Below are 57671 nucleotides of genomic sequence, written 5' to 3'. Positions count from 1 at the left end.
CGCCTGGGTGCGATGGAGCGTGATGGCCAGCTGATGCGCAACCGCAAGGGCGCGTTTTGCCTGCCGGATAAAATACATTTAATCGCCGGGACCGTATTTGGCCATACCGATGGCTTTGGTTTCCTGGTGCCGGACGATAAAACCAAACACCCTGAAGATATTTTCCTGGGCCCCAAAGAAATGACCATGGTGATGCATGGTGACCGTGCCATGGTACGGCTGGCGGGGATGGATAGAAGAGGCCGCCCGGAAGGCAAGCTGGTAGAAGTGCTGGAACGTGCCAACAAAACGCTGGTAGGCCGCGTGATTCGCGCGCAGGGTGTGACCATTGTCGCAGCGGAAGACAAGCGTATCAGCCAGGATATCCTGATCCCTTACCATCTGGATATGGATGCGCAGGTCGGACAGGTGGTGACCATTGAGTTAACCGAATATCCTTCCTCACACTCACGGCCTATGGGTAAAGTGGTGGAGATTCTGGGTAATTACGCCGATAGCGGTATGGAGATCGAGATTGCCTTGCGCAAGCACCATTTGCCGCATCAATTCAATCCGGCAGCCATCAAACAGGCGGAAGACTTTCCCAGAACAGTCCAGCCCAAAGACTACAAAGGCCGCAAGGATCTGCGAGATTTAGCGCTGATCACCATCGATGGTGAAACGGCGCGTGACTTTGACGATGCCGTATTTGCCGAGCCGCAAGGCAAAGGTTGGCGGTTAGTAGTTGCGATTGCCGATGTCAGTTTCTATGTACAGCCTGGCGATGCGCTGGATAAAGAGGCGTTTGACCGTGGCAACTCAGTGTACTTTCCGCGTCGCGTGATCCCAATGTTGCCGGAGGCCTTATCGAATGGCTTGTGCTCGCTGAACCCTGAAGTTGAGCGTTTGTGCATGGTCTGTGACATGCAGATCGATGGGCAGGGCGTGGTCAAGCAATACCAGTTCTATCCTTCAGTGATGCTGTCCAAAGCACGCATGACCTATACCAAGGTATCTGCGTTGCTGCACGAGGAAGATCCGGCACTAACCGCAGAATACCAATGGCTGCTGCCGCATTTGAATAACCTGAATGGCGTGTTCAAGTTAATGCTGACGCAGCGCGAAAAACGCGGCGCGGTCGAGTTTGAATCTACCGAGACCATGATGGTGTTCAACGACAACGGCAAGATAGACAAGATCGTGCCGGTGGTACGTAATGACGCGCACAAGCTGATTGAAGAGTGCATGCTGGCTGCAAACGTCTGTGCCGCAGATTTTCTGCTGAAAAACGAACAGACTTGCCTGTACCGTATCCACGAAGGCCCTACGCCGGAAAAACTGGAAGCCCTGCGACTGTTCATGGGCGAGTTCGGTTTTGGTGTAGGCGGTGGTGAGAAGCCGCAGGCCAAGGATTACGCCAAACTGATGCAGCGCATCAAGTCACGCCCGGATGCACAATTGTTGCAAACCGTGATGCTGCGTTCTATGCAGCAAGCCGTTTACAGCCCGGACAATGTCGGCCATTTTGGCCTGGCTTATGATGCGTATACGCACTTTACCTCACCTATCCGCCGTTACCCGGATTTGCTGGTACACCGTGCCATCAAAGCGGTTGTAGAAGGTAAACGTTACCAGGCCAAAGACTGGCATCAACTTGGCACCCATTGTTCCATGACTGAACGCAGGGCCGATGATGCCACGCGTGATGTCACCAACTGGCTGAAATGCTTTTACATGCAGGACAAGGTTGGCGAAGTGTTTGCCGGTACGGTGGCTGGTGTCACCAGTTTTGGGCTGTTTGTGGCGCTGGATGAAGTGTATGTGGAAGGCTTGTTGCACGTCACCGATTTAGGTAATGATTACTTTATCCACGATAAAGCCAGGCATGAAATGGTAGGCGAGCGCACGGGTGTACGTTACCGGCTTGGCGACCGGCTGACAGTGAAAGTCGTGCGTGTGGACCTGGAAACCGCCCGCATCGATTTTACCCTGGCAGGCAAAACTGACGCATCCGTTGAGGACACAGAGACTGATACTGTTTCAGAAGCCGGAACATCCAATCTGAGAAGATCGCAGGTATCAGAGGCGAGAGCACGACCAGCAAGCCCGTACAGTGCTGGTAGTAAAAGCGGTAAAGCGGGAAGCAGTAAAGGGGCATCCCAAACCAGGTCAGCGACAGCATCTGCAGCCTCTGGCAAAGAGGGAGCTGGCAAACCGCGCACCGCAAAAGAAAAAAATCGCCGCTCGGTGCAAAAAAATAAAGGCAAACCCAAGGCGAAAGCCCGATAATATCGCCTGTGCATATTTCGCAAGGTTGTTGCTTATGCCTGCAACCTTGTGAAATATTCAAACCAGCCCGCGCTTGAAACACCTCTGCGCGGTGCTTTGCGTTTGAAATCAGAATTAAATTAATTAGGAGTAACTATGTCGGAAAGCCGCATTATTTTTGGTTTTCATGCGGTGTTAAGTCGCATGCGTCAGCATGGCGGAAGCATTCAGGAAATTATCATTGACCAGGACCGGGTAGACGCGCGCATGCGTGATCTCCTGGATATGGCGAAACTGCAAAATATCCGCGTTATCCAATCTGAACGTAATCGTCTGGATGGATTTATCGGCGCCAATGGCCGCCACCAGGGTGTGATTGCCAGGGTGGTCGAAACGCCCATGCCTTATAAGGATATCCACGATGTACTTGAGTCAGACCTGGATGAACCACCGTTCTTCCTGATCCTTGATGGCGTTCAAGACCCGCATAATCTTGGCGCTTGCCTGCGGGTTGCAGATGCGATGGGTGTACATGCCATCATTGCGCCAAAAGACCGGTCAGTGGGCCTGAATGGCACAGTACGTAAAGTTGCCAGTGGCGCAGCTGAAACCGTCCCGTTTATTTCCGTGACCAATCTTGCGCGTACCATGCGTGAACTCAAGGATGCGGGCGTACATGTGGTGGGCACCACGATGGATGCCCCCAGTGATTTGCACAACACCAAATTTGAAGGCGCGATTGCGCTGGTCATGGGTGCCGAGGGGGATGGCTTACGTCGCCTGACGCAGGAAACCTGTGACTCGCTGATTACTATCCCTATGTTTGGCTCGGTGCAGAGTATGAATGTCAGTGTCGCCAGCGGCATTGCTTTGTATGAAATCCGTCGTCAACGCGTCCTGGCCAATCCCAAGGAATAAGCTTCAGATTCATGATTACTTTAACTGGCCTTTGGCAGCAGTTACGCCAGCAGTCCAAGCGCTTGTGGTTAGGCCAGTGGCTGGCATTTTGCGGTGCCGCAGTCGCGGTGCCCATCCCGTTGATGATGCCATTGCTGGTCGATGAAGTCCTGTTAAATCAGCCCGGAAAACTCACCCAGACACTTGCTGCATTGCTCCCGCCAGCATGGGTGGGGCCCATCGGCATTATTGCCTGTGTGACGCTGTTCACTATTTGTTTGCGTCTGGGTAGTGTATTGCTCGGCGTCGCTACCACCCGTATTTTCGTCAGTTTATCCAAGCAGGTGACATTGGGTGTGCGGCAAACCCTGCTCGACAAACTTTCGCGTATACGCATGCAGGTATATGAAAGCCTGGGAGCAGGGCAAATCACTGCTCGCCTGCTGACCGATATTGAAACACTGGATAAATTTCTTGGCGAAACAATAGCCAAGGTGCTGGTTGCAGTTTTAAGCGTGATTGGCGTGGCCGTAGTACTGCTATGGATGCACTGGCAACTGGCACTTATCATCCTGTTGCTGAATCCGTTTGTAATCGCGCTGACCATGGTGCTGGGTAAAAAGGTCAAACTGTGGAAACAGCGCGAAAACAACGCGTTTGAAGTGTTATCACAATCAGTGAGTGAAACGCTGGAAGTCATGCAGCAGCTTCGCGCCAGCAATAGTGACAAGCGCTTCCTTGAAAAAGCCAAACAGGCCGCTGAGACCGTCAGGGAAGCTGCTACCGCTTCCGGCTGGAAATCAGATGCTTTATCCCGTTTGTCATTTGGTGTCTTCCTGTTCGGCTTCGAGATTTTCCGTGCGGTCGCCATGCTGATGGTAGTGTTCTCCGATCTTTCCGTAGGCCAGATGATCGCCGTGTTTGGCTATTTGTGGTTCATGATGGGGCCGGTGCAGGAATTGCTCACCGTACAGTTTTCCTATTACGCGGCAAAGGCAGCACTGACGCGGATCAACCAGGTGCTGGAAGCGGAAGAAGAGCCGCATTATCCGGCGCGGGTCAAAGGTTTTAATGACCAGCAGCCAGCTGCAATCTCGTTAAAACACGTCACTTTCGCTTATGGTGAAGGCGACCCTATCCTTGACCAGGTCAGCCTGAATATTGCGCCCGGCGAGCAAGTGGCGCTGGTGGGTGTTTCCGGGGCGGGTAAATCTACCCTGGTTCAGTTGTTACTCGGTTTGTATGCGCCCAATCAAGGTCAAATCCTGTTTAATGACCAAGCCATAGAACAATTGGGTTATGCCCAGATCCGCGAGCATGTAGGTGTGGTGCTGCAACACCCCATGCTGTTTAACGATAGCGTGCGGCAGAACCTGGCCATGCAGCAACCTTATGCTGATGACGCATTGTGGAAAGTGCTGGAAGTCGCCCAGCTGGCGCAGTTTATCCGTGATTTACCCGACGGGCTGGATTCGCAGTTAGGTCGCAGCGGCGTACGTTTGTCTGGTGGTCAACGTCAGCGGCTGGCGATTGCGCGCATGATGCTCAAACAACCGCAAGTGGTGATCCTGGATGAAGCGACTTCCATGCTGGATACGCATACCGAAGCCTTGTTGCATGCTGCCATGCATACATTTTTGCGTGGCCGCACCACCATTATCATTGCCCATCGCTTGTCTGCAGTGAAAGAAGCAGATCGCGTGCTGGTATTTGACGGCGGCCGCATTATCGAGGAAGGCCAGCACGCAACGCTGGTCAATCAGGCCGGTAGCGTGTACCAGCGGTTGTATGGGCAGCAAACCGCCTGATTCATTTGGACAGGATTGTCTCGATTCAAACAAGATTACGCCATATTCCAGTGTATATTATTTCGTCAGGCGAAACAGTATATTGATTTCCCGATAGTTTTTCTTAAATTCTTATCCGGTTACATTGAGTCATCCCGAATTTCTTCGGTTATCGACCTCAATGACAAAGGATAAATGATGAACTACACCAAATTTAAAGTTGCTGTGAAAATGTCTGTATTACTGGCTTCGCTAGTGACTTCATCAGTTTTGCCGGTGTATCAGGCAACGGCGGCAGAAACATCAACTCAAGCTATCAAGAATGAAACCGCTGTTTCATATCACACGGTAGTGATTGATGGCGTGAAAGTATTCTATCGCGAAGCAGGCCCTAGAAATGCGCCTGCAGTGCTGCTTCTGCATGGCTTTCCTACCTCGTCACATATGTTCCGCAATCTTATACCGCAATTAGCTGACCGTTATCACGTCATCGCGCCTGATTATCCCGGCTACGGTCAAAGCGATCAGCCAGCGATGGATAAGTTTGGTTATAGCTTTGACAACCTGGCAGCAGTGGTAGACAAATTGACCACCAAGATCGGTTTGAGCAAATATGCCCTCTATGTGCAGGATTATGGCGCACCTATCGGTTACCGCCTGGCTGCTGCACACCCGGAAAAAATCACTGCAATCGTTGTGCAAAACGGCAATGCTTATAACGAGGGCATAGATAATCCATTCTGGGAACCGATCAAAGCCTACTGGAAAGATAAAACAGAAGCGAATGCGGCCAAGCTGCGCCCGGTGCTGGAAATCGACGCTACCAAATGGCAATACACGGAGGGCTTTCGTGACGCGGCTAAGCATGTGAGTCCTGATACATGGGTGATAGACCAGGCCTACCTGGACCGCCCTGGAAACAAGGATATTCAAGTGGAGATGTTCTACAGTTACGGGACCAATCCTCCGCTTTACCCGGCATGGCAAGCGTATTTTCGTAAACATCAACCACCCATGCTGATTGTCTGGGGCAAGAACGACAAAATCTTTCCGGCTGCGGGGGCAACGCCTTACCTGCGTGATCTACCTAATGCAGAATTGCACCTGCTCGATAGCGGTCACTTTGCTCTGGAAGAGGATGGCGAGGAAATCGGCAGGTTAATGCACAATTTCCTTGATCGTAAAGTCATACGCTAAAAATGCAGTGAGCCGGAAATAGTGATTATTTCCGGCTTACTGGTCAGGTTCGAGATGCAGGGGGAAGTGAATAGTCTGCGATTATTGATTGACTATTCTGGACACATAGTTTTTATCATAAGCTTTTTCACCCTGGTCATTCAGCACATGGGTGATTTCCCCCGTTCCGCCCAGTGACACACTGGTCACATGATCAAAATGTATATCGGGGCCAGTTGGCGCTTCAATCGCGCTATTGAGTTTGACGCTGGTATTCACATCGAAAAAGCAGTAAACGCCCATGCCTATGGCTTTGTGATGCTTCACATGGTCAGCCACTTTATATGACGCATAACCGTTGACGCTACCGTTCATCCAGCTTTCCTGGTTAGGCACATCATAAGGCGCTTCACTCTGGTAAAAGTAGACCTGGCCATATTCACCATTCCATAAGGTCTGGTAATTGTGGAAATGCTCAACGAACAAACCATACATGGTGACGTTATCACCGTTGACGATAATGCCATGCTTGGTTTTATTGGTCGCCCAGCCGATGCCGTTGCCATGATCACCGCGCCAGACCCACAGGTTGTCGCCTATCACATGATTGCTGTTGATGATGACGCTGTGCGTCGCATTGCCGACGGTGGCACCGCCCACCCTGAAAAATACGTCGTGCAGGGTGATCGGGTTCTGCGCGTGACTCACGGTGGTTTTTTTGTCGCCCACCTGCAGCAATACCTCAGAATTTTTTTCTCCGGCATCAAACAGTACACCGCTCACTTTCACGCCATCGACATCCGCCACTGTCATTGCGACATTGCCTGCCGTTGGCAGCAGGGTCGCAATCCCCAGGCCCAGCACTACGGTATTGGGATTGTTGATTTGTAGCGGGGCATCCAGCTTGTAAATGCCAGGGGTTAGCAGTAAATGTTTGCCTGAGTTGAGAGCAGCATTGATTGTGCTGGCGGTATCCTTTTCAGCTTTGGCAATATAAAACTTGTTCAAAGGCAGGCTTTCTCCGGGCACATGATTATCTTGCCAGCTCACGCCCTGGCTATTTTTTCGCAAAGCAGGCACAAACACACTGTAATGACCTGCGCTATCGATGGTCAAAAAAGGTTTTTCGCTGACGACAGGTGTTTGCTCGACCACGGTATAAGGCGGGTTAGGCCAGTGTTGGCCTTCAGGCGCATTTTTAACGCCGACGAACACCATGTTCCAGTTCTGGTTCGTCCAGCTGCCCAAAGTAGAGTTACGGGTTAGCCATTGTTGCTGGGTGCCGGAATTAATTTCGTGGTCTACCAGGCTGTCGGCAATGTAACCGCCACTGGACCAGCCGCCATTGTCATCCAGCAACATGTTGCCGCGTACATGGATACGGCGCAAAGGCGAAGCCTGTGACACTGCCCATTGCATGGTGCCATTGTCGGGCGTGACAGACAGGTTTTCGACACTGCGCCAGAAGTTTTGTGTGGCATCACCGCCATGCCAGGAGGCTTCGACCTGGATGCCGCCTTGCAACATGACGTCGTCCGGAAATTGCCCTAAACCTAATAGCTGGGTATAAAAACCGAGCCTGACCTTGTTGTGGTAAACGCCAGGTTTAAACAGCACGGCATAACGCTCGGGACCAAATTGATTACTTTCCTGCAATTTGAATATGGCATCCAGCTTGTTTTGCACCTCACCGGAAGGCATGGAGGGATCCATGATCAGGACATGCTCGCCGAAGTCCGGCGTTTCGACAGTCGTGTTCTGCGCTTCTGTTGCCTGACAGCCCGCTAGTAACAGCGAAGCGAGCAGGGCAGAAGCTGTATTCAAGCCTAGTGATGGAATATTAAAAACGGGCAATTGACGTTGATGCATTGAACTTTGAGACATACAAGATGGCTTTCAATTTTTTAAATATTTGTAGGCTGGACCATGCTTTTGCCCATGAAATTCATTTTTTTTAATTAGATTAACGTTTTTTCCAAATAAAGCCATGCCATTTTTACACATTAAATCAGTTGTTTATGATGACAGATTTAATGTGGTTAATGTGTCGCGCCTGACCCGTGCCAGCAGGGCCGCATCGTCTATCAGTGACTCGCCATAAGAGGGAATCAGCGATTTTAAAGTGTCCTGCCATGCCTGGCTCTGCATGCGGCTGCCAAAGCAGCGTTCCAGGACATCGAGCATGGCTTTCACGCTGACCGATGCGCCAGGCGACGCACCTAGCAGTGCCGCCAGGCTGCCATCCGCAGACGCCACAATCTCAGTGCCGAACTCCAGCTTGCCCCAGTGCTGATGGCAATGTTTGATAATCTGCACGCGTTGCCCGGCATGCGCCAGCGTCCAGTCACGGCTATTGGCTTCAGGCATAAATACGCGTAAAGCATCCATCCGCTTTTCATGGCCCTGGAACACTTCCTTGACCAGGTATTTCGTCAGGTCCACATTGTGCCTGCATACACCGAGCAGGCTTTTGATGTTCCTGAATTTGACAGATTTTGCCAGGTCGAAACGCGAGCCTTGCTTGAGGAAACGGGTAGTGAAACCTGCATAGGGGCCAAACAGCAGGGCGGGTTTACCCTGGATCATGCGTGTGTCCAGATGCGGCACAGACATGGGTGGCGCACCAACCGCTGCCTGGCTGTAGACTTTTGCGTGATGTTTGTTGATCAGTGCGGGATTATTGCAAATCAGCCATTGCCCGCTAACCGGGAAGCCACCGTAACCCTGCGCTTCAGCGATGCCGGATTGCTGCAATAAGGGCAAGGCACCGCCGCCCGCTCCCAGGAATACAAAATTGGCGTGATATGACTGGGATTGTCCTGACACCAGGTTCTGGATATGCACTTGCCAGGCATTGTGTTTAGGCTGCTGTTTCAGTTTACTGACGCGTGATTGTGTTAGCAGGGTGAAATTAGCACGTGTTTTTAAATAGGCCACCAGTTGCCTGGTCAGCGCACCAAAGTTCACGTCAGAGCCATGCGCCACATGGGTGGCGGACATATGATCAGTCTGCTGACGGCCAGCCATCATCAATGGCATCCAGTCGGTGAGGGTAGCTGGTTTGTTGCTCCATTGCATTTCAGCAAATAGCGGATGGGCTTTCAGCAGCGCATGACGTTGGCGTAAAAAAGCACTGTTTTGCTCGCCCCATACTGCACTCAAGTGTGGCACGCGCTGGATAAAATCAGCAGCATTCAATACGCCTTCTTTCACCAGTGTTGACCAGCATTGCAGCGAGACTTCAAAGGCTGCATTTATTTCCAGGGCTCGGCGAATCTCGATGCCGCCATTTTTGTTTTTTGGAGTGTAGTTCAGTTCACAGTAACCGGCATGGCCGGTGCCTGCATTGTTCAAGGCATCCGAGCTTTCGAGGGCGACATCATCCAGTTTCTCTACCATGCAGATATGTAAATCAGGATCCAGCCGATGCAACAGAATGGCCAGTGTGGCGCTCATAATGCCGCCGCCAACCAGTAGTACATCGATATGGTTTGTTGTCATGGTGTGTGAATTCCTCGTAGTGAGGCGCTTGAATGTCAAACGCACAATCATAATGCCGCCGCGCATTATAAAACGAAAAAGACCGGCCATCATCTTTGAACGTAGGTACGAGGTGACAGCAGCCTTGCCAGCCCCGTAAACTTGTCAAATAAAGACTTTTGCGGTAATCTCCAGAATTCGCCAATATTGTGATTTCACAACAAAAAAACCCGTTAAAGGGCGAGTGGAATCACGCAAGCTTGCAACGAATGGCTGATCGGAAACGCTTGCATTATTTGGCTACATGAACGGGGGAACGCATGAAAAATCCATTAGAATCTATCGCAGGCACCATCATTTCAGGGGTACTGTTAACCCTGGCACTGGTATTTTTCCTGAAGAATTTCATTGCGGTCGGAGGCTAAGTCATGGAACTGCTCCCGGCACTGGCGCGTTGGATACATCTTCTGGCAGGCATTACCTGGGTAGGCCTGCTTTATTATTTTAACCTGGTGCAAATGTCGGCATTGAAGGCCGCTGCTGCCGATGGTACAGCTGCCGGCATCAGCAAGCACGTGGCGCCAAGGGCATTGCTGTGGTTCCGCTGGTCTGCTGTAGTCACCTGGTTGGCAGGTGCCGCTTTGCTAGGCGCACATTTCAATGATGCATTCATGCTGCGCAACGGTTTTGAAGTGATCGGCGTAGGGGCCTGGCTGGGCACCATCATGCTGATTAATGTCTGGGTATTGATCTGGCCCAACCAGAAAAAGATTTTGGGCGTGGTGGTGGCAGATGACGCTGCCAAAAATAAAGCGCGACGCGTAGCCATGCTGGCATCGCGTACCAACATGATGCTCTCGCTGCCCATGCTGTTTTTCATGGCCAATGGCTTGAGTCATAGGGCAGTATTAGGGTTTTAAACGGTTTAAGACGGTTACGGCGGCTTGAGCCGCCGTTTTGTTTTTTGATATAAGGGTTTTGAAATGCATTCCGAACATTTAATGAACACCTATGGTAGGCAGCCGGTGACTTTTGTCAAAGGCGAGGGCGTCTGGTTGACAGACACTGCCGGTGATCGCTATCTGGACGCGCTCTCTGGCGTGGCAGTGAATGGCCTTGGTCATGCCCACCCGAAATTTGTCTCTGCACTCAATGCGCAAATCACCAGGCTGATTCATGTTTCCAATATTTACCAGATTGCTGAACAATCAGCACTGGCAGACAAGCTGGCCGAAATATCCGGCATGGACAGGATATTCTTCTGTAATTCCGGCTGTGAAGCGAACGAAGCCGCCATCAAGCTGGCCCGGTTGCATGGGCACAACAAGGGTATAGACCATCCGGAAATTATCGTGATGGACCAGAGTTTCCATGGCCGGACCATGGCAACTTTGTCTGCGACCGGCAACCGCAAGGTGCAGGCTGGCTTTGAGCCGCTGGTCAGTGGCTTTTTGCGCGTGCCATTTGATGACCTGGAAGCCATTAAAACCATTGCTTCCCATAAGAACAATGTCGTTGCTATCCTGGTTGAACCTATCCAGGGTGAAGGCGGCGTGCACATTCCCGCCAGCCTGAAAACCTATTTCCAGGGCTTGCGCGAGATATGTGATGCCAATGGCTGGTTATTGATGCTGGATGAAGTACAGTCCGGCATCGCCAGAACCGGTACCTGGTTTGCTTTCCAGCATACCGGCATTTTGCCGGATGTTATGACGCTGGCCAAAGGCCTTGGCTCAGGCGTGCCCATCGGTGCCTGTGTGGCACGTGGTGTCGCTGCTGAAACCTTTACCCCCGGTAAACATGGTTCTACATTCGGCGGTAATCCGCTGGCGACTGCTGCAGGCTTGGCAACACTGAATATTATTGCCGAGGAAAACCTGCGTGAAAATGCGGAGATAGTCGGTGACTATATCAATCAGTTGCTGACGGATACTTTAAAAGGCCAGGCTGGTATCGTGCAGATACGAAATGCGGGCATGATGATAGGCATAGAACTGGACAGGCCTTGTGCTGATCTGGTGAAACAGGGGTTAGCGGCCAAGTTGCTGATTAATGTGACTTCAGAAAAAGTCATTCGTTTGTTGCCATCGCTGGTGATGAACAAGCAAGAAGCTGAAGAGCTGGTGAACAGGCTGGTTCCACTGATTATAAATTTTTTAAAGGCAAGCGCGTGAGTTAACAGCGCCGGATTATCATGAGTATCAAACATTTTTTGCAGTTTAACGATCTGGAGCGGGATGAGATAGAACATATCTTTGCCCGTGCCAAATGGATTAAATCGCAGTTTAAAAATTACCAGCAATACTGGCCTTTGACTGATCGCACCCTGGTCATGATTTTTGAAAAAGCCAGTACACGTACCCGCCTGTCATTTGAAGCCGGCATGCAGCAACTGGGTGGCTCGGCGATTTACCTGAACACGCGCGACTCGCAACTGGGTCGTGGCGAACCGGTGGAAGATGCGGCACAGGTGATTTCACGCATGAGCGACATTGTCATGATCCGCACCTTTGAGCAAAGTATTATCGAGCGCTTTGCCCAGAATTCACGTGTGCCGGTGATCAATGGCCTGACCAACGAATATCACCCTTGCCAGATACTGGCGGATATTTTTACCTTTATCGAGCATCGTGGTTCTATCCAGGGCAAGACCGTGACCTGGATAGGTGACAGTAACAATGTCTGCAACACCTGGTTGCAAGCGGCTGAAGTACTGGATTTCAACGTGCATGTGTCTACGCCGCCAGGCTACGAAGTTGAGTTTGAGCGCGCCAATCTTTACGGAACTGATCATTTTGAGTCGTTTGCTGACCCGATGGAAGCTGCGCGTGACGCTGATCTGGTAACGACTGATGTCTGGACCAGTATGGGTTTTGAGGCAGAAAATGAAGAGCGCCGTAAAGACTTTGCCGACTGGCAAGTCGATGCCGACATGATGCGGGTAGCGAAAGCCGATGCGTTGTTTATGCATTGCCTGCCAGCCCACCGCGGTGAAGAGGTTTCTGCAGAGGTGATTGATGGTTCACAAAGCGTGGTGTGGGATGAGGCGGAAAACAGATTGCACACGCAGAAGGCACTCATGGAGTACCTTCTGCTTGGGAAGGTAATATAAGCGTCAGCTTATATGTGCAAACTGGTTCGGCGCAGGCTAACCTTCAGGTTAAGTGAAACGGCCGTAGCCAAAACCGCTTGCATACACAAAAGGCACTGATGGAATATTTGTTATTGGGCAAAATTGATTGACCTTGTCGGCACGATACCAGAGATTTTTCTCTGTGACTGCGTGCCACTTTAGGTAAACGTTTTTAAGGAAACATGCATTAATGAGCGATATTAAAAAAGCCGTATTGGCCTACTCCGGTGGGTTGGATACTTCAGTGATCTTGAAGTGGTTACAAGACACCTATCAATGTGAAGTGGTGACTTTTACCGCTGACCTGGGCCAGGGCGAAGAGCTGGAACCGGCGCGCGAAAAAGCACAAAAATTTGGTGTTAAGGAAATCTATATTGATGACCTGCGAGAAGAGTTTGTGCGTGACTTCGTGTTCCCTATGTTCCGTGCCAACACAGTTTATGAAGGTGAATACCTGCTGGGTACGTCTATCGCACGTCCCCTGATCGCCAAGCGCCTGATTGAAATCGCCAACGAAACCAAAGCGGATGCCATTTCACATGGCGCGACCGGTAAAGGTAACGACCAGGTGCGTTTTGAACTGGGTGCTTATGCGTTAAATCCGAATATCCAGATCATCGCCCCGTGGCGTGAGTGGGATTTGTTATCCCGCGAAAAACTGCTGGCGTACGCTGAAAAGCACAGCATCCCAGTTGAAATGAAACACAAGCAAGGCGGCAGTCCATATTCCATGGATGCCAATCTGTTGCATATTTCTTATGAAGGCCGTCACCTGGAAGACCCTTCTGCCGAAGCCGAAGAAGATATGTGGCGCTGGACAGTGTCGCCTGAAAAAGCGCCTGATGCAGCAGAGTACCTGGATATTGAATTCAAGAACGGTGATATCGTTGCCTTGAATGGCAAATCCATGAAAGCACACGAAATTCTGGCTGAGTTAAACCGTATCGGCGGCAAGCATGGTATTGGTCGGTTGGATCTTGTAGAAAACCGCTATGTCGGCATGAAATCGCGTGGTTGTTACGAAACTCCTGGCGGTACCATCATCCTCAAGGCACACCGTGCAATTGAAAGTATTACGCTGGACCGTGAAGTGGCGCACCTGAAAGATGATCTGATGCCACGCTACGCCAGCCTGATCTACAACGGTTACTGGTGGAGCCCGGAACGTGTTGCGCTGCAAACATTGATAGACCACACGCAGGCAACCGTCAATGGCTGGGTGCGCGTGAAGCTGTATAAAGGCAATGTGATTGTGGTTGGCCGTGACAGTAAAACAGATTCGCTGTTTGACTCAACCATTGCTACCTTTGAAGATGACAAAGGCGCGTACGACCAGAAAGATGCCGGCGGCTTTATCAAGCTGAATGCTTTGCGTATGCGTATTGCAGCGAATTTGCACTTACGCAAAAAATAACCCAGCGCAAAAAATGACCGCTAACAAATAACCCTTATGTCCAGGCAACGTGTGATTGCTTATGATTCAACCCTGCGCGATGGAGCACAAGCGCAGGGTGTTTCGTTTTCAGTAGAGGATAAACTCAAAATCGTGCAACGCCTGGACAAACTAGGCATAGGCTACATCGAAGCCGGCAACCCAGGTTCCAACCCAAAAGATTTAGAGTTTTTCGCACGTGTCGGCGAGCTGAATTTGCAACATGCCAAAATTATTGCGTTTGGCAGTACGCGCCGCATAGGCATTACAGCTGCCGAAGATAAAAATCTGCAGTCCTTGTTATCTGCCAATACCCAGGCGGTCGCCATTTTCGGCAAAAGCTGGGATTACCAGGTGACCGATATTCTGCGTACTACACTTGAAGAAAACCTGGCGATGATAGGCGATACGATTGCCTTTCTCAAATCGCAGGATAAAGAAGTTGTGTTCGATGCCGAACACTTCTACGATGGCTACAAAGCAAATGCCGTGTACGCGCTGAATACTTTGCAGGCAGCGGCTGATGCCGGTGCAAATGTGTTGGCATTGTGCGATACCAATGGCGGGACATTTCCCAACGAGATTTTTGAAATCACCCAGGCAGTCGTTGCGCGTTTTCCCACCTTAGAAATTGGTATTCATTGCCATAATGATTGCGAAATGGCAGTGGCAAATTCTGTCGCTGCGGTGCAGGCAGGTGCGGTGCAGGTACAAGGCACCATCAATGGCATCGGGGAGCGTTGCGGCAATGCCAATCTGGTGTCCATCATTCCAAATGTGCAACTGAAACTAGGGCTGGAATGCATTTCTTCAGCCCAGTTGGCTGAACTGACTACTGCCGCACGCTTTGTCAGTGAAGTGGCGAATGTCACTTTTAACGATAAAGCGCCTTATGTAGGCCACGATGCGTTTTCGCACAAAGGCGGCATGCACATAGACGCGGTCAATAAAAATCCCAAGTCTTATGAGCATGTCAGCCCGAATATGGTCGGTAATGAACGGCATATCCTGGTGTCTGAGGTGGCAGGGCGCGGGGCTATCCTGAATAAACTGCAACAGATAGATCCGACCCTGACCAAAGAGTCTGATGAAGCTATCCAGATACTTGAACACTTGAAAGCACTGGAGCATGAGGGCTACCAGTTTGAGAGTGCAGAAAGCTCATTTGATTTGCTGATGCAGAAATTGCTGGGCAAGTTTCAGCCGTTTTTCAGGTTGAAACAATATAGCGTTTATATTCATGAACCTTCGGTGAATGGCATCAACTCTTCTGCCACCGTGCATATTTATGTCGATAACCAGGAATCGGAAGTGACAGCCTACGGTGACGGACCAGTGTATGCGCTGGATAAGGCCATGCGCAAAGCGCTGGAGCCTTTTTACCCTATCATCAAAGATATCAAACTGATTGATTACAAGGTACGCGTGCTGGATTCTAATCTGGCCACAGCGGCTAAAGTGCGGGTCATGATCGAATCTACTGACCAGCAGAGCAACTGGACCACGATAGGCGTATCATCAGACATTCTCGAGGCTTCGTGGCTGGCGCTCAAAGATGCGATTGAATACAAACTTTTCAAGACTAAAAAAGTGTAACTCTATTCACTGTTACACCGGTTGCAGTAACACCAGTTTAAGCTGTTCCTGTTCAACCAGTCTAAGTGTCACTTGCTGAAACTGGATCAATCCTAAGCTCGGATGCTGAAACTCACGTTGCCCACCTTGTCTTTCCAGCACATCATGCTGTTTCCAGAAGCGGTCAAATTCAGGGCTGCTGGTACTGAGTTCATCCACCAGTTGTTTCACTTCCGGTTCTTCCAGCCGCGAACGGCAATCAGCCCTGAATTCGGCGACAAGCCGGCGACCACGCATTTCCCAGTTAACGACAAATTGCCTGGCGGCAGGATTGGCGAACACAAACCGGAGCAGGTTAGGGTGCTGACCTTCGCGCCATTGGATATCCAACAAGCCGCTGAACAGGTTGGTCGCGGCCTGATTCCAGGCCAGGATATCCCACGTGCGGCCCATGATGTATGCCGGGACTTGTATCTGGCTTAATATGCTCACTAATGTTTCCGGCGCGGTATCTACTTCGCTTTGATGTGCCTGCGGATCACGCCGGTCGGCCATATCAAATAAATAACTGCGCTCGGTTTTGCTGAGTTTTAAAGCAGTCGCTAGTCTATCCAAGGCTTCTGACGATACATTGATTTCGCGTGCCTGTTCAATCCAGGTATACCAGGTGGCACTGATGCCTGCCAATTGCGCAACTTCTTCACGGCGCAAACCCTGGGTGCGGCGGCGAGAACCTGAGGGAAAACCGAATTCTTCAGGGCTACCACGCTGGCGCATCGCTTGCAGAAATTCAGCCAGTTCCTGGCGTCTTGTATCCATTTGATTTTATTATCCTATTAGTGTCAATACTAGTATAAATCATCTTCTTGTAAGGGTATTGAAATTTAGGTATTCTGCGCGTGTTTTATCAATTTATTAAGATTTGATCGCTTGGATTTGAAAGGAACAGTCATGGCAGGCAAGACGCTATACGACAAATTATGGGATTCACATGTGGTGCGTGAGGAACCAGACGGCACCTGTCTGATTTATATCGATCGGCATCTGGTACATGAAGTCACCAGCCCGCAAGCCTTTGAAGGGCTACGCATCGCTGGCCGTAAGCCATGGCGCAATTCATCCATCGTGGCTAACCCTGATCACAACACACCGACCAAAGATTGGGATAAAGGGATCGAAGACCCGATCTCGCGCCTGCAGGTGGAAACATTGGATAGCAATATCAAGGAATTTGGTGCCTTGGTGTATTTTCCTTTCAAAAACAAAGATCAGGGCATTATCCATGTGATCGGGCCTGAAAACGGTACGACCCTTCCTGGCATGACAGTGGTTTGTGGCGATAGCCATACTTCAACCCATGGTGCATTTGGTGCGCTGGCACATGGTATCGGCACTTCTGAAGTTGAGCATGTGATGGCAACGCAAACACTGGTGGCTAAAAAGTCCAAACGCATGCTGGTGAAAGTGGATGGTCAGCTTGGTAAAGGCGTGACTGCTAAAGATGTCGCGCTGGCGATTATCGGCAAGATAGGTACCGCTGGCGGCACTGGTTATGCGATTGAGTTTGGGGGCGAAGTCATCCGTGGTTTATCCATGGAAGGCCGTATGACGCTGTGTAATATGGCGATCGAAGCAGGTGCACGTGCCGGTATTGTGGCGCCTGATGAGAAAACCGCTGCTTATCTTGAAGGCCGTCTGCATGCGCCAAAAGGTGAAAACTGGACCACGGCGGTTGCCTACTGGAAAACCCTGCAATCCGATGCCGATGCACAATATGATGCGGTGGTTGAACTGAAAGGCGCCGAAATTGCGCCACAAGTGACCTGGGGTACTTCGCCTGAGCAAGTGTTGCCGATAGGATCAAATGTGCCGGATCCGCAACAGGAAGGCGATGCGACCAAGCGTACCAGTATTGAAAATGCGCTGAAATACATGGGGCTTGATGCCAATACGCCACTTGATCAAATCAAGCTGGATAAGATATTTATTGGTTCCTGTACCAATTCACGTATTGAAGACCTGCGTGCAGCAGCAGGCGTTGCCAAAGGCAAAAAAGTCGCCGGCAATATCAAACTGGCAATGGTCGTGCCAGGTTCCGGCCAGGTGAAGCGCCAGGCCGAGGCTGAAGGCCTGGATAAAGTATTTATTGATGCAGGTTTTGAATGGCGTGAGCCAGGCTGTTCCATGTGCCTGGCGATGAATGCCGATCGCCTGGAGCCGGGTGAGCGTTGTGCTTCAACTTCTAACCGTAACTTTGAAGGCCGTCAAGGCCCTGGTGGGCGAACACATCTGGTCAGCCCGGAAATGGCAGCGGCAGCTGCGATTGCCGGTCATTTCGTTGACGTGCGCAGCGTATAAAAGGAGAACACCGTATGAAAGCATTTACCACTATTAACGGTCTGGTTTGTCCTCTGGATCGCGCAAACGTCGATACCGATGCGATTATTCCCAAGCAATTCCTGAAATCCATCAAACGTTCAGGCTTTGGCCCGTACCTGTTCGATGAGTGGCGCTATACCAACTATGGCGAACCTGGCATGGATTGCAGCACACGTCCTTTGAATAAGGATTTCGTGCTGAACCAGCCACGCTATCAAGGCGCGCAGGTGTTGCTGGCACGTGATAACTTTGGCTGTGGCTCTTCACGTGAGCATGCGCCATGGGCGATTGAAGACCAGGGTTTTCGCGTGATTATTGCGCCTAGTTTTGCTGATATCTTCTTTAATAACTGTTTCAAAAACGGTATCTTGCCGATTGTCGCTTCTGCCGAACAAGTGGATATCCTGTTCAAGGAGTGCCAGGCAAATGAAGGTTACTCGCTGAATGTCGATCTGGTTTCACAAACGGTGACTACGCCTTCAGGTCAGTCATTCAGCTTTGAGATCACCCCGACCCGCAAGCACAACCTGCTGAATGGCCTGGATGAAATCGGCCTGACCTTGCAGCATGCGGATGAGATCAAGGCGTTTGAGATAAAACATAAAGCCGCTCAACCCTGGCTATTCGCATAGAAACCATATAAACCTGCTGCGCAATTGAGTGACTTCGTTACGCGGTGCTCGAAATCCTCATGTACTTTTGTACATTCCGGTTTCTGTGCTCCGGATGCCTTGCCACTCAATCGCTCGCGACGGTTTCTGATGGCTTCTCACATCATAGAATAATTATTTAGGATAAACCTATGGCATTAAATATTGCAGTTTTACCCGGTGACGGCATCGGCCCGGAAATCGTTGCGCAAGCCTTGCGCGTGCTTGAAGTATTGAAAAAAGATGGTCTGGATATGACCTTCACCGAAGCGCCCTTAGGCGGCCAGGCTTATGACCAGTACGGTCACCCATACCCTGAGTTTACGCAGAAAATCTGTAGGGCCGCGGATGCCGTGTTGCTGGGCGCTGTAGGTGGTCCACAATACGATACGCTGGACCGTCCATTGCGTCCTGAGCGCGGATTACTGGCTATTCGTAAAGACTTGGGTTTGTTTGCCAACCTGCGTCCGGCAGTGCTATTCCCGGAACTGGCGAATGCGTCAACCTTGAAACCGGAAGTCGTTGCCGGCCTGGATATCATGATCGTGCGTGAATTGACCGGCGATGTCTATTTCGGCCAGCCGCGCGGCATTCGCACTAATGAAGAGGGTGTGCGCGAAGGTTTCAACACCATGATCTACAGCGAGCCGGAAGTACGCCGCATTGCGCATGTGGCATTTGAAATCGCCATGAAGCGTGGCAAAAAACTGTGTTCAGTCGATAAAGCCAACGTATTGGAAACCACTGAATTCTGGAAAGAGATCGTGATTGATGTCGCTAAAGAATATCCGGAAGTGGAATTAAGCCATATGTATGTGGATAACGCGGCAATGCAGCTGATCCGTAACCCGAAACAGTTTGATGTGATGGTGACGGGTAATATCTTTGGCGATATCCTGTCTGATGAAGCATCTATGCTGACAGGCTCCATCGGCATGCTGGCGTCAGCTTCGCTGAATGAGAGCAAGCAGGGCTTGTACGAGCCATCACACGGTTCTGCGCCAGATATTGCGGGTAAAAACCTGGCTAACCCGATTGCGACTATTTTGTCTGCGGCGATGATGTTGCGCTACAGCTTTGATAATGAAGCTGCGGCGACCCGCATTGAAAATGCAGTGAAGAAAGTGTTGGCAGCAGGCTACCGTACCGGTGACATCTATGAAGAGGGCACCAAGCGTGTATCCTGTTCTGAAATGGGTGACCAGATCGTGGCTGCGATGTAAAAAGGCTGCGCGCGCCTTGCATTGCATCGCGCGCTCTCTGTTTTCAGGTGTGATATAGTCGCGCTTTTATTGGCGACACATTGAAATTAATCAGGAATTTAAAATGGCACAATTTGATAATGTCAGCGTTAAAAAGAAAGCAAATGTTTATTTTGATGGCAAGTGTGTGAGTCACACTGTGCTGTTCCCGAACGGTACACGCTGTACCGTGGGTGTAATTTTCCCGAGCACTTTGACCTTCAATACCGGCTCGCCAGAGTTGATGGAAATTAATGATGGTGTCTGTAAAGTGCGCCTGAAAGATGAAGAAAACTGGACCACTTATAAAGCAGGTGAGAAGTTCACAGTGGTGGGTAATTCTTCTTTTGATATTGAAGTATTAGAGACCGTAGACTACGTCTGCCATTTCGAATAATTGTGTGATTGCTCGGCAGAGCGGTTTTGTTAGCGCCTGTCGTACTAAAGCCAACCGAACTTGCTTGCTTGAGCGGCGTTATGCAAGCTTGTCGTACTCATATGTACTGCCTGCGCTTACGTGCCTTGCTCAAGCTGCGCAATTTCTAGTTGGAGTAGGAGAAAAATAAATGCCAAGTTTTGATATTACTTCTGAAGTTGATATGGTCAACTTAAAAAACTCGATTGATGCTTCAATTAAGCAGATCACCAATCGTTACGATTTCAAAGGTACATCAGCCAAGGTTGAGTTCAACGAAAAAGACAAAGTGATCACCTTGTTTGGTGACAATGACTTTCAACTGGACCAGATAAAAGATATTTTGCTTCCATCAATGGAAAAGAAAGAACCTGAATCATCTAAGCGACTGGAACACAAGGACGTACAAAAAGTCTCAGGTAACAAGGTGAAACAGGATCTGCGCGTGCAAGATGGTATTGATAGCGATTTAGCCAAGAAAATCACCAAGCTGATCAAAGACAGCGGAATGAAAGTGCAAGCCACTATTCAAGGCGATACAGTGCGTGTCAATGGTGCTAAACGCGATTTATTGCAGGAAGCCATTGCGTATGTTAAAAAGAGTGTGACGGATTTTCCGTTGAAGTTTGGTAATTTCAGAGATTAATTTTTAAGGAGAAAATAAATGAAAAAGTTAATGATGCTGCTGGTAGCGACGATGGTGTTGGCAGGTTGCAATACAATGAACGGTGTGGGCAAGGATATGGAAAAAGCTGGTGAAGCTGTACAGAAAAAGGCCTCCGAATAATGTTTTGATGCCGGGTTGACCGGCGAGAATAACGAGATCACATGCTAAAAGTAGGGTTTGTAGGTTGGCGCGGTATGGTGGGCTCTGTGCTCATGCAACGCATGGTGCAAGAGAACGATTTTGCAGATATGGAGCCGCAGTTTTTCACCACATCACAAACGGGTGGCGCTGCGCCCAAAGTGGGCAAGGATTCGCCTGCGCTAAAAGATGCCAGGAATATTGCTGAACTGAGCAAAATGGATGCGATTGTGTCTTGCCAGGGCGGTGATTACACTAGTGAGATTTTTCCCCAGTTGCGCAGCAGTGGCTGGAATGGTCACTGGATTGATGCCGCTTCTACTTTGCGTATGGAAAAAGATGCAGTGGTGATTCTTGACCCGGTCAATATGCATGTGATCAAGGATGCATTGAGCCAGGGTGGCAAAAACTGGATCGGTGGTAACTGTACGGTTTCCCTGATGCTGATGGCTTTGAACGGTCTGTTCAAGGCGGATCTGGTGGAGTGGGCCACTTCGATGACTTACCAGGCAGCCTCAGGTGCCGGTGCACAAAACATGCGTGAGTTGATTTCACAAATGGGCGTGATTCATGCGTCCGCGGCAAACCTGCTGGCTGATCCTGCTACAGCGATTCTTGAGATTGATAAAACCGTTGCCGACACCATTCGTAGCAGTGAGTTACCAACCTCCAACTTTGGTGTGCCTTTGGCTGGTAGCCTGATCCCGTGGATTGATAAGGATCTGGGTAACGGCCAAAGCAAGGAAGAATGGAAGGGCGGTGTAGAGACCAATAAAATTCTGGGTCGTGAAGCCAACCCGATTGTGATTGATGGTCTCTGCGTGCGCATTGGTGCAATGCGTTGCCATTCGCAAGCCTTAACCCTGAAGTTGCGCCAGGATGTACCGCTGGATGAAATCAACCAGATGCTGGCAGAAGCCAACCAGTGGGCCAAAGTCATCCCTAATGAGCGCGAAGTCAGCATGCGTGAATTAACCCCTGCGGCCGTGACAGGTACGTTAACAACCCCGGTAGGCCGCTTGCGCAAGCTGGCGATGGGTGGCGAATACCTGTCAGCTTTTACCGTTGGCGACCAGTTACTCTGGGGCGCAGCTGAACCTCTGCGCCGCATGTTACGTATTCTGGTTGAAGCTTAAGTAATTAATTAAATTGCAGCCCGTAAAGCCATGATTTGTTAATGAAATCATGGTCTTTTCGGGCTTTTGTTTTGTATGCATTCAGGTTTAATGGATGATAGAGTCCGAGCAAGGTAAGTTTGCGGCGTGCAGGCTGGCAATTGGCGTGCTTGCGTGGCTTACTGATTGATGCTATGTTGACAATCGCCATGAATGACAAGGGTTAAACGGTGCCTAAATTTAAATTAAAAAAATTAGCCTTTACATTAAGTCTGGGGTTGAGCTTGAGCGCAGCAATTGTTGCGCATGCTGCAGGTCTGGGAACAATGACCTCCACTTCAAAGCTGGGGGAGCCACTGAATGCAGAAATTGAATTACTGGCGGTTGCGCCAGGCGAATTAAACAGTATCCAGGCCGCGCTAGCTGATGATCAGGTGTACCAGGATCAGATGCTGGAAAAACCTGCTTCTTACCCATATATTCAGATTGAGGTTGGCAACAATAGCAAGGGTCAGCCCATCCTTAAACTCACCAGTTCACAACCGATTACCGAAGCCTTTCTGGATATGCTGATCCAGGTAGATTGGCCGACCGGGCGACTGGTCAAAGAATACACCTTGTTGCTGGACCCGCCAGGATTCAACTCGAACTATGTGTCGGAGTCGACAGGCTTACCGGTTACCGCCCAACCGCCAGTAGCTGCAGAAGCCCCTAAAGCGACTGCCGCACCTGCCGTTGAATCTGCAAAACCCGAGGCTAGCAAGCCTGCTACCAAAAAACCGGCAACGGCTCGCGCAGAGTCGCCAAAGCCAAGTACACCGGCTGAGCCACCAGCAGATAACCTTGCCACACCAGACCCTCTGACCACAGAGCGGGGCGATACTTTGTATGCAATTGCCCGGCAAATGAAACCGGACAACGTCAGTGTAGAGCAAATGCTGGCAGCGCTGTACCGCTCTAACCAGGATGCGTTTGATGGCAAAAACATGAACCGCCTCAAGGTTGGCAAGATCATCCGCATGCCAGATCAGGCCGCCTTGAATGCCATCAGTAACCAGCAGGCCAAAAACCTGGTGGCTGAGCACAACACGAACTGGCTTGCTTATAAAAATGCCTTGTCCAATGTAGTGAAGAATTCCGCTGCCAGTGAAACTGGTGGCAACACACAGCAATCCGCTGGCAAGATAGGCAGTGCGCAGGAAAAACCTGTGCCACAGGCCCCTGCTGGCAAAGATGTACTGAAATTATCGACAGGTGATGAAAAGTCTGGTACGCAGACAGATAAAGCGGCTGCCAAGGCTGCAGCTAATGCTGCCCAGGAAGAAGCCACCGCCAAAGAAAATGCCATCAAGGAAGAACAGTCTCGTGCCGCAGCCCTGGAAAAACAGGTAGCGGACATGAAGAAGTTGATGGAGTTGAAGAATAATGCACTGTCGCAGGCTGAGAAAAACGCTGCGCAAGCCACGAGTCCAGAAGCCAAAACACCAGAGCCTAAAGCTGAAACACCTGCTGCCACTGAAAACAAGCCTGTGCCTGCTGAAGTGCTGCCAGCCCCAGCAACAGAACTGGCAACGCCAGTCCCTGAAAAAGCACCCGTAGATCCGGCAGCTATAGATCCAGCAGTCGAGCCTGAGCAACCTTCATTCATGCAGGTACTGCTGCAGCGCTTAAAGAATATCAGCCCTGTCTTGCCATGGGCATTGATTGCACTGCCGATTCTGATTTGCGTGTGGGCACTGATCAGGATACGCCGCAAAAAAGAGATCGATACTTTTGAAGATGCGATACTGACTGCGCCTGCCACTGAAATGCAGAACAATACAGTGTTCGGTGATACACAGGCAGCTTCAGGCGATACCTCGTTCCTGACTGACTTCTCGCAAAGTGGTGTTGGTGGCATGATAGATTCACACGATGTGGATCCGATTGCAGAAGCTGAAGTCTACATGGCCTATGGACGTGATGCGCAGGCGGAAGAGATACTCAAAGATGCGATCCAGAAAGACCCGGAACGCCAGGAACTCAAGCTGAAGCTGCTTGAGATTTACCAAAGCACTAACAACAAGGGTGCATTTGAGTCGCTGGCAGGTGAAGTGTATGCCAATGTCGGCCCTAGCGACCAGACCTGGTCTAAAGTGGTTGCCATGGGGCAAAAGCTTGACTCGGAGAATTCACTTTACCAAATGCCGGCACTGGATAATTCAAGTGCTGAAGCGCCTGTGGTTGAAGCGGAGAATGCAGAGCAGGGGTATCACTTTAATTTTGAAGCGCCAGCGCTTGAATTCGAGTCATCCGACAAGCCTGCAAGAAGCGTGACCGAGCCCTCGATTGTTGATGACTTATCCATAGAATCACCCAGTGAGACAGCACCGGAAAAATTTGCAGAGTTGCAGACAGATTTCAGTGTGCCTGATGACACACCAGTGAATAAGTCTTTGGTTGACGCACCTCTGAATGATGAGTCTTTTGATAGGGGTGAACGGGCAGACGCTTTGCCAGCATTCACAGAGCCAGCACTGGAAGACTCTTTGCCAGAAGTCGCTGAAGAAAAAAATACGCCTGCAGACCGTCTGGAAAGCGATTCAGTCTTAGACGTGCCTGACGAAAGTGATTTCAAGTTTGAGCCGGATGTCCCGGCAGAAACCGCTGAACCAGCCGCTGAATTGTATCCAGCGAATGATGCTGAGTTGACACCTAAGGCATTGGATTTACCTTCACTGAATCTTGATGAAGAGTCCACAGGTTTTGAAAACCGTCGTCCGGATAGAACGCAATCCACGACCGGCGAACAAACACTTTCATCCGATGATGCTGTGTTTGAATCTTTACCGGAATTGTCACTTGAACTGGGTGGCCCAAATGATTCAGCTTTCAATAGAACTCAGGAAGAGGATGATGCTGTTGAGATTGAAGAGATCAGCCTGGATACAACCGATGACGACAGGCTTAGCCGTGTACCGGAAGACAGTTTCAGTACAGAAAACACTTTCCCCGAGATTTCGCTCGATGTAGGTGCCAAGCCAGAGGATAGCCTTGCAGAGTTTGATGGCGAGCCGGAAGAAGTGAATACCAAACTGGATTTGATCCAGGCCTATATCGATATGGAAGATATGATAGGTGCGAAAGAGCTGATCGAAGAGGTGCTTAGCGAAGGTGGCGAGCGCCAGCGACAGCGTGCCAGTGAGTTACTTGAGAAAGTCGCATAAACACAAGGCCGGGTAACCGGCCTTTTTCTTTGTAAAAAATAATTGCTGCTAAGTAAATCACCCAAAGAATTAATTTAACTTATGGCGCTCATATGGCTAAATCAAACAGTCAACGTTTTCCAGCATTTTGAAAGGAAACTTGCCAAGTTAATACTGGCCAGAATTAGGCGTTATGCCATACAGCCCTTATACTATGCGCCATGAAAATTGCGATTGGCATTGAATATCATGGTGCTTATTTTCAGGGATGGCAAAGCCAGCCGAATGGCCGTGGCGTACAGGATGCCGTTGAACATGCCATCGCGATGGTGGCCGGTGAAAAAGTAAGGATGCATGCCGCAGGCCGTACCGATTCCGGTGTACATGCACTGATGCAGGTTGGGCATTTTGAGACGACAGTACAGCGCCCGAACACTGCCTGGGTGCGCGGCACCAATGCACACCTGCCGCCCTGGGTCCGTGTACGCTGGGCTTGTGAAGTGGCTGAAGAATTTCATGCCAGGTTTAGCGCCAGGGCACGCAGTTACCAGTATGTGCTTTATAACCATGCCGTGGCGCCAGCCAGTCAGCATGGGCGTGTGGGCTGGTATCATAGACCTCTGGATATAGCGCCTATGCAACAAGCAGCAAAGTTGTTACTGGGTGAGCATGATTTCAGCGCGTTTCGCGCCAGTGAGTGCCAGGCCAGTTCCCCTATACGCACCATGCACCGTGCCGAGGTCAAGCAGCAAGGCCAGTATATTGTTTTCAGTTTCCAGGCGAATGCCTTTCTGCAACACCAGATCCGCAATGTGGTGGGTGCATTGGTCTATGTAGGGCAAGGCAAGCTGGACATATCCGCCTTTGGCGCCTTGCTGGAAAATAAGAACAGGGCGCTTTCGCCACCGACCTTTATGCCTGACGGCTTGTATTTTACCGGCGTCACTTATGATGCAGTCTGGCAGCTGCCGCCATGCGAAACTGTTTGGGATTAATAAACTGAATGAAACAGATGAAAAGAACCAGGGTTAAAATTTGTGGCATTACACGGCAGGAAGATGCATGGGCGGCCATCGATGCCGGGGCAGATGCGCTGGGCTTTGTGTTTTATGCGACAAGTCCGCGCGCCGTCACTGCGTCGCAGGCGCAAGCCATCATGAAAACCTTGCCACCTTACATCAGTAAGGTCGGCTTGTTTGTAAATGCTGCTGCTGCAGAAGTGCAGCAGGTTGTGGCGGAGACTTCACTGGATTGCCTGCAGTTTCACGGCGATGAAGCAGCGGACTATTGCGAGAAATTTAATCTGCCTTATTACAAGGCAATCCGCGTTAAACCGGAACTAAATTTGATACAATGCGAGCTTGATTTTGCGTCAGCTTCCGCCTTGCTGCTGGATACTTTTTCAGAAAAAGCGGTGGGCGGTACCGGGCAGACATTCGACTGGACCTTGATTCCAGCAGGCATGCAAAAGCCGGTGATTCTGGCCGGTGGATTAAATCCTGATAATGTCACGCAAGCTTTACAACAGGTTCAGCCCTATGCCGTGGATGTAAGTGGCGGGGTTGAAGCGCAAAAAGGGATTAAATCCCAGGAAAAAATAACAGCATTCATGCAATTGGTGATGCAGCAGGATGCGATTCGCAATAGGGCGGTTTGAATAATAGAATGATATATGGAGTAGCGCATGCAAGTGTATGACATGCCAGACAAGCGGGGCCATTTTGGCCCATTTGGCGGAGTGTTTGTTGCAGAAACCCTGGTAGAAGCCCTGGAAGAGTTACGGGTGATGTACGAAAAATACCGTCACGATCCCGAGTTTCTGGCTGAATTCGCTTACGATCTCAAGCATTTTGTTGGTCGTCCCAGCCCGATCTACCACGCCAAGCGCTTATCCGACAAGATTGGCGGCGCACAGATTTACCTCAAGCGCGAAGATCTAAACCATACCGGCGCACACAAAATCAATAACACCATAGGCCAGGCATTGCTGGCCAAACGCATGGGTAAGCCGCGTGTGATCGCTGAAACCGGCGCGGGCCAGCATGGCGTTGCGACTGCTACCATTGCAGCCCGGTTGGGCCTGGAGTGTGTTGTGTATATGGGTGCTGAGGATGTCAAGCGCCAGGCACCCAATGTGTTCCGCATGAAATTGCTGGGCGCGACCGTGATTCCGGTGGAAAGTGGCTCTAAAACCCTGAAAGATGCATTGAATGAAGCAATGCGTGACTGGGTCACCAATATTTCGAATACGTTTTACATCATCGGCACAGTTGCCGGACCACATCCTTACCCGATGATGGTGCGTGACTTCCAGGCCGTGATCGGCATTGAAGCCAAGCAGCAGATGCAGGAAATGATAGGCCGCCAGCCGGATGCAGTAGTTGCCTGTGTCGGTGGTGGTTCCAATGCGATGGGTATTTTTTACCCGTACATTGATGTTGAAGGTGTGCGCCTGATTGGCGTGGAAGCCGCAGGTCACGGTCTTGAAACCGGCAGCCATGCTGCGCCCCTGACCGCGAACAGCCCGATAGGCGTATTGCACGGTAACCGCACTTACCTGATGCAGGATGCAGATGGCAATATCGTGGAAACCCACTCTATTTCTGCTGGCCTGGACTACCCTGGTGTAGGGCCTGAACATGCCTGGCTGAAGGATATCAAGCGTGCGGAATATGTGGCGATCACCGATGATGAGGCGATGAACGCTTTTCACCAACTGTGTCGTACCGAAGGCATTATTCCGGCGATGGAATCCAGCCATGCACTTGCCTATGGCGAGAAGCTGGCGAGAACCATGTCACCTGACCAGGCTGTGTTGGTGAATCTGTCCGGGCGTGGTGACAAGGACATTAATACCGTTGCGAAACTATCTAATATCACTCTGTAGCCCTATCCATAAAAAAAGAATTCTTTGCTATGTCTCGCATCCAATCTGTTTTTGCTGAACTCAAGGCGCAAGGGAAAAAAGCGCTGATTCCTTATTTTACCGCTGGTGATCCTCATCCTGATGACACCGTACCTTTGCTGCATGCGCTGGTTGCGTCTGGTGCAGATGTGATTGAACTGGGCGTGCCATTTTCTGACCCGATGGCCGATGGCCCGGTGATTCAGCGTGCCAGTGAACGTGCTCTGGTGCATAAAATGGGATTGCGCAAAGTACTGGCAATGGTCAAAGACTTTCGTGAAACCAACCAGAAAACACCCATTGTGTTAATGGGCTACGCAAACCCGATCGAAGCGATGGGTGCGGCACAATTCGTTGAACTGGCTAAAGACGCCGGTGTGGATGGCGTGTTAACAGTAGATTATCCGCCGGAAGAGTGTGAAGAATTCAATCAGCAACTGGCACAAGCGGATATCGACAGTATTTTCCTGTTATCCCCAACGACGGAGCCTGCGCGTACAGAGTTGATTGTGAAGCAGGCCACTGGCTTTCTTTACTATGTCTCGCTCAAAGGCGTGACCGGTGCGGGTAACCTGGATATTGTCGAAGTAAAAAAGCGCGTTGCTGAAATCCGGCAGAGCACCACATTGCCTATTGGCGTGGGTTTTGGCGTAAAAGATGCAGCGACTGCGCGTGAAGTATCCGCCATTGCTGATGCGGTTGTCGTCGGTAGCCGCATGGTGCTGGAGATTGAGCAGTCAGATGCCTGTAACCTGATTCCTAATGTGCAGGCTTTGATGAAAGAATTGCGTACTGCGATTGATGCTGCCTAGCGTCATCACACTATTCGAGCAGGAGAAACTATGAGCTGGTTAGATAAAATCCCCCAAAAAATCAAACGTGCGGTCAGTGGCGAGCGTAGAAACATGCCGGAAGGACTCTGGCATAAGTGTGATGCCTGCCAGACCGTACTCTATCGTACCGATCTGGACGCAAACCTTGAGGTGTGCCCGCAGTGCGGACATCATCACAGACTTGGCGCTCGCGCGCGCCTGAATGTATTCCTGGACGCGGAAAACCGTGTTGAAATCGGCGCCGACGTGACGCCGGTGGATGCCCTGAAATTCAAGGATAGCAAGACTTACGCGGAACGTATGCGTAGCGCGCAACGTGACGTAAAAGAGAAAGATGCATTGATCGTCATGCGCGGTACTGTTGAACGCGTGCCGGTAGTCGTGGCTGCATTCGAATTCAAATTTATGGGTGGCTCCATGGGCTCCGTGGTGGGTGAGCGCTTTGTACGAGGTGTACAGGCCGCGATTGAACACAAGTGTGCTTTTATCTGCGTGTCTGCCAGCGGCGGCGCACGTATGCAGGAAGGCTTGCTGTCATTGATGCAGATGGCTAAAACCAGTGCTGCCCTGACCAAATTATCAGAAGCCGGCTTGCCGTATATCTCTGTATTGACTGACCCGACCATGGGTGGCGTTTCGGCAAGTTTTGCCATGCTGGGCGATGTGATTGTGGCTGAACCGAATGCGCTGATTGGCTTTGCCGGCCCGCGCGTGATTGAGCAGACAGTACGTGAAACCTTGCCGGAAGGCTTCCAGCGTGCCGAGTTCCTGTTGACGCACGGCGCGATTGACATGATTGTTGACCGCCGTGAAATGCGCGCGAAGTTAAGCCAGTTGTTAGCCAGTTTCCTGAATATTTCTAAAGTTGCCTGATGTCGTTTCCCTTGCCCGAGCTGCCTGTCACAGTCGAGGCTTGGCTTAGCTATATAGAATCATTGCATCCCAAATCGATAGAGATGGGATTGTCCCGGGTACAGGCTGTCGCAGCGCGCTTGCAGCTTGAATTCCCTTCTACTGTCATCACCGTCGGCGGCACCAATGGCAAAGGCTCGACCTGCGCCATGCTGGAGCGTATTTATGCCACCGCAGGCTACCGCGTTGGCTGCTACACCTCTCCGCATCTGGTGCAATACCAGGAACGTGTACGCCTGAATGGCGCCTTGATCAGCGATGAGGTGTTATGTGCCGCATTCGCCGCCGTCGAGTTGGCGCGTGAGGAAATTGCCTTGACTTATTTTGAGATGGGAACGCTGGCAGCGTTATGGGCGTTTGAGCAACAACCGCTGGATGTCGTTATTCTCGAAGTAGGGCTTGGTGGCCGTCTGGATGCGGTCAATATCGTAGATGCCGATTGTGCGATTGTGACTAATGTCGATCTCGATCATATGGAGTTCCTGGGCGATACCCGCGAATTGATCGGGCATGAAAAAGCCGGGATTTATCGCAAAGAGCAGATCGCCATTTGCGGCGATTCCCAACCGCCAGTCTCACTGCTTAACTATGTGTCAGCATTGGGTGTGCCATTAAAGCGCTTGGGAGTGGATTACCGGATTGATGCCGGTAGCAATCAACAAGCTCAATACCAGGATGCGCAGGGCGCATTGGCGGTTGACTCTCTAAGATTATTTGGTGACTACCAGTGGCAAAACGCAGCCAGTGCCATCTATGCGGTGCGCGCCTTGCATAGCCAATTGCCTGTCACTGATGAAGATTTGCTGCAAGGATTGACTGCCACTGAAGTGGTTGGCCGTTTTCAATACTGGCACCGTTCACCGGATGTCATTCTCGATGTGGCACACAACCCGCATGCGGCGCGGGCCTTGCGACGTAATTTGCAGCAATTGAGCGCAGAGGGCGGTCAGGTATTTGCAGTGTTTTCCATGCTGTCTGATAAAGATATCGCTGGTGTGGTGGATATCCTGCATGATGTCATTGATGAGTGGGATATCGCGCCGATTCAACATCCGCGTGCTGCCAGCGTTGAATACCTGCAGGAATGCCTGGCTCACAAGGTTTCCGGGCAGCAAATAAAAGCACACCAGGATCTGCCAGCAGCATTAAGAAGCTGTTATAAAAAAGCGGCAAAAAATGATAAAATTATCGTGTTCGGCTCATTCTTCACCGTGGCTGCCATTCTGGAAATAACACCTGACCAATGGATTTCATAACCCGGCCTATCTGGCTGGCGATCAGTGAAATGATCCGAGTGAGAATTTAAGACAATATGGCAAGAGATACTTTGACAGACAAGGAACTGGTCCTCAAGAAAACGGCGCGCAGGCGGCTGGTGGGTGCCATCACCCTGGTGATTTTAATGTTGATTGTGTTACCTTTCGTATTGAAAGACAGGGTGGTAGAGCCGGCGCATGACGATGTCGAAATCACTGTCGTCAACCAACAAGCCAACCGTGAACCGATACTGGAACTGCCAGATGACGATGTCGAACTGGATGTAGAAGCGACACCGGCCTCGAGTGCCTCACCTAAAACAAGCTCTCCCGCAGAAACACCCGTTGCGCATATCGAAGACGTGCCCGCAGCAGCGCCTGCTGCTCCTTCTGCACCAGTCAAAACCGCACAGGCAGAACCTGCCCGCGTCGCTGAACCACCAGTAGCGAAACCAGTTCAAACAGTAGAACCCAAAGTAGAACCCAAAGTAGAACCCAAAGTAGAACCCAAAGTAGAACCCAAAGCCGCGGCGAGCAAGCCGGTAGCTAAAGAAGAGCCAGTTTCCTCCGATAAAGTATCAGGTAAGTTTTATGTGCAGTTCGGCGTGTTTTCTGACCCTGCCAATCTGGAAAACCTGCAAACCAAATTGAAGCAGGCCGGTTTTGAAGCATCCACCGATAAAGTTGATGCTGCCGGTAACAAGTTGCGCTTACGGTCGCGCACCTATGCGACGCGTAACGAAGCGGGGGCAGCATTGAAAAAACTGGAAGCTGCCGGTTTTAGTGGCATTGTGGCGAAATCCTGAATCTGGCAATGACCATTTTTGATTATGTAGTACTCGGTATTATTGGTTTTTCCATCCTGGTCGGGTTGATGCGCGGTGCTATCCGCGAACTCTTCTCTGTGATCGGGTGGGTGCTGGCGTTTTATCTGGCTAACAAATTTAACAGTGAAGTCATCAGCTACATCCCGGAGCAAGTGCCTGGTGAAGCGGTGAAAGCAATCGCGGCGTTCCTGCTGGTATTTTTAGCGGTATTATTTTTGTGCACGCTGTTTGCCGTGCTACTGACGACATTGATCAAGGCGGTTGGCCTCGGTGGCCTCAATCGTGTGCTGGGCGGCCTGGCTGGTGCAGCCAAAGGTTTACTGATCGTCTGCATACTGGCGATGCTGGCTGCGATGACCGATATTCCCAAGGATGCACGCTGGACCAACGCCATGTTAAGTGCCCCTGTTGAGGTGCTGGTCTTGAATTTGCTGCCGTGGATACCATCTAGTATTGCTGAACATGTGCATTTGGAACATCAGCAGGCGGATGAGTCTCTCATTTAATTTGTAATCTAGTCTTGGATAGGATGTCGCTATGTGTGGAATTATCGGTATTGTAGGTAAAAACCCGGTGAACCAGTTGTTGTATGACGGGTTGCTGGTGCTACAGCATCGCGGGCAAGACGCTGCAGGCATTGTGACTTGCGATGGTAATACTTTCCATATGCATAAAAATAATGGCCTGGTGAAAGATGTTTTTCACACGCGCCACATGCGTAACCTGGCGGGCAATGTGGGTATTGCCCATGTGCGTTATCCTACAGCCGGTTCTTCCAGTGCGGCTGAAGCACAACCGTTTTATGTGAACTCCCCGTTTGGTATTGTGCTTGGCCACAATGGTAACCTGACAAATTCTGAACAGCTGAAATCTGAAATGTTCAGGCAGGATCTGCGTCACATCAACACCAGTTCCGACTCTGAAGTATTGCTGAATGTGCTGGCACATGAGATTGAAGCGACTTCCAAGAGTGCTTTGCTGAACAGCGATATGGTCTTTGATGCGGTTGCCGGTGTGCACAGACGTTGCAAAGGCGCTTATGCCGTAGTCGCCATGATTGCCAACTTTGGCTTGCTGGCCTTCCGTGACCCGCATGGTATCCGTCCATTGGTGATCGGCAAGCAGGAAACCAGCAAAGGTACTGAATATATTGTCGCATCTGAAAGCGTGGCGCTGGATGTACTGGGTTTCAAACTCGTACGCGATGTAGAACCAGGCGAAGCGGTATTTATCGATATGGACGGCAACCTTTTCAGCCGCCAGTGTGCAACTAATCCTAAACTGACTTCCTGTATTTTCGAATATGTTTACCTGGCGCGTCCGGACTCGGTGATTGATGGCGTATCTGTCTACCAGACACGTCTGGATATGGGCACCTTGCTGGCTGAGAAGATCAAGCGCGAATGGGCAGATAAAAAGATTGATGTGGTGATCCCCATCCCGGATACCAGCCGCCCGAGTGCTTTGCAATTAGGCATTGCACTGGGCCTGGACTATCGTGAGGGATTTATCAAAAACCGCTATATCGGCCGTACCTTTATTATGCCGGGCCAGGCATTGCGTAAAAAGTCGGTGCGCCAGAAACTGAACCCGATTGGCATTGAGTTTAAAGGCAAAAACGTCCTCCTGGTCGATGATTCGATTGTGCGTGGCACGACTTCGCAACAGATCGTGCAAATGGCGCGTGATGCTGGTGCGAATAAAGTCTATTTCGCCTCTGCGGCGCCACCAGTGCGTTACCCGAATGTGTATGGCATTGATATGCCTAGCCGCGATGAGTTGCTGGCTACCAACCGTACTGACGAAGAGATCTGTGCCGAAATCGGTGCCGATGCCTTGATCTACCAGGATCTGGATGCGCTGAGAGAAAGCATCACTAAATCCAATCCGCATATGACTGAATTTGATTGCAGTTGCTTTGATGGCAAATATGTCACCGGCGATGTGGATGCCGCCTACCTGAACCGTATTGAGGCAGCGCGTAGCGACTTCAATAAAAAACAACCACCGCCAAATTCAACTACCCAGCTGGATTTGAATCTGTTATCGACAGATTTGGTAGGCGTGGACTGACCCTTGACAGGCGCCGGCAAAAGGCGTTTAATGAAATTGCGCTGATTTGAGTGGCGAACTTTAACCGAAGCCGAACTCAGCTTGCGAGCGCATTATAAATCCTGCTAAAGCGAGAGCCCAAAGACCCGTTTTAGCGCAATGCTAAAGCGGGTTTTTTATTGTCTTTAGTTTTTATTAAAAGATTCAAGATAGTTGGAAGATTAAGAAATATGAACGATCAATACCATTTGGAAACGCTGGCGGTACGCGCTGGCTCACTGACCACTGAGTTTGGTGAAAATTCTGAAGCGCTGTTCCTGAATTCCAGTTTCCGTTTTAAAAATGCGGCCCAGGCTGCTGCCAGGTTTGGCGGAACTGAACCGGGCAATATCTACTCACGCTTTACCAACCCGACCGTGACCATGTTTCAGGACAAACTGGCCGCCCTGGAAGGCGCAGAGCAGTGTGTGGCAACCGCCAGCGGCATGGCCGCTATCCTGGCCTGCATCATGGGCATTTGTAGCGCCGGTGACCATGTGGTGGCATCGCGGAGTGTGTTCGGTACCACAGTGCAGCTATTTTCCAACATCCTCAAACGTTGGGGATTAGAGGTGACACTGGTGTCACTCACCGATGTTGATGCCTGGAAAGCCGCCGCCAAACCGAACACGAAGTTGTTTTTTGCCGAAACGCCTTCCAACCCGTTGACCGAAGTCGGGGATATTGCCAGGCTGGCAGAGATTGCACACGCAGCAGGCGCTTACCTGGCGATTGATAATTGTTTCTGCACCCCGGCATTGCAACAGCCTCTAAAGCTGGGTGCCGATATTGTGATCCACTCTGCAACCAAGTATATCGATGGTCAGGGCAGGGTGCTGGGCGGCGCTGTGCTGGGTAACAAAACGCTGATGGAGCCGGTCTATGGTTTCCTGCGTACTGCAGGCGTGACCATGAGCGCATTCAATGCCTGGGTGTTTGTCAAAGGCATGGAAACCTTGCAGATACGCATGGAAGCGCACGCGGCGCGCGCACTGGCGATTGCACAATGGCTGGAGCAGCAGCCTCGCGTAGCCCGGGTTTATTACCCGGGTTTGCCGTCACATCCGCAATATGCACTGGCTCAACAACAGCAAAGACTGGGTGGTGGCATTGTCACTTTTGAAGTAAAGCCGCGTGCCGGGCAAGCTGAGCAGGAAGCCGCCTGGGAATTAATTGATGCTACTAAACTGATTTCAATCACGGCCAATCTTGGGGATGCAAAATCTACCATCACGCACCCAGCCACCACAACGCATAGCCGGGTGACAGCTGAGGCACGTGCCGAAACCGGTATTAAAGACAATCTTGTGCGTATTGCCGTAGGGTTGGAGCATGTGGAAGATTTAAAAGCCGATTTAAAGTTGCTGACACAGGCTTAATCTCGTTTTCAAAATTCCGGTTTATCACTTTGCCAGTCATTGGCATTGTGATAAACCGTTTTCATTTGTGCACGGTATTTCACCGCACAATCTATACCTTGCAAAAGCCAGAGATTCTAATTCTTCCTTATCCCCGATTATTTCTTGCCCGCAGGCACAATCTACGCCATTTTTGGCGCGTTTTAAGCAGCCAGAAGCAGCTAAATATGCTAAAATCGCGAGATAATTTTTAACTATAAAATGGGTCAAGAATGAGTCAGTCTCCCGATCAGTTTGCTAAAGAAACCCTGCCTATTAGTCTCGAAGACGAGATGCGCCGCAGTTATCTTGATTACGCGATGAGCGTGATTGTTGGTCGTGCTTTACCAGATGTGCGTGATGGCCTGAAACCAGTCCACAGACGTGTGCTGTTCGCCATGCACGAACTGTCGAATGACTACAACAAGCCATACAAAAAATCTGCCCGTATTGTTGGTGACGTGATCGGTAAGTACCACCCGCACGGCGATACGGCGGTGTATGACACCATTGTTCGTATGGCGCAGCATTTCTCTTTACGCTATATGCTGGTCGATGGCCAGGGTAACTTTGGTTCTGTGGATGGTGATAACGCGGCGGCGATGCGGTATACGGAAATCCGTATGTCCAAGATCGCGCACGAACTGCTGGCGGATATCGAGAAAGAAACCGTCGATTTTGGCCCTAACTATGACGGCAGCGAGCAAGAACCGCTGATCATGCCAACGCGTATTCCTAACCTGCTGATCAACGGCAGCTCGGGGATTGCTGTGGGGATGGCGACCAACATCCCTCCGCACAACCTGAATGAAGTGCTGAATGGCTGTTTTGCGCTGCTGAAAAATCCGGAAATCACCATTGATGAGCTGATTGAATATATTCCTGCGCCAGATTTCCCAACCGCAGGCATTATCTACGGTACCGTAGGCGTCAAAGAAGGTTACCGCACTGGCCGTGGCCGTGTCGTGATGCGTGGCCGCACCCACTTTGAAGACCTGGATAAAGGCGGACGCCAGTCCATCATCATTGATGAACTGCCATATCAGGTCAACAAAAAGACCCTGATCGAGAAAATCGCCGAGCTGGTTAACGAGAAGAAAATCGAAGGTATTTCTGACCTGCGCGATGAGTCGGACAAGTCCGGCATGCGTGTGGTGATTGAGCTTAAACGTGGCGAAGTCCCTGAAGTTATCCTGAATAACCTCTACAAGCAAACCCAGCTGCAAGATACCTTCGGCATGAACATGGTGGCCCTGATGGATGGCCAGCCACGCTTGCTCAACCTGAAGCAAATGCTGGAAGCTTTCCTGCGTCATCGCCGCGAAGTGGTGACACGCCGTACTGTATACGAACTGCGTAAGGCGCGTGACCGCGGCCATGTGCTGGAAGGCCTGGCCGTTGCATTGGCAAATGTGGACGAGATGATTGCCATCATCAAGGCTGCACCAACGCCTCCGGAAGCGAAAAAAGAATTGATGGCACGTGACTGGCACTCCACCGTGGTGGAAGAAATGCTACAGCGCGCAGCCATGGAAGCATCGCGGCCGGAAGGCTTATCTGTAGATTTTGGCCTGACGCCAAACGGCTACCGCTTGTCAGATGTTCAGGCGCAGGAAATCCTGCAGATGCGTCTGCAACGTCTGACCGGCCTGGAACAGGACAAGATTGTCACCGAATACAAAGAAGTGATGGATATCATTGCCGATTTGCTGGATATCCTGGCCAAGCCTGAGCGTGTCACAGCGATTATTGTGGAAGAACTGAACGAGATCCAGAAACAGTTTGGCGACAAACGCCGTTCCGAGATCGAACACAATACGCAGGATCTGTCTCTGGAAGACCTGATCACACCGCAAGATGTAGTGGTGACCTTGTCACATACCGGCTACGTTAAATCACAGCCGTTGGACGAGTACCGTGCCCAGCGCCGTGGCGGCCGTGGCAAACAGGCGGCAGCAACTAAAGAAGATGACTTTATCGACAAGATGTTTGTCGCGAATACGCATGACTATATTCTATGCTTCAGCAGCCGTGGCCGTGTCTACTGGCTCAAGGTTTATGAAGTGCCGCAAGGCAGCCGTGTCAGCCGTGGCAAACCGATTGTGAACCTGTTCCCGTTGGAAGAAGGGGAGAAAATCAACGCCATCCTGCCGGTAAAAGAGTTTGACGAGAACCATTTTGTATTCATGGCAACCTCTATGGGTACGGTGAAGAAAACGGCGCTGACCGAATTCTCCAACCCACGTAAATCCGGCATTATCGCGATTAACCTCGATGATAATGATTACCTGATCGGTGCTGAAGTGACCAACGGCAAGAATGACATCGTGCTGGTTTCCAACGGTGGTAAAGCCGTATGGTTCACCGAGGATGATGTGCGTCCTATGGGCCGTGCAACCCGTGGCGTACGCGGTATGAAACTGGCTGCCAAGCAACGCGTACTTTCCTTGCTGATTGCCGAGAATGACCAGCAGTCTGTCCTGGTGGCCACTGAAAACGGTTACGGCAAGCGTACAGTGTTGTCAGAGTTCCGCCATTCAGGTCGCGGCACGCAGGGTGTGAAAGCGATTGCCATCAGCGAGCGTAACGGCCTGGCTGTGGCGGCGAGATTGGTGACCGCAGATGATGAAATCATGCTGATCACTACCGGTGGCGTATTGATCCGTACCCGCGTCAAGGAAATCCGCGATATGGGCCGTGCAGCACAAGGCGTGACGCTGATCAACCTGGGTGAAGGCGAAAAACTGTCCGGTTTGGAAAAAATTGTAGAAACCGACGAAGTTGAAGGCGAAGAAGACGAGAACCAAGAGTAACCAGAACCAAGAGTAACTAGAACTATGACAAAGATTTTTAATTTTTCTGCAGGCCCGGCAGTCTTGCCAAAACCCGTACTGGAACGCGCACAAGCTGAGATGCTTGATTGGCATGGCAGCGGTATGAGTGTGATGGAAATGTCACACCGTGGTAAAGAGTTCACCAGCATCCTGGAAAAAACGGAAGCGGATTTACGCCAGTTGCTGGCGATTCCAGCCAATTATAAAGTGCTGTTTTTGCAGGGTGGTGCCATTGCTGAAAATGCCATCATTCCTATGAACCTGCTCAATGGCAAATCGGCAGACTACGTAGTCACCGGTTCCTGGAGCAAGCGCAGTGTGAAGGACGCCAAAGCCTACGGGCAGATTAATATCGCTGCCTCGGCTGAAGCGGATAATTTCACCCATGTGCCTGCATTTGCTGACTGGCAGTTAAATCGTGATGCGGCCTATGTGCACTATTGCACCAATGAAACTATTAACGGTGTCGAGTTTCTTGATGTGCCCGAGACGCACGGTGTACCTATCGTCGCCGATATGTCTTCACATATCCTGTCACGCCCGATTGATGTATCAAAATATGGTGTGATTTATGGCGGTGCACAGAAAAATATCGGTCCTGCCGGCTTGTGCCTGGTGATTGTGCGTGAAGACTTGCTGGAGCAGGCTTCGCCACTCACACCAGCGGTATTCCACTGGAAAACGCAGGCGGAAAACCAGAGCATGATCAATACGCCGCCCACTTACAGTATTTATATTGCCGGGCTGGTATTCGAATGGTTGCTGGCACAGGGCGGGGTAGAGGCCATTGAGAAAGTCAATATTGCCAAAGCCCAGCTGTTATACGACTACGTAGATCAAACCGGGTTTTACTATAACCCTATCCAGCCAGCGTACCGTTCCCGGATGAATATTCCATTCCGTTTACGTGATGAGAGCCTGAATGATGCTTTCCTGAAAGAGGCTGGCGCACGTGGGTTATTGCAGTTGAAAGGCCATCGCTCAGTCGGCGGTATGCGCGCGAGTATTTATAATGCCATGCCTATTGAAGGCGTCCAGGCATTGGTCAATTTCATGCAGGAATTCGAAAATAATAATTCTTAATTAACATTAAGTATAAGTTTTAAATGTCTGATTTATTAAAAAAATTTAGAGATAAAATTGATGCCATCGATGCGCAGGTACTGGCATTGGTGAACGAGCGTGCGGCACTCGCGCGTGAAATCGGACATTTAAAAGATGATGGTGTGATTTACCGTCCGGAACGTGAAGCGCAGGTCATCCGTCGCCTGCAAGCCGAGAATGATGGTCCACTGTCCCCGGAAGCCGTCAGCCATATTTTCCGTGCCGTGATGTCCAACTGCCGCGCGCTGGAAAAAGAACTGTCCATCGCTTTTTTAGGGCCTTTGGGGACTTACAGTGAGGAAGCCGCGCTGAAACAGTTTGGCGAAGGCCGCCAGGCGGTGGTGTGTGCGAGTATCGATGAAGTATTTCGCACCGTTGAAGCAGGGCAGGCCGATTACGGGATCGTACCCGTGGAAAATTCCACCGAAGGGGCTGTCGGCATTACGCTGGATTTGCTGTTAGCCAGCGCATTGCAGGTTGTCGGTGAAGTGACTTTGCCGGTACATCACTGCCTGTTATCTGCCCAGCAGGACATTGCAAAAATTTCGCATGTGTTTTCGCATGCGCAGTCCTTGTCGCAATGCCATGAGTGGTTGAATAAGGTTCTGCCAAGCGTAGAACGTGAGGCCGTGACCAGTAATGCGAGAGCGGCGCAGATGATACATGAACTGGTTGCGACTCAAGGTACCTTTGCGGCAGCCATTGCCAGCAAACGAGCCGCTGAATTGTTCGACCTGCATGTCCTGGCCGAGAATATTGAAGATGATCCGAAAAATACCACGCGTTTCCTGGTGTTGGGTAACCATGCGGTTGCACCGTCAGGGCAGGATAAAACTTCGCTGGTCATGAGTGCCCACAATAAACCGGGTGCGGTATTGCAATTGCTGGAGCCCCTATCACGGCATGGTGTGAGTATGACCAAGCTTGAATCGAGGCCTTCGCGTCAAAACTTGTGGAACTACGTCTTCTTTGTCGATATTGAAGGGCATCAGCAAGCGCCTAATGTGCAAGCTGCACTAAAGGAACTGGGTGACCGCGCGACTTTTCTTAAAGTGTTGGGTTCTTACCCGACCGCCATTATTTAACTATTCAATATTTAACTGGCCAAACTATGTCTGATGCATCACGCCTGTCTGAGTTATCCCAATTAGCGCCTGCGAATATTCGTGCGATTGCCCCTTATCAGGGAGGCAAACCTATCAGTGAGCTGGCCCGTGAAATGGGCCTGAATGAAGCAAATATCGTCAAGCTGGCTTCTAACGAGAATCCGTTAGGCATGAGTCCAAAAGCGCAAATGGCGCTGGAAGAAGCTATTTATGAGATTGCGCGCTATCCGGATGGTAACAGTTTTGCCCTGCGCGATGCAGTCAGCAATAAATATGCAGTGAAGCCTGAACAGATTGTATTTGGTAATGGCTCCAATGACATTCTGGAATTGGCCGCGCGTGCATTTTTAACAACTGGCGATGAAGTGATTTATTCGCAGCATGCATTTGCGGTCTACCCATTAGTCACCCAGGCCGCGGGCGCTACAGGCGTTGTCGTGCCCGCGCTTGCGTTTGGGCATGATCTGGCTGGTTTTTTAAAAGCCATCACGCCTAAAACCAAACTGATCTTTGTGGCCAACCCGAATAACCCGACCGGGACGCTGATTGCCAAAGCCGAGTTAAAAGACTTTTTGAAAAAAGTGCCCGGGCATATCGTGGTCGTGCTGGATGAAGCCTATGATGAATACCTGTCAGTCGAGGATAAGTCTGAAGCAATTACCTGGTTAAGCGAGTTTGATCACCTGATTATTTCACGTACCTTCTCCAAGGCTTACGGGCTGGCTGGGTTACGTGTAGGCTTTGGTTTGATGCATGCTGCACTGGCTGACCTGATGAATCGCGTACGCCAGCCTTTTAACGTGAATAGCCTGGCACAGGTAGCGGCCACAGTGTCGTTGCACGATGAGGATTTCGTTTCACGCAGCTATGCTGCCAACAAGGCCGGAATGACACAGGTCACGCAAGGCCTAACCAAGCTGGGGCTCAGCTTCATCCCATCCTTTGGCAACTTTGTCAGCTTTAAGGTGACCAATGCTAGCGCCATGAATCAGGCATTGTTGAAACAAGGTGTGATTGTGCGGCCGGTGGCCAATTATGAAATGCCGGATTACCTGCGTGTGAGTATCGGCTTGTTTAGCGAGAACGCACGTTTCCTGGAAGTGCTGGAACAGATTTTAAAGTCATGAAAACTTACGAAAAACTAGCAACCGACGATGTTCGGGTGCTTGAAATCAAACCACTGGTCAAACCGGCTGAGCTATTGTCACGCCTGCAGGAAAGCACCATCAGCACACAGAATATACTGAAAACGCGTACGGCGATTCACCATGTATTGCACCAGGGTGATGACCGCCTGGTAGTCATTGTCGGGCCGTGCTCTATCCATGATACCGAAGCTGGCATGGAGTACGCCAAACGCTTGCTGGAAGTTCGTGACCGCCTGGGCAATGAGCTGCTGATCGTGATGCGTGTATATTTTGAAAAACCGCGCACTACGGTAGGCTGGAAAGGGCTGATCAATGATCCGCACCTGGACGGTACTTACGACATCAATCTGGGTCTGGAAAAAGCACGCCGGTTCTTGCTGGAAGTAAATGAGATAGGCATGCCGGCAGCCACCGAGTTCTTGGATGTCGTCTCCCCGCAATATACCGCTGACCTGGTTAGCTGGGGCGCAATCGGTGCGCGTACGACAGAATCGCAAATTCACCGCGAGCTAGCATCAGGCCTTTCTTGCCCGGTTGGTTTCAAGAATGGCACCGACGGCGGTGCTAAAGTGGCAATCGATGCGATCAAAACTGCTGCTAGCCCGCACCACTTTCTGTCAGTGACCAAAGAAGGTGAGTCAGGCATTTTTGCGACCAAGGGTAATGAAGACTGCCATGTGATTTTGCGTGGGGGTAAATTACCCAATTTCGACGCAAAAAGTATTGCCGAGGTCTGTGACCAGCTTGCTGATGCTGGCCTGGCTCCAGTGCTGATGGTGGATTGCAGTCATGGTAACAGCCAAAAACAGTACAAAAACCAGATTGCCGTGGTGGATGATATTTCAGCACAAATTGCCAATGGCGACAGCCGTATTATTGGCGTCATGCTTGAATCCCATTTAAATGAAGGTCGCCAGGATCATACACCCGGTTGCATACTGAACTACGGCCAGTCGATTACCGATGCCTGTCTGGGCTGGGAAGACTCGGTTTCTGTACTGGAAAAACTGGCTATTGCTGTCAAAATGAGACGTGAAAAAAATGCTGAGCAAGAGTAGTAAGCAAGCAAAATGAAATAGAAAAGCCGCATCTTAGATGCGGCTTTTTTGTTTTATTGCAACTTGACGCCTGTGCTCATGAAAATCATGAGCAGGGAATCATTGTCAGTAGCAGGGTGTTATTGCAACCCATGCGTATGATGCCAGTCATACCAAAGGTAGTGTGAGTGTGGCAAGTAAGCGCATGGGAACACACTATTGTTAGCTGTAGAGATCTCAACGGCGATCAGGTAATTATTGTATGATGACCTGCAAGGTCTATAACCATTAAAACAAGAAGCAATTTATGTATATACACGTGTTGGGTGCTGGTGCTGGCGGGGGTTTCCCGCAATGGAACTGTAATTGTGAGAACTGTGATGGGTTGCGTAAAGGCACGATCAAGGCCACACGTCGCACACAGTCTTCTATCTGTGTCTCCAGCAACGGTGTTGATTGGGTGCTGTTTAATACCTCGCCGGATATTCTGCAGCAAATCCAGGAGTTTCCTCCTTTGCAACCTGGCCGCGCCATCCGCGATAGCGGTATTCAGGCAATTATTTTAATTGATGCACAGATTGACCATACCACAGGCCTGTTTATGTTGCGGGAAGGCCAGGTAAAACGCGAAATCTACTGTACCAAAATGGTCTATGAAGACCTTACCAGCGGTAACCAGATCCTGAATATCCTTGGTCATTACTGCGGCGTCAATCATCACGAGATTGCCATTGATGGTAACGATGTCAGCTATGCCGATAGCTTTGAAATTCCAGATGTGCCTGACCTGCGCTTTACAGCGGTTGCACTCAAGAGCGCTGCGCCACCATACTCTCCCCACCGCAATAACCCGCACCCTGGCGACACCATAGGCGTACTCATTGAAGAGATCTCAACCGGTAAAAAATGCTGGTACTCGCCTGGCCTGGGTGAAATCGAACCACACTTGCCACCATTGATGAACCAGGCTGATTGCATCATGGTGGATGGCACTTTCTGGACCAATACAGAAATGCTGGATATGGGATTGATGACCAAAACGGCGCGTAGCATAGGCCATAATCCACAGTCCGGCCCGGGCGGCATGATAGAAGAACTGGATAAGTTCGGTGCGGATAAGCCGGTGCGCAAAGTGCTGATTCATATCAACAATACCAACCCGATTTTAAGAGAAGATTCCGCCGAGCGCGCGATACTTGACGATCATAAGATCGAAGTGGCGTACGACGGTATGGATATCATTCTTTAGGAGACCAACATGAACGCAGTGACGCAGGCACAATTACCCTGGACGCGTGAAGAGTTCGAGGCCAAGTTACGTGAAAAAGGGCAGGGCTATCATATTTACCATCCATTCCATGTGATGATGTATGAGGGTAAGCTGACTAAAGAGCAATTGCAGTGCTGGGTGGCTAACCGTTTTTATTACCAGATTGCCATCCCGATGAAGGATGCGGCGATTTTATCCAATTGTCCAGACAAGGAAGTACGCAAGCAATGGATAGTGCGTATTACCGACCACGATGGTGTGGATGACCAGATCGGCGGTATTGAAGCCTGGATCAAGCTCGGTGAGGCAGTTGGGCTGACGCGTGAACAGGTGACTAGCCTGGAACTGGTGTCACCTGGCGTGCGTTTTGCGGTGGATGCCTATATCAACTTTGCCAAGCAGCGCTCGTGGCAGGAAAGTGTATGTTCCAGCCTGACCGAGTTGTTTGCACCGCATATCCACCAGCAACGGATCAGTTCCTGGCCCAGTATGTATCCATGGGTGAAAGAGGAGGGCCTGATGTACTTTAAAAAGCGCCTGACCGAAGCCCGTCGTGATGTGGAACAAGGCTTGGGTGTCACGCTGGATTATTTCAGTACCTCGCGGGAGATGCAGTTGAAAGCGCTGGATATCCTGCAATTCAAGCTCAATGTACTATGGGTGATTGCAGATTCGATCATGCTGGCTTCTACCGAGATCAAAACCGAAGGCCGCGATTATTTGCGTCAACCGGTCATTAAGATTCAAGATTAACGGTAATTGAAAGATTTGAAAATAATGGAAAATAATATTCAACATTCAGATATCTATGCAATCGCTTTTCACCATCGTTTTCAATGGGAAGAGGCGCAGCAGAGCTATGTGATCCTGTTTCCGGAAGGCATGGTCAAATTGCATGGCGGGGCTGGCGAGATTTTAAAGCGGGTTGATGGCAAGGCCAGTGTAGGCGATATCGTCACTGAGTTGAAAACTGCTTTTCCGGACGCAGAGGGTATTGAAGCCGACATTCTCGGCATGTTTGACCTGGCTGTTGGTAAAGCCTGGTTACGCAAGGTGAATTAATCCGCAAGGAGAGAGCATCATGGCACAATTAAACAATGGCGTGGCAGCAAATGTGACACAGAAACAACCGCTATGGTTGTTGGCAGAAGTAACTTACCGTTGCCCCTTGCACTGTGCTTTTTGCTATAACCCGACAGATTATGACAAGCATACTAAAAATGAATTAAGTACCGAACAATGGATCAGCGCCCTGCGTGATGCACGCAAAATGGGGGCGATCCAGCTAGGGATATCCGGTGGTGAGCCGTTATTACGAGACGATATCGAAGAGATCGTTGCCGAGGCGCACAAACTTGGGTATTACAGCAACCTGATCACCTCTGGCGTCGGCCTGACAGAAAAACGCATCCAGGCATTTAAAGAAGGTGGCCTGGATCATATTCAGCTCTCCATGCATGATGTGACTGAGGATATCAGCAACTTTATTACCGATACGCGTACTTTCGAGCTGAAGAAAAAAGTCGCCGCCATGATCAAGGCGCATGGCTACCCCATGGTGCTGAATGTAGTCATCCACCGTTACAACATCGACCAGGTAGGCAAGATACTTGAGATGGCTGAAGCACTGGGCGCTGACTATGTCGAATTGGCCAATACCCAGTATTACGGCTGGAGCTTGGTTAACCGTGACCAGCTGATGCCTACCCGTGAACAGCTCAATCGCGCTGAGGCCGCGACTAATGCTTTCCGCGAGCGTGTAGGCAACAAAATGAAAGTATTTTTTGTGGTGCCGGATTACTTTGCTGACCGCCCGAAAAAATGCATGAATGGCTGGGGTGAAGTATTTATGATTGTCACTGCCAATGGTGATGTTTTACCGTGTCACTCTGCCCGCGTCTTACCTGGTATGGAGTTCCCGAATGTGCGCGAAAATGGCCTGGAATGGGCCTGGAAAGAATCACCGGCATTCACCAAGTATCGTGGCAAGGACTGGATGAAAGAGCCTTGCCGTAGCTGCGACGAGCAGGATAATGATTTGGGCGGTTGCCGTTGCCAGTCTTACATACTAAGCGGCGATGCCGAAATGGCAGATCCGGTATGCACCAAATCGCCAAACCGTCATTTGATTGATGAGGCACTCTTAAGCTCACAAAACCCGTTAGTGCGCGAGCAGCCGATTATTTTCCGCACCGACAAAAACTCCAAGAAATATGTGGCTGGGGATAAGGAAAGAGTTGATCAATTTCATGCCTTACCCTGACCATCGGGCATATGCTTTATAATCAGCGGGCGCATTTTGCGCCTGTTGTTTTTTATCATGCGTGATTTCATCAGCAGTTTTATTGGTGATCTATTTTTACGTGATCTATTTAATAGTTTCATTTCTAATAGATCCATTCTGAAAGAGTCAAAGTGCAGCATTCGGTATTACTGGTCTATGTATTGGCGGCGCTGGCTGCACTTGCGCCTTTTGCGATTGATACCTATCTGCCTGCCTTCCATGTCATGGCCGATTCGCTACAGGCAGACCCGCTCTCCATACAGCAGAGCCTGACCTTTTACCTGCTGCCATACGCGGTGATGACCTTGTGTCACGGCGCGGTTTCCGATGCTGTAGGTCGTATCACGACCATCAAATGGGGGCTAGGCATTTTTGTCCTTGCCAGCATAGGCTGTGCATTTGCTCCCAATGTGGAGACATTATGGCTGTTCCGTGCCCTGCAAGGCATGAGTGGCGGAGCAGGAAATACGGTTGCCCGCGCCATGGTACGGGATTTGTTTGATGGCCCGCAGGCACAACGCGTGATGGCCACCATGCAAATGCTGTTTGGCATTGCACCTGCCATTGCGCCTATCCTTGGCGGCGTATTGCTGGGCATTCATTGGCAGGCTATTTTTATTTTCCTGGCCTTGTATGCGGCAATCACCTTATGGGCGGCAACACGTTACTTGCCTGAAACGGTGCCTGCCGAAAAACGCGTGCGCTTTTCGGTTAAAAACATCGCCCAGACTTATGGAAAGATGCTGGGTAATCGTCAATTCCTGATACTGACTGCCTGTGTCGGCCTCAACTTTTCCGCTTTTTTCATCTATGTACTCGCCAGCCCGGTGTTTCTGGTTGAGCATTTGCATTTGACCAGCCAGCAATTCGGTTTTTTGTTTGTCCCAACTGTGGCAGGTATGATGACAGGCTCCTGGCTGGCCCGGCATACAGCCGGTAAATTTTCTCCGGCCCGTACCATACGCTGGGCATTTGGCTGGATGGTGATGGTAGCGAGCATGAATGTCGCCATACAGGCGACTTACGCAGGTGAAGCAGTCTGGTGGATGGCAATATTGCCTATCGCTTTATTTAATGTGGGTATGGCAACGGTAGTGCCAATACTATCGATTGCAGCGCTGGATTTTTATCCCAAATCACGCGGCACGGCGGCCTCTGCCCAGGCATTTATGCAAATGGTGTGTTCCACACTCAGTTCAGCGGTCATTGTGCCTCTGGTGTGGCATTCAACGCTCAGTATGTCTGTGGCCATGCTGGGCATGACACTGGTCAGCGCGTTACTCATGCTCATGATACATCGCCGGTTTAAGTATTCTTGATACATTTGGCATGCACTCAAACTGCGCAAATGTCGGGCCTTTCTAGATTTGATCGCGTATTTGAAATACCTGTGACTCCTTTAAGATAATCCTGTAAATAACTGTTCGTACAGCAGTAACACTTAAAAAAGCAGATGGGAGTCATCATGGAAATATCCAGAGAAGAAGAAGCACTAAAGGCCTACGTTAAACTGCTTACTGGTCAGGGCGTCAGTCAACGCATGTTAATCCAGCGTGAGTTCACCATTATCCGCTTGAGTGCGTTTTTAAAAGACATTCCATGTGCCGGCAGTGAATATCGCCAGGCTGTCGATCGCTTTATTGCCAGTATTGATACAGCTGAAATTCCGATGGTATTGCCAGTTGTACGTGAGTTTTTCTCATTCTGGGTGCGCGATATCAAAGCGATTGCCGCCATGAGCCAGGCCAAGGTATTTAACGGCAATGTGCCGATGGCGACCACCACGCAAGATGAACTGTTCAAACATTGGTATGACCTGGACAAAACCATGATGTCCACGACTGAGAAGAGCATTATGGAGGCTTTCCTTACGGCTTCAGAGGCTAAGGGTTTTGATGCTGCAGCCTTTAAAGAACGCATGCGCATGGCGAAGCATTTGCTGGTGTCGCTACGTCAGGTACCACATAAGCAATCCCATAGTTACCGCCAAACCGTGGACAGAAACCTGCCGTTGTTTAATGCGCTAGGTACACAGCATGCTTTTTTGAGTGTTGCGAGAGAGTTTTATTACTTTTGGCGTGGGGATATGTTGAAACCACAGCATGTGCAGCCTCACACTAAACCACAGGTTAAAACACTAGCGATGGCGATGGCAGCTTAAGAAGCTAGCATACGTCTCGGGTAGAATAGTAAGAAAGATAAAACCGCCAGCCTTAACGCTGGCGAATTTTTTGCAGGATCAAGGCAGACAGCTCTTCAATAGAGCGGCTGGTGGAATCGGCCCAGGTAATGCCATAACGCCTCATCATGGTTTCAGCTTTTTCGATTTCTTTACGGCAGTTATCCAGCGAAGCATAAAAACTGTCAGGACGACGCTCGCTACGTACTGAATGCAAACGTTCCGGCTTAATGGTCAGGCCAAAGATCTTGTCTATATTTTTTTCTACTGCTGCCGGAAATGAACCGCGCTCAAAATCTTCAGGAATCAATGGATAGTTGGCAGCTTTTATGCCGAACTGCATGGCCAGATAGATGCTGGTCGGTGTCTTGCCACAGCGGGAAACGCCGATCAATATCACTTCAGCTTCATCCAAGCCGGTATTAGTCATGCCGTCATCATGGTTCAGCGTGAAATTAATCGCTTCCATGCGCTCATGGTAACTGTTGCCCATAGAGCTGTAAGCAATGCTGGCACCTGTCAGTGGCTCCTGGTTGAGCTCTGAGCCCAGCGGGTAGATAAAACGGTGGAACAGGTCAATAAAATAGGCATTAGCCTGCTTCAGCCGGTTTCTGTGTTCACCGTTACCGACCGACATGATCACAATCGGGCGGATGCCGTCCTGGTCTGCGACTTTCTGGATATGCTCGAAACCAGCTTGTACCTTTTCATCATTATCAGTGAAGGGCAGGCGGGTGGTGGTGAATTTGGTATTTGGGAAATGCTCAAGCAGCTTGCTCAAGGCACCCGCCGTAATCCCCGTACCATCAGAAATAATAAACACAGAACGGTGATTCATGCGATTGCCTTGAGTTAAGAGCTTTAAAGCTTAAAATTACTTTTTAGTCAGACGCTGCCAGGTGGCAACCACAGTATCCGGGTTCAGCGAGACAGACTGGATACCTTCAGCAACCAGCCATTCAGCAAAGTCTTCATGGTCAGAAGGGCCCTGGCCACAAATGCCCACGTATTTACCTAAACGGTTACAGGTGCTGATTGCCATTTTGAGCAGTACTTTAACTGCATCATTACGCTCATCAAAGCCATCTGCCAGAATACCCGAATCGCGGTCCATACCCAATGTCAGTTGTGTCAGGTCATTGGAGCCAATGGAGAAACCATCGAAGTACTCCAGGAACTGCTCAGCCAGCAAGGCATTGGATGGGATCTCACACATCATGATCAGGCGCAGGCCATTTTCACCACGTTTGAGCCCGTTGGCCGCCATGATTTCCGTCACGGCCCTGGCTTCATCCAGGGTACGAACGAACGGGATCATTAACTCAACGTTCTCCAAACCCATTTCATCACGGACTTTTTTCATGGCCTGGCATTCCATGGCGAAGCATTCTTTAAAGTCTTCTGCCATATAGCGCGCAGCGCCACGGAAACCGATCATCGGGTTTTCTTCATCCGGCTCGTAAATGTCGCCACCGACCAGTTTTTTGTACTCGTTAGACTTGAAGTCTGAAGTACGCACAATCACTGGTTTTGGGTAGAACGCAGCTGCAATCGTCGCCACGCCTTCAGCGACTTTATCGATGTAGAACTGTTTAGGGCTGGCATAGCCACGTGCACGGTTATGAATAATCGTCTGCACGGATTTTGGCATGGCATCGACGTTCAAAATCGCTTTCGGGTGAATGCCGACCATGTTGTTAATGACAAATTCCAGACGCGCCAGGCCAACGCCATCGTTAGGCGTTTGCGCAAACGTGAACGCCATATCCGGGTTACCTACGTTCATCATGATTTTGCATGGCGGTTTAGACAATGCACTATTCGATTGTGTAGAGACTTCAAAGTCCAGGGCACCGTGATAAACAAAGCCTGTTTCACCTTCGGCACAGGAAACCGTCACGATTTCACCATCGCGCAGCAAATCTGTCGCATTGACTGAGCCAACAATCGCAGGGATGCCTAATTCACGCGCAATAATGGCTGCATGGCAGGTACGGCCACCACGGTTCGTCACCAGGGCACTGGCGCGTTTCATCACCGGCTCCCAGTTAGGGTCTGTCATATCGGCAACCAGCACGTCACCAGGTTGTACTTCATGCATATCGGCCGGATCCAGCACGATACGCACAGGGCCAACGCCCACTTTTTGCGTCACGGCACGACCGGCAACCACTGGCACTGAAGAGTGCTTCTGTAACTTGAATGTCTCGGTAACATTCTTGGCCGCTTCCTGGGATTTCACGGTTTCGGGGCGTGCTTGCAGAATATACAATTTATTATCGAGACCGTTTTTACCCCATTCGATATCCATTGGGCAACCATAATGCTGTTCAATGGTGATGGCGTAGCCCGCCAGTTCCAGGATGTCCGCATCACTCAAGGAATAGCGATTTGATTCAGCGGCATCCACAGGCACTGTATGGGTAGATTTACCCGCCTGAGTCGCATCAGAGAAAATCATTTTTATTAGCTTGGAACCCATGGTACGACGCACAATCGCCGGTTTGCCCTTGGAGAGCAAAGGCTTATGTACATAGAATTCATCTGGGTTAACCGCACCTTGTACCACAGTTTCACCCAGGCCATAGGAAGCCGTAATAAAAGCAACATCCTTATGACCGGACTCGGTATCGATAGTAAACATCACACCGGCACAGCCGATATCGGAACGCACCATCTGCTGTACGCCTGCTGACAGGGCCACATCGGCATGCACAAAGCCTTTATGCACACGGTATGAAATAGCGCGGTCGTTATATAAAGAAGCAAATACTTCTTTAATGGCATGGTTGATGTTATCCAGGCCGTGGATATTCAGGAAGCTTTCCTGCTGACCGGCAAATGAAGCATCCGGCAAGTCTTCTGCCGTAGCGGAAGAACGTACTGCGAAAGTAGTCCCTGCCGCTGATTTATCGATCAGTTTTGCATAGTTCTGGGCAATGGCGCTTTGCAAAGCAGGCGGGAACTCCGCCTCCATGATCCACTGGCGGATCTGGCTGCCACACTTAGCCAGCGCTTGTGTATCATCCGCATTCAGTTTGTCGAGTAAGTCATTGATTTTTTTATCTAAGCCGTCCTGAGATAAAAATTCACGGTATGCATCCGCTGTGGTTGCAAATCCGGTAGGTACGCGTACACCTTTGGCATTGAGTTGAGAAATCATCTCACCTAACGAAGCGTTTTTGCCACCAACTGACGGCACATCGCTATTTCTGAGATTCTCAAATGGAATAACATGACTTACCATATAAAACCCTTAATTGTTTTAAATCAGATGATAATCTATCGCGGGAAGCAATGGATTGAATTCGAAAGTGAGGCTTACTATTGAGCTTAACCTGTTTCTGGAATTACTTTTCTACCTGCATTATGCCAAAATCATGTTTTAATGTCACGTCAGCATCGCGCTGACATCCCATATTTTTCAGCATCAGTATAATTTACCTTCATGAACGCAGTGATCCCCTCGAAACGCTCGGTCAGCGTGAAGACCCATGGCCGGTTACATCTAGGTTTTTTTGATCTAAGTGGGCAAGCCGGGCGACGGTTTGGCAGTGTGGGTGTGGCGATTGATGCTTACCAGACTGCACTGACACTTTCAGCTCAACCTCAGCAAACGCCGGTAGATCCGTGGGCGTCCAGCATCCTGCAACAGCACTTGAAATTCCTGGAAAAAGATACACCACTTGATCTAAACATTCAGCAGGCGATCCCGCGGCACAGTGGCCTGGGTTCAGGCACCCAGATGGCATTAGCCGTAGGGGCAGGGGTGAACACTTTATTAAACCACGCTGTTGACAGCTCCCGGATCGCAGCAGCCCACCAACGTGGCGCGCGTTCAGGTATTGGCATCGCTACCTTTGATCATGGCGGACTGGTGGTGGACGGTGGACGAGGCCCGAATACCAGCGTGCCTCCTTTACTGGCTCGTCACGCTTTCCCGGAGGCATGGCATTTTTTACTGATTGCTGATCAAAGCCGTGATGGTTTGCATGGTAGTAGTGAAAAAAATGCGTTCAAACAATTACCACCTCTCAGTGTCGCGGCAACACATGCGATTCAGCACCGATTACTGATGCAAGGATTACCTGCCTTGATAGAGCAGGATTTCGATGCGTTTAGCGCATTTGTTGGCGCATTGCAGAGCTATAACGCTGAGTATTTCTCGCCTGCGCAGGGCGGTACCTATGCCAGCCAGTCTGTTGCGCGTATTTTGGATGGATTCCATCAGCAAGGCTATCGCGGTTTAGGCCAGACCTCGTGGGGGCCTACCGGCTTCGTATTGCTGCCTTCAAAAGCCGAGGCCATAAAGCAGCAGGCAAAGCTGGTGCAACAATATGCGGCTGACACGCATTTATCTTTTATTGTGACTGCCGCAATCAATGATCCGGCACATATTGAAATAAATAGTATTGAAAATTAGCCTGAGTTACAGTTAACATTAAATGACATGTTTTTGAAAAGTTACTGTTTTTAAGGTCTGCTTTTGATTTTGAACCTGCGCAGGATTGTGTATATTGCTACGTGATACTATTTAGTAAACGGATTCCACAGGGGGAATAATGAAAAAAACCAGTATTATGCATTTGTTCACGGCCGCTAAAAATGCCAGTCCATTCGATGTGAATATGGCGTTCGATGCAGGCTATGAAAAAATTATTTCCTATACAGATGTCACGCTAAATGAAGTAATCGCCTTGACTCAGGATGCGATTTTTTCGCGTAGCCCCAGCGGTCTTAAACAACAGGCTTTATTCTTTGGTGGCCGCGACATCCAGGTCGCACTGGAAATGCAGAAACAGGCACGCAGTGCCATGTTTAAACCATTTGAATGTCATACCTTTTCTGATCCTTCCGGCGCTTTTACTACCGCAGCGGCGATGCTGGCAAAAGTGGATTTTTACCTGCAAAAATCCGGTAGCGGCTTGGGCAAAGAGAAAGTCGCTATTTTCGGTGCCAGTGGCACCGTGGGTTCAACCGCTGCGTTGATAGCCGCCCGCCAGGGTTCTACAGTGCTGATGGTGGCACATGCAGATACCGCAAGCATGCAAGCTTATGTAGATAAATTATCCAGCAGTTACGATGTGAAACTGCAAGTAGTAGATGGCAGCTCCGAAGAAGCTAAAGTCGCTATCCTGAACGAAGCAACTGTAGCTTTATGTGCGACACCTGCTGGTATTCGAGTATTGGAAACCCGCCAGTTTGCCAATTCCAAATCATTAAAAGTGGTGGCGGATGTGAATGCGGTTCCACCTTCAGGCATCGAGGGCGTGGATACATTCTCCAATGGCGGCTTGATTGAAGGCACGCAAGTAGCCGGATTTGGTGCATTGGCGATTGGCCAACTGAAATATGTGACGCAGAACAAATTGCTGGAGCAAATGCTGCAAAGCGAGTCTCCCATGCATATTGATTACCATCAGGCGTATGAATATGCCTGTGCCCACGTGGAGTAATTGCATTCTTGCGGTTGGCGATTGTGTCTCAAAGTGCGCGTATCTATGCGGAAATGGCGAATCGCGAAGGGTTTGAAGTATTAGCGATTGATGCTTTTGCAGACGTTGATACGTTAGCAGCCTCAGAGGAAGTTTGGCGATTACCTGCATTGTGTGAGCAACTAAATGCTGCAGATGCAAAAGCTTTAATAACTAAACTGGATGCATGGCAGCCGGATTTTTTGCTGATAGGCTCTGGCTTTGAGGCAGATGCTGATTGTTATGCAAGCTTGTACAAGCGCTTTGCATTGCCAGGCAATGCGCCGGAAGTGATTGAACAGGTAAAAAATCCATTTTGGTTAAAGGCGCATTGCGTTAGTCGTCATGTCAGAACGCCAGAGGTGTTGTCACAAGCTCCCCAAAATGGACGCTGGTTATACAAGATTGCCGGGCAGAGCGGTGGGGCGCATGTAAGTGATTGGAACGAAACTTCGGTATTAAATGCTGCGAATGGTTATTGGCAAGCATTTCAGTCCGGCCAGCCGGTAGGGGCGTTGTTTGTGGTAAGCAAAAATTCAATCACGCTGATTGGTGTGCATGCCCTCAAGCAACGGCCTGAAAAGTATACATATGCCGGGGCTTCGCGTTTACATGATGAGAAATTAACGCAAGCCATGCAAGAATTGTTAGATGCGGTCGTACCAGATTCCGGCCTGCTTGGTATTAATAGCCTGGATGCAATCTGGCAAGATGGCCGTTTGCATGTGTTGGAAATCAACCCCAGGCTAAGCGCCAGTATGCGTTTGTATGCAGCGTTGCCTTTGATACAGTCGCAACTCGCCAGTTGCCAGGGGATGGAGATCCCTGAATTGAATGTATATAAAACACATGCCAGTCATTGCATCGCGTATGCAAAACAAACGTTAGAAATAAATCAGGCGGAGCTCCCAACCTGGTTGGAAGACCGGCCTGAAAATGGCACAATCAACAGGGGCGAACCTGTATGTAGCCTGTATGCAGAAGGGCCTTCAAAAGATGCGGTGCAACAGATTTTGCAAGATAAAAAAACACAATTAAAGAAACTATGGGGCACTTATGTCTGTGAACACATCGAATTCAACATCCATTAGCGTGCAGCAATACAGTGCACCACTGGTCGCACACCTGATCGCCAATGCACCTGCACTTGGCTGCCTGGTGACCACGCATGAAAGTGGCGCCACCATTATTGATGCCGGTATCCAAGCTCCTGGTGGTCTAGAAGCCGGGCGCATCATTTCTGAAATCTGCATGGGTGGATTAGGTGGCGTAACGTTGCAGCAAGTTCCGCAATTCGCTAACTGGCCGCTAAGCGTAGTGGTCACTGCCAAGCAGCCTGTTATTGCCTGCTTAGGCAGCCAGTACGCCGGTTGGGCATTGTCACACGAGAAGTTTTTCTCACTCGGCAGTGGTCCTGCACGCGCCATTGCGCAGCGCGAAGAAGTATTCAAAGATATTAATTACAGTGATAAAGGTGAGCAGTCGGTGTTGGTGCTGGAAACAGATAAAGTGCCACCAGTGGAAGTGATTGAGAAAGTCGCCAGGGATACTGGATTGCCGGCCAATAAACTGACTTTTATCCTGACCCCTACACGCAGTATTGCCGGTTCGCTACAAGTGACTGCACGCGTACTAGAAGTCGCTCTGCACAAGTGCCATACCCTGCACTTTGATTTGGATGCCATTGTTGATGGCTACGGCGTGGCGCCAGTGCCAGCACCTTCACCGGATTTTATAACCGGCATGGGCCGCACCAATGACGCTATTTTATTTGGCGGCTTTGTCCAGTTATTCGTTAACGCTGAAGATGCTGCCGCAGAGCAACTGGCGCAGCAATTACCTTCTTCCGCTTCTAAAGATTATGGGCGTCCATTTGCTGAAGTTTTTAAAGCAGTTAATATGGATTTCTACCAGATTGACCCTATGCTGTTTTCACCGGCCAAAGTCAGTGTCACTAACCTGAAGTCTGGCAAAACTTTCTTTGCCGGACAATTCAATGAGGCATTGCTAAACCAGTCCTTTGGTGGATAAATATTCATCTAAACTTGGGTAAGCTTCCAAGACATATTGCATAAAAGCTTAGGTATATTTGGTACGTAAGCTTTCAATAATGTCTTATCTCAGCATTCAGCGCCTGCCATCTTTCAGATTGTATGAAAATCGTTACTATCTTCACCGATGAAGTCGCCCAGGCGGGGGGCTGGCATGGGCAAGCCCTGGCACAGGCATTTGCCCGTCAGGGCTGGCAAGCGCACATGGTGTGCCTTGATAGCTGTCATGTCAGTATCGTCGACCAACGTGTGCAGGTGCATATTCCAGGCTTGTCGCAACCTTCACCCATCGCCTTTGTGCGCGGCGTTGCTGCCGGATCTACCCAACAAATCATCACCCGCATGAATATCCTGCATACCCTGCAACGTCAGGGGATGACCATCTATAATCATGCCCGCGCCATTGAAACCACCGTCGATAAAAGCCTGACTACGCAGTTATTAGCCGAGCATGGCATCGCGACACCCAATACCTGGGTGTGTGAATACCGGCAGGTTGCACATCCCCTGATGCAACAGGCACTGGATAACGGCAAAACGCTAGTGATCAAGCCATTGTTTGGCTCTCAAGGCAAGGGTGTGCGTTTGATCGAACACACGCGACAATTTGCATTGCCGCAGGATATGTTTGTCGATGGCGTTTACTACCTGCAGGAGAAAATAGATTGCGGTATAAATCAGCATGATTACCGTGTGTTTGTCGTCAATGGCGAGCCGGTAGCCGTGATGCGGCGGCAAGGAGATGACTGGCTACATAATGTGGCGCGTGGCGCCCGATGCACGGCGAGTGACGAAGCTGATGTGGCTGAAATAGGCGTAAAGGCAGCCAATGCCATTGGCATCAATTATGCCGGGGTGGATATCATGCGCGACAAGCACGGAAAACTGTGGGTAATCGAAGTGAACAGCATCCCCGCCTGGCGTGGCCTGCAAACCATTACGGATTTGAATATAGCGGATATCCTGGTGGCGGATCTGTTACGTTTTGCCCAGGGACAATAATGCCATGAACGTACAAGATGCATATTTAAAAGCGTGCCTGGCTGAGCTGGAAGCCCTTAAACCGGGTAACGTACACATCTTTGCCGATGGTCATGGCATGCAGGTGCAACACTTTATCGATAGCGCTGAAGTCTCGGCACCGGTGCTCTGCGATGACGCGGAGTACGGTGATCGCACCCTGGGTCAACGAATCTTTGCAGCGTTAGAGGTCACCTATGCCAAAGTCGCCTGCAATACCAACTTAGGTATCATTCTATTGGCTGCGCCTATCGTGCATGCTGTCTTGCAATATCCGCATTTGCCTCTGTTAGCCGGGCTAAAGCAAGTATTGAGGGAAACGACACTGGAAGACGCAGAGCTGGCCTATGCAGGTATTCGCCTGGTGAACCCGGCTGGTATGGGCGAACGCCATGAGCATGATGTAGCAGAGCAGCCCCGGATCAC

Annotated in this window: 49 protein-coding genes (2 of these 49 only partly in view); 44 read left to right on the top strand and 5 right to left on the bottom strand. The window is 50.2% G+C overall.

All coding sequences use genetic code 11. The features are described from left to right. The 4 genes from rnr to ACFQ2T_RS02650 all read left to right on the top strand — a co-directional run. Window positions 1-2268: the 3' portion of a ribonuclease R gene (gene rnr, locus ACFQ2T_RS02665; RefSeq protein ID WP_379030117.1), read on the top strand. 198 nt of this gene lie to the left of the window's left edge; only the last 2268 of its 2466 coding nucleotides appear in the window; the start codon falls outside the window, past its left edge; its stop codon occupies window positions 2266-2268. A 135-nt stretch (window positions 2269-2403) separates the two neighbouring features. Then, complete coding sequence (gene rlmB / locus ACFQ2T_RS02660) at window positions 2404-3165, top strand: 23S rRNA (guanosine(2251)-2'-O)-methyltransferase RlmB (protein ID WP_379030114.1); 762 nt, start codon at window positions 2404-2406, stop codon at window positions 3163-3165. An 11-nt stretch (window positions 3166-3176) separates the two neighbouring features. Further along, window positions 3177-4952, top strand: a complete 1776-nt coding sequence (locus ACFQ2T_RS02655; RefSeq protein WP_379030111.1) for an ABC transporter ATP-binding protein — start codon at window positions 3177-3179, stop codon at window positions 4950-4952. A gap of 177 nt (window positions 4953-5129) precedes the next feature. Beyond that, window positions 5130-6128 carry an alpha/beta fold hydrolase gene (locus tag ACFQ2T_RS02650; RefSeq protein WP_379030108.1) on the top strand — a complete coding sequence of 333 codons (999 nt, stop codon included), beginning with the start codon at window positions 5130-5132 and terminating at the stop codon, window positions 6126-6128. A gap of 81 nt (window positions 6129-6209) precedes the next feature. Here the strand turns inward: ACFQ2T_RS02650 and ACFQ2T_RS02645 are convergent, their stop codons facing one another. Together ACFQ2T_RS02645 and mqo are read right to left on the bottom strand one after the other, a co-directional pair. Further along, a complete protein-coding gene (locus ACFQ2T_RS02645; RefSeq protein WP_379030105.1) occupies window positions 6210-7991 on the bottom strand; it encodes an adenylyl cyclase in 1782 nt (593 codons plus the stop codon). Window positions 7992-8123: 132 nt separating this feature from the next. Continuing rightward, complete coding sequence (gene mqo / locus ACFQ2T_RS02640; RefSeq protein WP_379030102.1) at window positions 8124-9674, bottom strand: malate dehydrogenase (quinone); 1551 nt, start codon at window positions 9672-9674, stop codon at window positions 8124-8126. 341 nt (window positions 9675-10015) lie between these two features. On the opposite strand from mqo, the gene ACFQ2T_RS02635 reads away from it, so the two are divergent. The 5 genes from ACFQ2T_RS02635 to cimA all read left to right on the top strand — a co-directional run bounded on the left by ACFQ2T_RS02635 (window position 10016) and on the right by cimA (window position 15748). Next, window positions 10016-10507 (top strand): urate hydroxylase PuuD, encoded by a 492-nt coding sequence (locus ACFQ2T_RS02635; RefSeq protein ID WP_379030099.1) that lies wholly within the window; start codon window positions 10016-10018, stop codon window positions 10505-10507. 63 nt (window positions 10508-10570) lie between these two features. Continuing rightward, window positions 10571-11761: an aspartate aminotransferase family protein gene (locus tag ACFQ2T_RS02630; protein WP_379030097.1), complete on the top strand. Its 1191-nt coding sequence runs from the start codon at window positions 10571-10573 to the stop codon at window positions 11759-11761. 20 nt (window positions 11762-11781) lie between these two features. Beyond that, on the top strand, window positions 11782-12699 hold the full coding sequence (argF, locus tag ACFQ2T_RS02625; protein WP_379030094.1) for an ornithine carbamoyltransferase: 918 nt from the start codon (window positions 11782-11784) through the stop codon (window positions 12697-12699). A 211-nt stretch (window positions 12700-12910) separates the two neighbouring features. Continuing rightward, window positions 12911-14134: an argininosuccinate synthase gene (locus ACFQ2T_RS02620; protein WP_379030091.1), complete on the top strand. Its 1224-nt coding sequence runs from the start codon at window positions 12911-12913 to the stop codon at window positions 14132-14134. Window positions 14135-14170: 36 nt separating this feature from the next. Next, window positions 14171-15748, top strand: a complete 1578-nt coding sequence (gene cimA / locus ACFQ2T_RS02615) for a citramalate synthase (RefSeq protein WP_379030088.1) — start codon at window positions 14171-14173, stop codon at window positions 15746-15748. 12 nt (window positions 15749-15760) lie between these two features. Here the strand turns inward: cimA and ACFQ2T_RS02610 are convergent, their stop codons facing one another. Next, window positions 15761-16546, bottom strand: coding sequence for a helix-turn-helix transcriptional regulator (locus ACFQ2T_RS02610; protein WP_379030085.1), 786 nt, complete (start codon window positions 16544-16546; stop codon window positions 15761-15763). 132 nt (window positions 16547-16678) lie between these two features. On the opposite strand from ACFQ2T_RS02610, the gene leuC reads away from it, so the two are divergent. From leuC to ACFQ2T_RS02465, 29 genes are all read left to right on the top strand, one after another. After that, entirely contained in the window at window positions 16679-18085 is a 1407-nt protein-coding gene (gene leuC / locus ACFQ2T_RS02605) for a 3-isopropylmalate dehydratase large subunit (protein WP_379030082.1), read from the top strand. A 14-nt stretch (window positions 18086-18099) separates the two neighbouring features. Continuing rightward, entirely contained in the window at window positions 18100-18738 is a 639-nt protein-coding gene (gene leuD, locus ACFQ2T_RS02600) for a 3-isopropylmalate dehydratase small subunit (protein ID WP_379030079.1), read from the top strand. Window positions 18739-18908: 170 nt separating this feature from the next. After that, the gene (gene leuB, locus ACFQ2T_RS02595) at window positions 18909-19979 is read left to right on the top strand and encodes a 3-isopropylmalate dehydrogenase (protein ID WP_055831239.1); all 1071 of its coding nucleotides are present in this window, start codon (window positions 18909-18911) and stop codon (window positions 19977-19979) included. Between the two features lie 103 nt (window positions 19980-20082). After that, window positions 20083-20394 (top strand): pyrimidine/purine nucleoside phosphorylase, encoded by a 312-nt coding sequence (ppnP, locus tag ACFQ2T_RS02590; protein WP_379030074.1) that lies wholly within the window; start codon window positions 20083-20085, stop codon window positions 20392-20394. A 169-nt stretch (window positions 20395-20563) separates the two neighbouring features. Next, window positions 20564-21058, top strand: a complete 495-nt coding sequence (locus ACFQ2T_RS02585; protein WP_379030071.1) for a YajQ family cyclic di-GMP-binding protein — start codon at window positions 20564-20566, stop codon at window positions 21056-21058. An 18-nt stretch (window positions 21059-21076) separates the two neighbouring features. Next, complete coding sequence (locus ACFQ2T_RS02580; protein WP_379030068.1) at window positions 21077-21199, top strand: entericidin A/B family lipoprotein; 123 nt, start codon at window positions 21077-21079, stop codon at window positions 21197-21199. A 41-nt stretch (window positions 21200-21240) separates the two neighbouring features. After that, window positions 21241-22353, top strand: a complete 1113-nt coding sequence (gene asd / locus ACFQ2T_RS02575) for an aspartate-semialdehyde dehydrogenase (protein ID WP_379030065.1) — start codon at window positions 21241-21243, stop codon at window positions 22351-22353. 209 nt (window positions 22354-22562) lie between these two features. Beyond that, window positions 22563-25538, top strand: coding sequence for a FimV/HubP family polar landmark protein (locus ACFQ2T_RS02570; RefSeq protein ID WP_449288951.1), 2976 nt, complete (start codon window positions 22563-22565; stop codon window positions 25536-25538). Window positions 25539-25738: 200 nt separating this feature from the next. Next, window positions 25739-26512 carry a tRNA pseudouridine(38-40) synthase TruA gene (gene truA, locus ACFQ2T_RS02565; protein WP_379030060.1) on the top strand — a complete coding sequence of 258 codons (774 nt, stop codon included), beginning with the start codon at window positions 25739-25741 and terminating at the stop codon, window positions 26510-26512. Window positions 26513-26529: 17 nt separating this feature from the next. Then, window positions 26530-27174 carry a phosphoribosylanthranilate isomerase gene (locus ACFQ2T_RS02560; protein WP_379030057.1) on the top strand — a complete coding sequence of 215 codons (645 nt, stop codon included), beginning with the start codon at window positions 26530-26532 and terminating at the stop codon, window positions 27172-27174. Between the two features lie 27 nt (window positions 27175-27201). After that, window positions 27202-28404 (top strand): tryptophan synthase subunit beta, encoded by a 1203-nt coding sequence (gene trpB, locus ACFQ2T_RS02555; RefSeq protein ID WP_379030054.1) that lies wholly within the window; start codon window positions 27202-27204, stop codon window positions 28402-28404. 29 nt (window positions 28405-28433) lie between these two features. Beyond that, window positions 28434-29234, top strand: a complete 801-nt coding sequence (gene trpA, locus ACFQ2T_RS02550) for a tryptophan synthase subunit alpha (protein WP_379030052.1) — start codon at window positions 28434-28436, stop codon at window positions 29232-29234. Window positions 29235-29264: 30 nt separating this feature from the next. Then, window positions 29265-30128 (top strand): acetyl-CoA carboxylase, carboxyltransferase subunit beta, encoded by an 864-nt coding sequence (accD, locus tag ACFQ2T_RS02545; RefSeq protein WP_379030049.1) that lies wholly within the window; start codon window positions 29265-29267, stop codon window positions 30126-30128. After that, window positions 30128-31423 carry a bifunctional tetrahydrofolate synthase/dihydrofolate synthase gene (gene folC / locus ACFQ2T_RS02540; protein WP_379030046.1) on the top strand — a complete coding sequence of 432 codons (1296 nt, stop codon included), beginning with the start codon at window positions 30128-30130 and terminating at the stop codon, window positions 31421-31423. Before accD ends, folC begins: the two co-directional genes overlap by 1 nt. 56 nt (window positions 31424-31479) lie before the next feature. Continuing rightward, on the top strand, window positions 31480-32229 hold the full coding sequence (locus tag ACFQ2T_RS02535; RefSeq protein ID WP_379030043.1) for an SPOR domain-containing protein: 750 nt from the start codon (window positions 31480-31482) through the stop codon (window positions 32227-32229). A gap of 8 nt (window positions 32230-32237) precedes the next feature. Continuing rightward, complete coding sequence (locus tag ACFQ2T_RS02530; protein ID WP_379030040.1) at window positions 32238-32756, top strand: CvpA family protein; 519 nt, start codon at window positions 32238-32240, stop codon at window positions 32754-32756. A 31-nt stretch (window positions 32757-32787) separates the two neighbouring features. Next, complete coding sequence (purF, locus tag ACFQ2T_RS02525) at window positions 32788-34323, top strand: amidophosphoribosyltransferase (RefSeq protein ID WP_379030037.1); 1536 nt, start codon at window positions 32788-32790, stop codon at window positions 34321-34323. A gap of 209 nt (window positions 34324-34532) precedes the next feature. Next, the gene (locus ACFQ2T_RS02520; protein ID WP_379030034.1) at window positions 34533-35720 is read left to right on the top strand and encodes an O-succinylhomoserine sulfhydrylase; all 1188 of its coding nucleotides are present in this window, start codon (window positions 34533-34535) and stop codon (window positions 35718-35720) included. Window positions 35721-35971: 251 nt separating this feature from the next. Beyond that, a complete protein-coding gene (gene gyrA / locus ACFQ2T_RS02515; protein WP_379030031.1) occupies window positions 35972-38551 on the top strand; it encodes a DNA gyrase subunit A in 2580 nt (859 codons plus the stop codon). Between the two features lie 24 nt (window positions 38552-38575). After that, window positions 38576-39655 (top strand): 3-phosphoserine/phosphohydroxythreonine transaminase, encoded by a 1080-nt coding sequence (serC, locus tag ACFQ2T_RS02510; RefSeq protein ID WP_379030029.1) that lies wholly within the window; start codon window positions 38576-38578, stop codon window positions 39653-39655. Window positions 39656-39678: 23 nt separating this feature from the next. Continuing rightward, a complete protein-coding gene (pheA, locus tag ACFQ2T_RS02505) occupies window positions 39679-40761 on the top strand; it encodes a prephenate dehydratase (protein WP_379030025.1) in 1083 nt (360 codons plus the stop codon). A gap of 26 nt (window positions 40762-40787) precedes the next feature. Continuing rightward, window positions 40788-41909 carry a histidinol-phosphate transaminase gene (gene hisC, locus ACFQ2T_RS02500; RefSeq protein ID WP_379030023.1) on the top strand — a complete coding sequence of 374 codons (1122 nt, stop codon included), beginning with the start codon at window positions 40788-40790 and terminating at the stop codon, window positions 41907-41909. Further along, entirely contained in the window at window positions 41906-42988 is a 1083-nt protein-coding gene (locus ACFQ2T_RS02495) for a 3-deoxy-7-phosphoheptulonate synthase (RefSeq protein WP_379030020.1), read from the top strand. The genes hisC and ACFQ2T_RS02495 overlap by 4 nt, the downstream gene beginning before the upstream one ends. Window positions 42989-43274: 286 nt before the next feature. Further along, window positions 43275-44216 carry a pyrroloquinoline quinone biosynthesis protein PqqB gene (gene pqqB, locus ACFQ2T_RS02490; RefSeq protein ID WP_379030017.1) on the top strand — a complete coding sequence of 314 codons (942 nt, stop codon included), beginning with the start codon at window positions 43275-43277 and terminating at the stop codon, window positions 44214-44216. Window positions 44217-44225: 9 nt separating this feature from the next. Continuing rightward, window positions 44226-44990 carry a pyrroloquinoline-quinone synthase PqqC gene (gene pqqC, locus ACFQ2T_RS02485; RefSeq protein WP_379030014.1) on the top strand — a complete coding sequence of 255 codons (765 nt, stop codon included), beginning with the start codon at window positions 44226-44228 and terminating at the stop codon, window positions 44988-44990. 24 nt (window positions 44991-45014) lie between these two features. Next, complete coding sequence (pqqD, locus tag ACFQ2T_RS02480; RefSeq protein WP_379030011.1) at window positions 45015-45299, top strand: pyrroloquinoline quinone biosynthesis peptide chaperone PqqD; 285 nt, start codon at window positions 45015-45017, stop codon at window positions 45297-45299. A 19-nt stretch (window positions 45300-45318) separates the two neighbouring features. After that, on the top strand, window positions 45319-46500 hold the full coding sequence (gene pqqE, locus ACFQ2T_RS02475) for a pyrroloquinoline quinone biosynthesis protein PqqE (RefSeq protein ID WP_379030010.1): 1182 nt from the start codon (window positions 45319-45321) through the stop codon (window positions 46498-46500). Window positions 46501-46652: 152 nt separating this feature from the next. Then, window positions 46653-47840 (top strand): multidrug effflux MFS transporter, encoded by a 1188-nt coding sequence (locus ACFQ2T_RS02470; protein ID WP_379030008.1) that lies wholly within the window; start codon window positions 46653-46655, stop codon window positions 47838-47840. A gap of 146 nt (window positions 47841-47986) precedes the next feature. Continuing rightward, on the top strand, window positions 47987-48682 hold the full coding sequence (locus ACFQ2T_RS02465) for a hypothetical protein (protein ID WP_379030007.1): 696 nt from the start codon (window positions 47987-47989) through the stop codon (window positions 48680-48682). 52 nt (window positions 48683-48734) lie between these two features. Here ACFQ2T_RS02465 and ACFQ2T_RS02460 read toward each other — a convergent pair whose 3' ends face one another. Both ACFQ2T_RS02460 and ppsA read right to left on the bottom strand, forming a co-directional pair. Beyond that, on the bottom strand, window positions 48735-49538 hold the full coding sequence (locus ACFQ2T_RS02460) for a pyruvate, water dikinase regulatory protein (protein WP_379030005.1): 804 nt from the start codon (window positions 49536-49538) through the stop codon (window positions 48735-48737). A 36-nt stretch (window positions 49539-49574) separates the two neighbouring features. Then, a complete protein-coding gene (gene ppsA / locus ACFQ2T_RS02455) occupies window positions 49575-51947 on the bottom strand; it encodes a phosphoenolpyruvate synthase (protein WP_379030003.1) in 2373 nt (790 codons plus the stop codon). A 201-nt stretch (window positions 51948-52148) separates the two neighbouring features. Here ppsA and ACFQ2T_RS02450 point away from each other — a divergent pair, with 201 nt between their 5' ends. The 6 genes from ACFQ2T_RS02450 to ACFQ2T_RS02425 form a co-directional block, all read left to right on the top strand. Further along, on the top strand, window positions 52149-53123 hold the full coding sequence (locus tag ACFQ2T_RS02450; RefSeq protein ID WP_379030001.1) for a beta-ribofuranosylaminobenzene 5'-phosphate synthase family protein: 975 nt from the start codon (window positions 52149-52151) through the stop codon (window positions 53121-53123). Window positions 53124-53262: 139 nt separating this feature from the next. After that, the gene (locus ACFQ2T_RS02445) at window positions 53263-54156 is read left to right on the top strand and encodes an NAD(P)-dependent methylenetetrahydromethanopterin dehydrogenase (protein WP_379029999.1); all 894 of its coding nucleotides are present in this window, start codon (window positions 53263-53265) and stop codon (window positions 54154-54156) included. An 8-nt stretch (window positions 54157-54164) separates the two neighbouring features. Further along, window positions 54165-55265, top strand: coding sequence for an ATP-grasp domain-containing protein (locus ACFQ2T_RS02440; protein WP_379029997.1), 1101 nt, complete (start codon window positions 54165-54167; stop codon window positions 55263-55265). Then, window positions 55231-56205: a methenyltetrahydromethanopterin cyclohydrolase gene (gene mch / locus ACFQ2T_RS02435; RefSeq protein WP_379029995.1), complete on the top strand. Its 975-nt coding sequence runs from the start codon at window positions 55231-55233 to the stop codon at window positions 56203-56205. The genes ACFQ2T_RS02440 and mch overlap by 35 nt, the downstream gene beginning before the upstream one ends. A gap of 122 nt (window positions 56206-56327) precedes the next feature. After that, window positions 56328-57227, top strand: coding sequence for an ATP-grasp domain-containing protein (locus ACFQ2T_RS02430; protein WP_379029994.1), 900 nt, complete (start codon window positions 56328-56330; stop codon window positions 57225-57227). Between the two features lie 4 nt (window positions 57228-57231). Beyond that, window positions 57232-57671, top strand: the 5' portion of a protein-coding gene (locus ACFQ2T_RS02425; protein ID WP_379029992.1) for a triphosphoribosyl-dephospho-CoA synthase. The gene runs 394 nt beyond the window's last position; 440 of the gene's 834 nt are visible here — the first part of the coding sequence; it begins with the start codon at window positions 57232-57234; its stop codon lies off the right edge, out of view.

Source organism: Methylophilus flavus (assembly GCF_042678905.1).
In the GTDB taxonomy this organism is placed as follows: Bacteria; Pseudomonadota; Gammaproteobacteria; order Burkholderiales; family Methylophilaceae; genus Methylophilus; species Methylophilus flavus.
This window is presented reverse-complemented; position numbering and strand designations above follow the sequence as displayed.

Bases quoted from the DNA above. Each gene is read 5' to 3' on its own strand.
- ACFQ2T_RS02645 (WP_379030105.1), bottom strand. From the start codon at position 7,991: ATGTCTCAAAGTTCAATGCATCAACGTCAATTGCCCGTTTTTAATATT.
- ACFQ2T_RS02460 (WP_379030005.1), bottom strand. From the start codon at position 49,538: ATGAATCACCGTTCTGTGTTTATTATTTCTGATGGTACGGGGATTACG.
- purF (WP_379030037.1), top strand. From the start codon at position 32,788: ATGTGTGGAATTATCGGTATTGTAGGTAAAAACCCGGTGAACCAGTTG.
- ACFQ2T_RS02450 (WP_379030001.1), top strand. From the start codon at position 52,149: ATGAACGCAGTGATCCCCTCGAAACGCTCGGTCAGCGTGAAGACCCAT.
- serC (WP_379030029.1), top strand. From the start codon at position 38,576: ATGACAAAGATTTTTAATTTTTCTGCAGGCCCGGCAGTCTTGCCAAAA.
- ACFQ2T_RS02630 (WP_379030097.1), top strand. From the start codon at position 10,571: ATGCATTCCGAACATTTAATGAACACCTATGGTAGGCAGCCGGTGACT.
- ACFQ2T_RS02585 (WP_379030071.1), top strand. From the start codon at position 20,564: ATGCCAAGTTTTGATATTACTTCTGAAGTTGATATGGTCAACTTAAAA.
- trpB (WP_379030054.1), top strand. From the start codon at position 27,202: ATGCAAGTGTATGACATGCCAGACAAGCGGGGCCATTTTGGCCCATTT.
- ACFQ2T_RS02535 (WP_379030043.1), top strand. From the start codon at position 31,480: ATGGCAAGAGATACTTTGACAGACAAGGAACTGGTCCTCAAGAAAACG.
- gyrA (WP_379030031.1), top strand. From the start codon at position 35,972: ATGAGTCAGTCTCCCGATCAGTTTGCTAAAGAAACCCTGCCTATTAGT.
- truA (WP_379030060.1), top strand. From the start codon at position 25,739: ATGAAAATTGCGATTGGCATTGAATATCATGGTGCTTATTTTCAGGGA.
- pqqC (WP_379030014.1), top strand. From the start codon at position 44,226: ATGAACGCAGTGACGCAGGCACAATTACCCTGGACGCGTGAAGAGTTC.
- pqqD (WP_379030011.1), top strand. From the start codon at position 45,015: ATGGAAAATAATATTCAACATTCAGATATCTATGCAATCGCTTTTCAC.
- asd (WP_379030065.1), top strand. From the start codon at position 21,241: ATGCTAAAAGTAGGGTTTGTAGGTTGGCGCGGTATGGTGGGCTCTGTG.
- ACFQ2T_RS02635 (WP_379030099.1), top strand. From the start codon at position 10,016: ATGGAACTGCTCCCGGCACTGGCGCGTTGGATACATCTTCTGGCAGGC.
- ppsA (WP_379030003.1), bottom strand. From the start codon at position 51,947: ATGGTAAGTCATGTTATTCCATTTGAGAATCTCAGAAATAGCGATGTG.
- ACFQ2T_RS02530 (WP_379030040.1), top strand. From the start codon at position 32,238: ATGACCATTTTTGATTATGTAGTACTCGGTATTATTGGTTTTTCCATC.
- ppnP (WP_379030074.1), top strand. From the start codon at position 20,083: ATGGCACAATTTGATAATGTCAGCGTTAAAAAGAAAGCAAATGTTTAT.
- ACFQ2T_RS02620 (WP_379030091.1), top strand. From the start codon at position 12,911: ATGAGCGATATTAAAAAAGCCGTATTGGCCTACTCCGGTGGGTTGGAT.
- ACFQ2T_RS02445 (WP_379029999.1), top strand. From the start codon at position 53,263: ATGAAAAAAACCAGTATTATGCATTTGTTCACGGCCGCTAAAAATGCC.
- leuB (WP_055831239.1), top strand. From the start codon at position 18,909: ATGGCATTAAATATTGCAGTTTTACCCGGTGACGGCATCGGCCCGGAA.
- trpA (WP_379030052.1), top strand. From the start codon at position 28,434: ATGTCTCGCATCCAATCTGTTTTTGCTGAACTCAAGGCGCAAGGGAAA.
- ACFQ2T_RS02650 (WP_379030108.1), top strand. From the start codon at position 5,130: ATGAACTACACCAAATTTAAAGTTGCTGTGAAAATGTCTGTATTACTG.
- pqqB (WP_379030017.1), top strand. From the start codon at position 43,275: ATGTATATACACGTGTTGGGTGCTGGTGCTGGCGGGGGTTTCCCGCAA.
- cimA (WP_379030088.1), top strand. From the start codon at position 14,171: ATGTCCAGGCAACGTGTGATTGCTTATGATTCAACCCTGCGCGATGGA.
- leuC (WP_379030082.1), top strand. From the start codon at position 16,679: ATGGCAGGCAAGACGCTATACGACAAATTATGGGATTCACATGTGGTG.
- hisC (WP_379030023.1), top strand. From the start codon at position 40,788: ATGTCTGATGCATCACGCCTGTCTGAGTTATCCCAATTAGCGCCTGCG.
- ACFQ2T_RS02520 (WP_379030034.1), top strand. From the start codon at position 34,533: ATGAACGATCAATACCATTTGGAAACGCTGGCGGTACGCGCTGGCTCA.
- ACFQ2T_RS02560 (WP_379030057.1), top strand. From the start codon at position 26,530: ATGAAAAGAACCAGGGTTAAAATTTGTGGCATTACACGGCAGGAAGAT.
- folC (WP_379030046.1), top strand. From the start codon at position 30,128: ATGTCGTTTCCCTTGCCCGAGCTGCCTGTCACAGTCGAGGCTTGGCTT.
- leuD (WP_379030079.1), top strand. From the start codon at position 18,100: ATGAAAGCATTTACCACTATTAACGGTCTGGTTTGTCCTCTGGATCGC.
- ACFQ2T_RS02495 (WP_379030020.1), top strand. From the start codon at position 41,906: ATGAAAACTTACGAAAAACTAGCAACCGACGATGTTCGGGTGCTTGAA.
- argF (WP_379030094.1), top strand. From the start codon at position 11,782: ATGAGTATCAAACATTTTTTGCAGTTTAACGATCTGGAGCGGGATGAG.
- ACFQ2T_RS02610 (WP_379030085.1), bottom strand. From the start codon at position 16,546: ATGGATACAAGACGCCAGGAACTGGCTGAATTTCTGCAAGCGATGCGC.
- accD (WP_379030049.1), top strand. From the start codon at position 29,265: ATGAGCTGGTTAGATAAAATCCCCCAAAAAATCAAACGTGCGGTCAGT.
- ACFQ2T_RS02655 (WP_379030111.1), top strand. From the start codon at position 3,177: ATGATTACTTTAACTGGCCTTTGGCAGCAGTTACGCCAGCAGTCCAAG.
- pqqE (WP_379030010.1), top strand. From the start codon at position 45,319: ATGGCACAATTAAACAATGGCGTGGCAGCAAATGTGACACAGAAACAA.
- pheA (WP_379030025.1), top strand. From the start codon at position 39,679: ATGTCTGATTTATTAAAAAAATTTAGAGATAAAATTGATGCCATCGAT.
- ACFQ2T_RS02430 (WP_379029994.1), top strand. From the start codon at position 56,328: ATGAAAATCGTTACTATCTTCACCGATGAAGTCGCCCAGGCGGGGGGC.
- ACFQ2T_RS02465 (WP_379030007.1), top strand. From the start codon at position 47,987: ATGGAAATATCCAGAGAAGAAGAAGCACTAAAGGCCTACGTTAAACTG.
- mqo (WP_379030102.1), bottom strand. From the start codon at position 9,674: ATGCGCGGCGGCATTATGATTGTGCGTTTGACATTCAAGCGCCTCACT.
- rlmB (WP_379030114.1), top strand. From the start codon at position 2,404: ATGTCGGAAAGCCGCATTATTTTTGGTTTTCATGCGGTGTTAAGTCGC.
- mch (WP_379029995.1), top strand. From the start codon at position 55,231: ATGTCTGTGAACACATCGAATTCAACATCCATTAGCGTGCAGCAATAC.
- ACFQ2T_RS02580 (WP_379030068.1), top strand. From the start codon at position 21,077: ATGAAAAAGTTAATGATGCTGCTGGTAGCGACGATGGTGTTGGCAGGT.